Annotated in this window: 51 protein-coding genes and 1 other RNA gene (1 of these 52 running past the window's edge); 11 read left to right on the top strand and 41 right to left on the bottom strand. The window is 61.0% G+C overall.

The genetic code is table 11. The features are described 5' to 3' along the window. The 18 genes from lpxC to WNZ15_RS05190 form a co-directional block, all read right to left on the bottom strand. A protein-coding gene (lpxC, locus tag WNZ15_RS05275; protein ID WP_342891911.1) for a UDP-3-O-acyl-N-acetylglucosamine deacetylase crosses the window boundary here: on the bottom strand, nt 1-757 show its 5' portion. Its footprint begins 188 nt before the window's first position; 757 of the gene's 945 nt are visible here — the first part of the coding sequence; the start codon lies at nt 755-757; the stop codon falls past the left edge of the window. A 254-nt stretch (nt 758-1,011) separates the two neighbouring features. Then, the gene (gene ftsZ / locus WNZ15_RS05270; protein WP_342891910.1) at nt 1,012-2,793 is read right to left on the bottom strand and encodes a cell division protein FtsZ; all 1,782 of its coding nucleotides are present in this window, start codon (nt 2,791-2,793) and stop codon (nt 1,012-1,014) included. Nucleotides 2,794-2,908: 115 nt separating this feature from the next. Continuing rightward, a complete protein-coding gene (gene ftsA, locus WNZ15_RS05265; RefSeq protein ID WP_342891909.1) occupies nt 2,909-4,231 on the bottom strand; it encodes a cell division protein FtsA in 1,323 nt (440 codons plus the stop codon). Next, nucleotides 4,228-5,142: a cell division protein FtsQ/DivIB gene (locus tag WNZ15_RS05260; RefSeq protein ID WP_342891908.1), complete on the bottom strand. Its 915-nt coding sequence runs from the start codon at nt 5,140-5,142 to the stop codon at nt 4,228-4,230. The genes ftsA and WNZ15_RS05260 overlap by 4 nt, the downstream gene beginning before the upstream one ends. Then, nucleotides 5,130-6,056, bottom strand: a complete 927-nt coding sequence (locus WNZ15_RS05255) for a D-alanine--D-alanine ligase (protein ID WP_342891907.1) — start codon at nt 6,054-6,056, stop codon at nt 5,130-5,132. Before WNZ15_RS05255 ends, WNZ15_RS05260 begins: the two co-directional genes overlap by 13 nt. After that, nucleotides 6,056-7,027 (bottom strand): UDP-N-acetylmuramate dehydrogenase, encoded by a 972-nt coding sequence (murB, locus tag WNZ15_RS05250; RefSeq protein ID WP_342891906.1) that lies wholly within the window; start codon nt 7,025-7,027, stop codon nt 6,056-6,058. Before murB ends, WNZ15_RS05255 begins: the two co-directional genes overlap by 1 nt. Before the next feature lie 13 nt (nt 7,028-7,040). Beyond that, complete coding sequence (murC, locus tag WNZ15_RS05245) at nt 7,041-8,441, bottom strand: UDP-N-acetylmuramate--L-alanine ligase (RefSeq protein ID WP_342891905.1); 1,401 nt, start codon at nt 8,439-8,441, stop codon at nt 7,041-7,043. Then, entirely contained in the window at nt 8,438-9,544 is a 1,107-nt protein-coding gene (gene murG / locus WNZ15_RS05240) for an undecaprenyldiphospho-muramoylpentapeptide beta-N-acetylglucosaminyltransferase (RefSeq protein WP_342891904.1), read from the bottom strand. Before murG ends, murC begins: the two co-directional genes overlap by 4 nt. Nucleotides 9,545-9,562: 18 nt before the next feature. Next, entirely contained in the window at nt 9,563-10,720 is a 1,158-nt protein-coding gene (gene ftsW / locus WNZ15_RS05235; RefSeq protein WP_342891903.1) for a putative lipid II flippase FtsW, read from the bottom strand. A gap of 1 nt (nt 10,721) precedes the next feature. Continuing rightward, complete coding sequence (gene murD, locus WNZ15_RS05230) at nt 10,722-12,122, bottom strand: UDP-N-acetylmuramoyl-L-alanine--D-glutamate ligase (RefSeq protein WP_342891902.1); 1,401 nt, start codon at nt 12,120-12,122, stop codon at nt 10,722-10,724. Nucleotides 12,123-12,126: 4 nt separating this feature from the next. Further along, entirely contained in the window at nt 12,127-13,212 is a 1,086-nt protein-coding gene (gene mraY / locus WNZ15_RS05225; RefSeq protein WP_342891901.1) for a phospho-N-acetylmuramoyl-pentapeptide-transferase, read from the bottom strand. Between the two features lie 10 nt (nt 13,213-13,222). Further along, nucleotides 13,223-14,653, bottom strand: a complete 1,431-nt coding sequence (locus tag WNZ15_RS05220; protein ID WP_342891900.1) for a UDP-N-acetylmuramoylalanyl-D-glutamyl-2,6-diaminopimelate--D-alanyl-D-alanine ligase — start codon at nt 14,651-14,653, stop codon at nt 13,223-13,225. Further along, the gene (locus WNZ15_RS05215; RefSeq protein WP_342891899.1) at nt 14,650-16,119 is read right to left on the bottom strand and encodes a UDP-N-acetylmuramoyl-L-alanyl-D-glutamate--2,6-diaminopimelate ligase; all 1,470 of its coding nucleotides are present in this window, start codon (nt 16,117-16,119) and stop codon (nt 14,650-14,652) included. Before WNZ15_RS05215 ends, WNZ15_RS05220 begins: the two co-directional genes overlap by 4 nt. Before the next feature lie 101 nt (nt 16,120-16,220). Further along, a complete protein-coding gene (locus WNZ15_RS05210) occupies nt 16,221-17,933 on the bottom strand; it encodes a penicillin-binding protein 2 (RefSeq protein ID WP_342891898.1) in 1,713 nt (570 codons plus the stop codon). Nucleotides 17,934-17,943: 10 nt separating this feature from the next. After that, entirely contained in the window at nt 17,944-18,297 is a 354-nt protein-coding gene (locus tag WNZ15_RS05205; protein WP_342891897.1) for a hypothetical protein, read from the bottom strand. A 1-nt stretch (nt 18,298) separates the two neighbouring features. Beyond that, nucleotides 18,299-19,339: a 16S rRNA (cytosine(1402)-N(4))-methyltransferase RsmH gene (gene rsmH / locus WNZ15_RS05200; protein WP_342891896.1), complete on the bottom strand. Its 1,041-nt coding sequence runs from the start codon at nt 19,337-19,339 to the stop codon at nt 18,299-18,301. Continuing rightward, complete coding sequence (locus WNZ15_RS05195) at nt 19,336-19,803, bottom strand: division/cell wall cluster transcriptional repressor MraZ (protein ID WP_342891895.1); 468 nt, start codon at nt 19,801-19,803, stop codon at nt 19,336-19,338. The genes rsmH and WNZ15_RS05195 overlap by 4 nt, the downstream gene beginning before the upstream one ends. A gap of 637 nt (nt 19,804-20,440) precedes the next feature. Beyond that, nucleotides 20,441-21,439, bottom strand: a complete 999-nt coding sequence (locus tag WNZ15_RS05190) for an AraC family transcriptional regulator (RefSeq protein ID WP_342891894.1) — start codon at nt 21,437-21,439, stop codon at nt 20,441-20,443. Nucleotides 21,440-21,611: 172 nt separating this feature from the next. On the opposite strand from WNZ15_RS05190, the gene WNZ15_RS05185 reads away from it, so the two are divergent. Further along, a complete protein-coding gene (locus WNZ15_RS05185) occupies nt 21,612-22,058 on the top strand; it encodes a cupin domain-containing protein (RefSeq protein WP_342891893.1) in 447 nt (148 codons plus the stop codon). A 33-nt stretch (nt 22,059-22,091) separates the two neighbouring features. Further along, on the top strand, nt 22,092-23,579 hold the full coding sequence (locus tag WNZ15_RS05180; protein ID WP_342891892.1) for an NAD(P)/FAD-dependent oxidoreductase: 1,488 nt from the start codon (nt 22,092-22,094) through the stop codon (nt 23,577-23,579). A 13-nt stretch (nt 23,580-23,592) separates the two neighbouring features. Here the strand turns inward: WNZ15_RS05180 and rnpB are convergent. Next, nucleotides 23,593-24,017, bottom strand: an RNA gene (gene rnpB, locus WNZ15_RS05175) — RNase P RNA component class A. A 358-nt stretch (nt 24,018-24,375) separates the two neighbouring features. Between rnpB and WNZ15_RS05170 the strand changes: the two genes are divergently transcribed. After that, nucleotides 24,376-24,978: a hypothetical protein gene (locus WNZ15_RS05170; protein WP_342891891.1), complete on the top strand. Its 603-nt coding sequence runs from the start codon at nt 24,376-24,378 to the stop codon at nt 24,976-24,978. Nucleotides 24,979-24,991: 13 nt separating this feature from the next. Continuing rightward, a complete protein-coding gene (locus tag WNZ15_RS05165) occupies nt 24,992-26,677 on the top strand; it encodes a methyl-accepting chemotaxis protein (RefSeq protein WP_342891890.1) in 1,686 nt (561 codons plus the stop codon). Nucleotides 26,678-26,830: 153 nt separating this feature from the next. On the opposite strand, the gene WNZ15_RS05160 is transcribed toward WNZ15_RS05165, so the two are convergent. Beyond that, nucleotides 26,831-28,291, bottom strand: coding sequence for a PLP-dependent aminotransferase family protein (locus WNZ15_RS05160; protein ID WP_342891889.1), 1,461 nt, complete (start codon nt 28,289-28,291; stop codon nt 26,831-26,833). Between the two features lie 84 nt (nt 28,292-28,375). Here WNZ15_RS05160 and WNZ15_RS05155 point away from each other — a divergent pair, with 84 nt between their 5' ends. Further along, nucleotides 28,376-29,065: a pyridoxamine 5'-phosphate oxidase family protein gene (locus WNZ15_RS05155; protein WP_342891888.1), complete on the top strand. Its 690-nt coding sequence runs from the start codon at nt 28,376-28,378 to the stop codon at nt 29,063-29,065. Nucleotides 29,066-29,152: 87 nt separating this feature from the next. Here the strand turns inward: WNZ15_RS05155 and WNZ15_RS05150 are convergent, their stop codons facing one another. The 3 genes from WNZ15_RS05150 to WNZ15_RS05140 all read right to left on the bottom strand — a co-directional run bounded on the left by WNZ15_RS05150 (nt 29,153) and on the right by WNZ15_RS05140 (nt 31,499). Beyond that, the gene (locus WNZ15_RS05150; RefSeq protein WP_342891887.1) at nt 29,153-29,749 is read right to left on the bottom strand and encodes a transglycosylase SLT domain-containing protein; all 597 of its coding nucleotides are present in this window, start codon (nt 29,747-29,749) and stop codon (nt 29,153-29,155) included. 278 nt (nt 29,750-30,027) lie between these two features. Then, on the bottom strand, nt 30,028-30,810 hold the full coding sequence (locus WNZ15_RS05145; RefSeq protein ID WP_342891886.1) for an N-acetylmuramoyl-L-alanine amidase: 783 nt from the start codon (nt 30,808-30,810) through the stop codon (nt 30,028-30,030). Beyond that, nucleotides 30,807-31,499 carry a molecular chaperone DjiA gene (locus WNZ15_RS05140; RefSeq protein WP_342891885.1) on the bottom strand — a complete coding sequence of 231 codons (693 nt, stop codon included), beginning with the start codon at nt 31,497-31,499 and terminating at the stop codon, nt 30,807-30,809. The genes WNZ15_RS05145 and WNZ15_RS05140 overlap by 4 nt, the downstream gene beginning before the upstream one ends. Before the next feature lie 539 nt (nt 31,500-32,038). Between WNZ15_RS05140 and WNZ15_RS05135 the strand changes: the two genes are divergently transcribed. Further along, on the top strand, nt 32,039-34,084 hold the full coding sequence (locus tag WNZ15_RS05135) for an EAL domain-containing protein (protein ID WP_342892603.1): 2,046 nt from the start codon (nt 32,039-32,041) through the stop codon (nt 34,082-34,084). Here the strand turns inward: WNZ15_RS05135 and arsH are convergent. From arsH to WNZ15_RS05100, 7 genes are all read right to left on the bottom strand, one after another. Next, nucleotides 34,068-34,826, bottom strand: a complete 759-nt coding sequence (gene arsH / locus WNZ15_RS05130) for an arsenical resistance protein ArsH (protein WP_342891884.1) — start codon at nt 34,824-34,826, stop codon at nt 34,068-34,070. The genes WNZ15_RS05135 and arsH overlap by 17 nt on opposite strands. Further along, complete coding sequence (gene arsC, locus WNZ15_RS05125) at nt 34,819-35,232, bottom strand: arsenate reductase (glutaredoxin) (RefSeq protein WP_342891883.1); 414 nt, start codon at nt 35,230-35,232, stop codon at nt 34,819-34,821. Before arsC ends, arsH begins: the two co-directional genes overlap by 8 nt. A 14-nt stretch (nt 35,233-35,246) precedes the next feature. Then, nucleotides 35,247-35,585: a metalloregulator ArsR/SmtB family transcription factor gene (locus WNZ15_RS05120; RefSeq protein ID WP_342891882.1), complete on the bottom strand. Its 339-nt coding sequence runs from the start codon at nt 35,583-35,585 to the stop codon at nt 35,247-35,249. Between the two features lie 76 nt (nt 35,586-35,661). Then, complete coding sequence (locus tag WNZ15_RS05115) at nt 35,662-36,210, bottom strand: winged helix DNA-binding protein (protein WP_342891881.1); 549 nt, start codon at nt 36,208-36,210, stop codon at nt 35,662-35,664. A 28-nt stretch (nt 36,211-36,238) separates the two neighbouring features. Further along, the gene (locus WNZ15_RS05110; RefSeq protein ID WP_342891880.1) at nt 36,239-37,543 is read right to left on the bottom strand and encodes a TRAP transporter large permease subunit; all 1,305 of its coding nucleotides are present in this window, start codon (nt 37,541-37,543) and stop codon (nt 36,239-36,241) included. Beyond that, on the bottom strand, nt 37,543-38,100 hold the full coding sequence (locus tag WNZ15_RS05105) for a TRAP transporter small permease (RefSeq protein WP_342891879.1): 558 nt from the start codon (nt 38,098-38,100) through the stop codon (nt 37,543-37,545). Before WNZ15_RS05105 ends, WNZ15_RS05110 begins: the two co-directional genes overlap by 1 nt. Nucleotides 38,101-38,171: 71 nt before the next feature. Further along, entirely contained in the window at nt 38,172-39,167 is a 996-nt protein-coding gene (locus WNZ15_RS05100) for a TRAP transporter substrate-binding protein (RefSeq protein ID WP_342891878.1), read from the bottom strand. A 216-nt stretch (nt 39,168-39,383) separates the two neighbouring features. Between WNZ15_RS05100 and WNZ15_RS05095 the strand changes: the two genes are divergently transcribed. The 3 genes from WNZ15_RS05095 (at nt 39,384) to WNZ15_RS05085 (ending at nt 46,633) form a co-directional block, all read left to right on the top strand. Continuing rightward, a complete protein-coding gene (locus WNZ15_RS05095) occupies nt 39,384-40,838 on the top strand; it encodes a glycosyltransferase family 39 protein (protein WP_342891877.1) in 1,455 nt (484 codons plus the stop codon). Nucleotides 40,839-41,043: 205 nt separating this feature from the next. After that, nucleotides 41,044-44,628 (top strand): hydantoinase B/oxoprolinase family protein, encoded by a 3,585-nt coding sequence (locus WNZ15_RS05090; protein ID WP_342891876.1) that lies wholly within the window; start codon nt 41,044-41,046, stop codon nt 44,626-44,628. Between the two features lie 106 nt (nt 44,629-44,734). Continuing rightward, the gene (locus WNZ15_RS05085; RefSeq protein WP_342891875.1) at nt 44,735-46,633 is read left to right on the top strand and encodes a methyl-accepting chemotaxis protein; all 1,899 of its coding nucleotides are present in this window, start codon (nt 44,735-44,737) and stop codon (nt 46,631-46,633) included. Between the two features lie 36 nt (nt 46,634-46,669). Here WNZ15_RS05085 and WNZ15_RS05080 read toward each other — a convergent pair whose 3' ends face one another. Next, a complete protein-coding gene (locus tag WNZ15_RS05080; RefSeq protein WP_342891874.1) occupies nt 46,670-47,428 on the bottom strand; it encodes a HugZ family protein in 759 nt (252 codons plus the stop codon). A gap of 209 nt (nt 47,429-47,637) precedes the next feature. Between WNZ15_RS05080 and WNZ15_RS05075 the strand changes: the two genes are divergently transcribed. Next, a complete protein-coding gene (locus WNZ15_RS05075; protein WP_342891873.1) occupies nt 47,638-48,093 on the top strand; it encodes a BA14K family protein in 456 nt (151 codons plus the stop codon). Between the two features lie 123 nt (nt 48,094-48,216). On the opposite strand, the gene WNZ15_RS05070 is transcribed toward WNZ15_RS05075, so the two are convergent. Further along, nucleotides 48,217-49,437, bottom strand: coding sequence for an alanine racemase (locus WNZ15_RS05070; protein WP_342891872.1), 1,221 nt, complete (start codon nt 49,435-49,437; stop codon nt 48,217-48,219). A 72-nt stretch (nt 49,438-49,509) separates the two neighbouring features. Next, the gene (locus tag WNZ15_RS05065; protein WP_342891871.1) at nt 49,510-50,307 is read right to left on the bottom strand and encodes an extensin family protein; all 798 of its coding nucleotides are present in this window, start codon (nt 50,305-50,307) and stop codon (nt 49,510-49,512) included. Nucleotides 50,308-50,417: 110 nt separating this feature from the next. Here WNZ15_RS05065 and WNZ15_RS05060 point away from each other — a divergent pair, with 110 nt between their 5' ends. Beyond that, a complete protein-coding gene (locus tag WNZ15_RS05060; RefSeq protein ID WP_342891870.1) occupies nt 50,418-51,044 on the top strand; it encodes a LysE family translocator in 627 nt (208 codons plus the stop codon). Nucleotides 51,045-51,062: 18 nt separating this feature from the next. On the opposite strand, the gene WNZ15_RS05055 is transcribed toward WNZ15_RS05060, so the two are convergent. From WNZ15_RS05055 to WNZ15_RS05020, 8 genes are all read right to left on the bottom strand, one after another. Further along, nucleotides 51,063-52,202 carry a DUF2336 domain-containing protein gene (locus tag WNZ15_RS05055; protein ID WP_342891869.1) on the bottom strand — a complete coding sequence of 380 codons (1,140 nt, stop codon included), beginning with the start codon at nt 52,200-52,202 and terminating at the stop codon, nt 51,063-51,065. Nucleotides 52,203-52,527: 325 nt separating this feature from the next. Continuing rightward, nucleotides 52,528-52,827: a hypothetical protein gene (locus WNZ15_RS05050; RefSeq protein WP_342891868.1), complete on the bottom strand. Its 300-nt coding sequence runs from the start codon at nt 52,825-52,827 to the stop codon at nt 52,528-52,530. Nucleotides 52,828-53,015: 188 nt separating this feature from the next. Further along, on the bottom strand, nt 53,016-53,615 hold the full coding sequence (locus WNZ15_RS05045; protein ID WP_342891867.1) for an NAD(P)H-dependent oxidoreductase: 600 nt from the start codon (nt 53,613-53,615) through the stop codon (nt 53,016-53,018). Nucleotides 53,616-53,788: 173 nt separating this feature from the next. Next, complete coding sequence (locus WNZ15_RS05040; protein WP_342891866.1) at nt 53,789-54,043, bottom strand: hypothetical protein; 255 nt, start codon at nt 54,041-54,043, stop codon at nt 53,789-53,791. A gap of 230 nt (nt 54,044-54,273) precedes the next feature. Next, a complete protein-coding gene (locus tag WNZ15_RS05035; RefSeq protein ID WP_342891865.1) occupies nt 54,274-54,621 on the bottom strand; it encodes a hypothetical protein in 348 nt (115 codons plus the stop codon). Further along, nucleotides 54,618-55,082: a lysozyme gene (locus tag WNZ15_RS05030; RefSeq protein ID WP_342891864.1), complete on the bottom strand. Its 465-nt coding sequence runs from the start codon at nt 55,080-55,082 to the stop codon at nt 54,618-54,620. The genes WNZ15_RS05035 and WNZ15_RS05030 overlap by 4 nt, the downstream gene beginning before the upstream one ends. Further along, nucleotides 55,072-55,287, bottom strand: coding sequence for a hypothetical protein (locus WNZ15_RS05025; RefSeq protein WP_342891863.1), 216 nt, complete (start codon nt 55,285-55,287; stop codon nt 55,072-55,074). The genes WNZ15_RS05030 and WNZ15_RS05025 overlap by 11 nt, the downstream gene beginning before the upstream one ends. Before the next feature lie 538 nt (nt 55,288-55,825). Beyond that, nucleotides 55,826-56,560 carry a TylF/MycF/NovP-related O-methyltransferase gene (locus tag WNZ15_RS05020; protein WP_342891862.1) on the bottom strand — a complete coding sequence of 245 codons (735 nt, stop codon included), beginning with the start codon at nt 56,558-56,560 and terminating at the stop codon, nt 55,826-55,828. Nucleotides 56,561-57,011 lie beyond the last annotated feature (451 nt).

Raw genomic sequence — 57,011 nt, 5'->3', positions numbered from 1 at the left:
CGGCGAGAGCAAGATCGCCGATGGCGTCGAGCGCCTTGTGGCGCGCGAATTCGTCCGGCCAGCGGGTGCCTTCCGGGTTGAGCACCTTGTCTTCGGCAATGGCAACGGAGTTTTCCAGGGACGACCCGAGCGCGAAGCCCATCTTCCAGAGCTGCTCGACGTCCTTCACGTAACCGAAGGTCCGGGCACGCGACAGGTCCTCGCGGAACACGTCCGGCGTGATGTCCGCGGCGTACTGCTGACGGCCGATCAGCGGCGTGTCGAAATCGATAGTGATGTCGAACCGCGTCCCGTTGTAGGGATGCAGCTCGCACCATGCAGTGCCGTTATCGACCCGGACGGGCTTCCGGACCTTGAGGTAGCGGCGGCCACGATCCAGCTTTTTCAGGCCGATCTGTTCGATCGCGTCGACAAACGCGGAACTGCTGCCGTCCATGACCGGCATCTCCGGCCCGTCGATCTCGACGACCAGATTGTCGACACCCATGCCAAACAGCGCCGCCATCAGATGCTCGACGGTTGCGACCCCTTCGTTCGAGGGATCTCCGAGGACAGTGCAAAGGGCGGTCGCGGAAACCTTGCTCCAGAGAGCCGGAACTTCAATCGTGGAATCCTGATCCGTGCGGGTGAACACAATCCCCACACCAGCTTCGGCGGGTACTAGGCTGATCGACGCGGGCTTGCCCGAATGAACACCGATCCCGCTCAGGGTCACCTGATCGGCAAGCGTGGTCTGTCGGTCAACATATGTGGTCATAAACCCTGCCCTTCCGGTTTGCGGTCAAAAAGGTCCGAATTCGCCCAAGCGAAGTTACGGTTCCTTAACGATCCCGCGATGAAGGGGAAGATAGTCCCGTTCTAGGGCAGAACGAAATAAAGCTTTATTACGGTTTGTAACGATCCACACAAACGCAAGGTATTGATTACAAACAGAAAAATCATTCCTGTAACAAAACAGCCCGGAGCGTGAACTCCGGGCTGGGCAATCAGGGAAACAGATCGCGTTTTGATTCAGTTGGCCTGACGGCGCAGGAACGCCGGGATTTCCAACTGCTCGTCTTCACTGGCACTGGCAGGCTTGGGCGCTGCACGGCCCGTGCCGTCGAGCTGTCCGGCTGCTCCCTGCGAAGCGGCACGCTGCTGCGGTGCCCGTGTTGCCGGTTGCATCTGAGGTGCCGGACGGGGAGTAACAGGCGCTGTGGACGCCTCCATTTCCTCGTCTTCCTCACGGCGGCCGAGACCGCTGGCAAGGCGCCGCAAAAGCCCCATCGGCCGGCGTTCGTCGTCCTCGTGATCACCGAGTTCCGCATGATCCTCATAGACCGGAGCCGGTTGAGGCTGCGCGGCAGCCCGTGCAGGCGCGGCCGCCTGCGAATCGGCCGGCGCCGTCTGCTGGGCCAGGATTTCCCGCTGGGCAATCGGCGGAAAGTCCTCGACCCGAGGCATGCGCGGTGCCGGATTGTGTTCCGCGGCGACCGGCGGGATATACGGCTGGCTGACCGGCGCGTCGTCAACGACGGTAGCCGGCCTTTCCTCCTCGATATCCATCATGGAGGCCTTGCCTGTCATCGAGGCGCTGGCAGGCTGCACCCTCTTGATCTCGACATCGGGATCGCTGGCCACGGAAACCGTCTGCTGATCCGGCAGGGCCAGTTCCTTTTCCAGGGATGCGACGGCTTTGGCGGCGGCATCCTCGGTGCGGGGCTTTGTCGCAGCCGGAGCCGGCCGTGCGGTTGCGATTTCCGGAGTGCGGCCTGCAGCCGGAGCGTCGGTTTTCACGAACTGTGTTGCGGCGGCGGACTGAAACGGAACGGCCAGTGCGCCCTCCTCCCGGTCGATGCCGGTTGCCACGACGGAGACACGGATGATGCCGTCCAGCGTTTCGTCGAAGGTCGCGCCCAGAATGATGTTGGCGTCGGCATCGACTTCTTCGCGAATGCGGGTCGCCGCCTCGTCCACCTCGAACAGCGTCAGGTCATTGCCGCCGGTGATGGAGATGAGCAGGCCCCGAGCGCCCTTCATCGAGGACTCGTCGAGAAGCGGGTTCGCGATGGCGGCTTCGGCGGCCTGCTGCGCGCGTTTCTCGCCGCTGGCCTCACCCGTTCCCATCATCGCCTTGCCCATGGACCGCATCACGGAACGCACATCGGCGAAGTCGAGGTTGATAAGGCCTTCCTTCACCATCAGGTCGGTGATGCAGGCAACGCCCGAATAAAGCACCTGGTCGGCCATCGCGAAGGCGTCGGCGAAGGTGGTCTGCGCGTTGGCGATCCGGAACAGGTTCTGGTTCGGAATGACGATCAGCGTGTCGACATTGCGCTGCAATTCATCGATGCCGCTGTCGGCGATCCGCATGCGGCGGGCGCCTTCGAACTGGAACGGCTTGGTCACCACGCCGACGGTCAGGATGCCCTGTTCGCGCGCCGCGCGGGCAATCACCGGAGCGGCCCCGGTACCGGTGCCACCGCCCATGCCGGCGGTGATGAACACCATGTGCGACCCGGACAGGTGATCGTTGATCTCGTCGATCACTTCCTCGGCAGCGGCGGAGCCGACTTCCGGCTGCGATCCGGCTCCAAGACCCTCCGTGACGGCCACACCCATCTGGACGAGGCGTTCGGACTGGTTCATGGCCAGCGCCTGGGCATCCGTGTTGGCGCAAACGAAGTCGCACCCCTGGAGACCCGCAGTGATCATGTTGTTGACGGCATTTCCGCCCGCACCGCCGACGCCGAAGACCGTAATCCGCGGCTTCAGCTCCTGAATGTCGGGCATCTTCAGGTTGATGGTCATATTATCCTCGCGACCCACTGGCGCCCCCGATACGGGAGAGGCCTCTTCTTCCCTAATTTCTACTGCCGCTGCCGGCAGATCCGATTCCTGGCTGTCGTCTTCTTGGCTCATCTCGTCAGAAGCTTTCCCTGATCCACTGCCCTACACGGGACAGATAACCAGATTGACCGCTCCACCCGGATCGACGGTTCTTGTGTTCGAACTGTTCGATCTGGGCGACCTGCGGATAAATCAGGAGGCCGACCGCGGCGGCGAATGCCGGTCCTTTGGCAGCCTCGGGAAGACCGGCGACGCCTAGAGGCCGGCCAAGACGGACGTTGCGCCCCAGGATGTGACGCGCAACTTCTCCAAGACCCGTGAGCTGGCTTGCGCCTCCGGTCAGGACGATCTGCTTGCCGACACGTCCGGCAAATCCGGACGCCGTCAGCCGATCTCTCACGAGTTCTAGGATTTCTTCCACACGCGGCCGGATGACCCGGGTCAGCGCCGAGCGCGGGATCTGGTTCGGCAGGTCGCTGTCGCTTTCCAGCGGCGGCACCGTGAGCAGGTCACGGTCATCCGAGCTGGAGCTCAGCGGCGAACCATAAAGTGTTTTCAGGCGTTCCGCGTCCTGGAGACGGGTCGCGAAGGCGCGGGCGATATCGGTCGTGACGTGATTGCCGCCGACGGCGATCGCATCAAGATGAACCATGTGCCCGTCGACGAAGACCGACAGCGTCGTGGTGCCGCCGCCCATGTCGATACAGGCCACGCCGAGCTCGGCCTCATCGTCGACAATGGTCGACAGGCCACTGGCGAAGGGGGCCGCCACCATGGTTTCCACATGCAGGTGGCCACGGTTGATGCACAGTTCGAGATTGCGCACCGGCGGAATTTCCGCGGTCACCACCTGCATCTCGACGCCGAGCTTGTTGCCCATCATGCCGCGCGGATCGCGAATGCCCCGGCTGCCGTCGAGAGAATAGGAAATCGGCAGGGCGTGGGTCACCGCCCGCCCGTCCGTGATCGAATGGCTCGAGCCGGCCGACAGGACCCGCTGGATATCGGCTTCCGAGACGCTGTCGCCGGCCAGGGGCACGCTGGCACTGTAGATCTCGCTCTGAAGCCGGCCGCAGCTCACGTTGGCGATGAGCGATTCAACCGTCACACCCGCCATGCGCTCGGCGCTGTCGACCGCCTGCCGAATGGCCTGTTCGGCCGCATCCATGTCGACGACGACACCCGACTTGATGCCGCGCGAGCGCTGATAGCCGTAGCCGAGAACCTCGACCTTGTGCGAGCGGCTGGACAGGATCGACATGTCGTCCCGAGGCACCAGTTTGGCGATCAGGCAGCAGACCTTGGTCGATCCCACATCCAGCACGGACATGATGACCGAACGCCGGCTCGGCAGCGGCCGCATTCTGGGCAGGTACAGGTGGCTTCCGGAACGGCTCATGTGTCCCGCTCCTTCCTGCCGGACCGGCCCTCGCCGCCGGTCATGATCTTGCGTTCTTCGGCGGCTTCGTCAGACAGGCGGACCGTGACACGGTCCGCAAGACGCATGTCGATCGCAACGATATCGCGTGACAGAAGCCCGCTCTCCTCATCCATTTCCACCAGATCGGCCAATGCCGCATCGATATTGCCCTCGGGCAGCCGGATTGAAATGCCGTTCTCCAGTTGCAGGTCCCAGCGCCGGTCGGACACCAGGAACGCGGCACGAACCCGCGGCCGCAGGGCCGGCACGTTTTCCAGCGCGGTGTTGATTTCCGTCGCGCGCCGCTGCGCCCCGTGATTGACCACCAGCAGAAGGTTGGCATAGCGGCCGTCGACTTCGTCGGTGATCACGTCGCCTGATTCGTTCACGATCGAGACCAGGTCTCCGCGCTGCCACAGAGCATAGGGAACCCGTTCCTCGATATTGATCTGCAGCGTGCTGGGATAGAGCTTCATCACGGAGGCGTTCTTCACCCAGGCCATCTGGTCGAGGCGTGCGCGCGCGCCGGCGGCATCGAACAGGGCGAGCGACGTGCCTTCATGGATCTCGAGGGCTTCCAGGATCTGGAATTCGTTGATTTCACGTTGGCCGGACAGCTTGACCGCCTCGATCCCGAAACCTGCCGCGGACAGCAGCGCATCGGAGACCAGGCGGCCGTGACCGCCTATGACTATTCCATAACCAATTGTTAAGGTTAAGAAACCAAGAGCAGCAGCCGATCCCGTCCACCGTGGCAGATGGGCCAGCCGACCGGCCGACCGCCAGACCGGCTGACGGTGCAAACGCGCGACACCGCGCCCGCGCGGAGCCAGTTCGGCCTCCAGCGGGGTCAGTAAGTCCCGGGTCCTTTTGCGTGCTAGCGACAGCAACTCGCGTCCTCAACCATCCAGCTTACCAGGTCCTTGAAACTCATTCCCTTGTGGGCCGCCATTTCGGGCACAAGGGAAGTCGGCGTCATGCCTGGCTGCGTGTTCACTTCAAGACAGATCAGGTCTCCGGTCCCGTCCTCGCGTTCATCGAACCGGAAATCGGCTCTGGAAACGCCACGGCATCCGAGAGACTGATGCGCCTTGACTGCTAGTGTCTCAATGGTTTGGTAAACAATCGGTGAAATTTTCGCAGGAAGAATGTGTTTTGAACCGCCCTGTGCATACTTTGCGTCATAATCGTAGAAGGCCTGCCCCTGGGTAATGATATCGATGACGCCCAGGGGCCTTTCATCCATCACCGCACAGGTCAGCTCCCGCCCCCTGATGAATTTCTCGCACATCAGAACCTCGGGAAACGGCCAGTCCCCGCGGCTCAGCTCCTGTGGTGGAAACTCTTGATCTTGCTTGACAATCAGGACACCGAAGCTCGATCCTTCATTGATTGGCTTGAGCACGTAGGGGGGAGCCATGGGGTGGTCGCGCAGGATCTCGCTGCGGCTCACAACCACGTGATCCGTTATCGGAACACCGGCCGCCGCCATCACCGCCTTGGCCTTCACCTTGTTCATGGCCAGGCTCGAGGCCATCACGCCGGAATGGGTGTAGGGAATGTTAAGAAACTCTAAAATTCCCTGAACGCAGCCGTCCTCGCCGAATGGACCGTGCAACGCATTGAAGACCACGTCGGGCTTCAAGTCCTTCAACACAGCCGAGACATCCCGGTCCACGTCGATGCGGGTGACCCTGTAGCCGGCCTCCTCCAGCGCCTTGGCGCATTCGGCACCGGTGGACAGACTGACCGGGCGCTCGGCGACCCAGCCACCCATCAGGACGGCAACATGTTTCGCGGCCATTACGCTGGCTCCCCCTGTTCACCCAAAAACGGTTCGATCTCACCCTCGGGCCCGAACGCGCCCAGACGCTTGATTTCCCATTCCAGCCGGATACCGCTGCGCTTCAGCACCCGCGCCCGCACGGTCTCTCCCAGCAGCTCCAGGTCATGGCCGCTCGCATTGCCGGTGTTGATCATGAAATTGCAGTGCATCTGAGACATCTGCGCCCCGCCGATCGTGAGCCCCCGGCATCCGGCGGCGTCCACCTCTTTCCAGGCGGACGTGCCGGGTGGATTCTTGAACGTGGAGCCACCGGTTTTCTCCCGGATCGGCTGGGCCTTTTCCCTGTGGGCAACCACATCCGCCATCTCCTGGCGGATTGCGGCCTCGTCCCGCGGCACGCCTTCAAACACGGCGGCGGTAAAAACGAGGTCCGCAGGCGCAGCCGAATGGCGATAGGCATAGCCCATGTCGGCGTTTTCAAGGACGACACGAGCGCCGTCCCGATCGATGGCCGTGAGTTGCACCATGCGCTCCCGGGTTTCGGTGCCATGGGCGCCCGCATTCATCCTGAGCGCGCCGCCCAGCCCCCCCGGAATTCCTGTGTAAAACGCAAAACCCCCGAGCCCTGCGGCAGCGGCGGCTTCCGCCAGCCGTTTGTCGGGAACCGCCGCACCGGCACGAAGCCGGTTGCCGCCGATATCCGTGACCGCGCCGAATCCCTTCGCGCTCAGCCGGACGACAACGCCCTCGAGACCGCCGTCGCGCACCAGGAGGTTCGACCCCAGCCCGACCGGCAGAACCGGAATCTCGCGGGGCAGCTTCTTCAGGAACGCGGCCAGATCGTCCTCGTCCGCCGGCTGAAACATCAACTGCGCGGGCCCGCCCGTGCGGAGCCAGGTCACGGCGGCAAGCGGCTGGTTCGCCGTCAGCCTGCCACGAATGCCTTCGGACAATTGGGGGAGCCGCTCAAGCAGGTCCGGGAAACTCATCAACGGGCCTCCCTTAAAGATCTTCGAGCTGTTTCGGCAACGCATAGGCCCATTGCGTGATGTTGCCCGCCCCGAGACAGACCACATAGTCGCCCGGCTCCGCGATGTCATTGACGGCTCCCGCCAGCTCTTCCGGCCCCTCGATGGCCCGGACCTGCCGGTGTCCGCGTGTTTTCATGCCCGAAACCAGATCGGCATGACCGGCCCCCTCGATCGGCTGCTCTCCGGCGGCATACACAGGCGCGATGATCACCGCATCCGCATCGTTGAAGCAGTTGGAGAAGTCGTCGAACAAGCTGTGCAGGCGGGAATAGCGATGCGGCTGCATGACCGCGATGACCTTGCCCTTGGCGGACTCGCGGGCGGCATGCAGCACGGCCCTGATTTCCACCGGATGATGCGCATAGTCGTCGAAGATCTCGACACCCTTCACCGTGCCGGTATGGGTGAAGCGGCGTTTCACGCCACCAAAGGCGGAAATGCCCTTTCTGAGATTGTCCGCCCCGACGCCGAGTTGGGACGCCACCGCAATCGCTGCGGTGGCGTTGGCGACGTTGTGCAGGCCCGGCATCGGCAGGACAAGGTCTCTCAGCTCGGTGACTTCCTGACTGCGCCGGTCCCGGATGGTGACGGAAAAGATCGACTTGCCTCCATCCATGGAGACATCCGTGAACCGCACGTCCGATTGCGGGTTTGTGCCATAGGTGACGACCCTGCGGTCCTCGATGGTCCCGATCATGGTCTGGACCTCCGGATGGTCCAGGCACATGATGGCGAAGCCGTAGAAGGGCACGTTCTCGACAAATTGGCGGAATGCCGCCCGCACGCCGGCAAAATCGCCGTAGTGGTCCAGGTGCTCCGGATCGATGTTGGTGACGATGGCGATATCGGCCGGGAGCTTGACGAAGGTACCGTCGCTTTCATCGGCCTCGACCACCATCCAGTCGCCCTTGCCCATACGGGCGTTGGTGCCGTAGGCGTTGATGATGCCGCCGTTGATGACGGTCGGATCAAGCCCGCCGGCGTCCAGCAGCGCGGCGACCATGGATGTGGTCGTGGTCTTGCCGTGGGTGCCGCCGACCGCGATCGCCTGCTTGAAGCGCATCAGTTCGGCCAGCATCTCCGCGCGCCGCACCACCGGGATCAGCTTTTCCCGGGCGGCAACCAGTTCCGGATTGTCCTTGCGGATCGCGGAGGACACCACCAGCACTTCCGCATCGCCGAGGTTGTCCGCCGAATGACCGACTGTTACGGAGATGCCGTTCTGGCGCAGGCGCTGGACATTGGCGTTTTCCGCCATGTCCGACCCCTGTACCTCATAGCCCAGCGTCTTCAGCACCTCGGCAATGCCGCTCATGCCGATTCCGCCGATGCCGACGAAATGGACCGGTCCGATATCCTGCGGCATCTTCATGGCCGGTCTCCTTGTGAATTCGAAACTTTCTCGACCAGATCGGCCAGCCGCTTCACCGCGTCCGGCCGGGCAACGCTGCGCGCCTGTCTGGCGGCCTCGATGAGCAGGTCCGGAGCGTTCATGAAACGCTCGAGTTCGCTGGCCATGCGGGCCGGGAAAAGGTCGGCCTGCGGGATCGGCCATCCGCCGCCCACTTTCTCCAGCACTTTCGCATTCGCCGCCTGGTCCTGATCAAGCGCACCGGGCAGCGGCACCAGGATCGCTGGCCGGCCGAGAACGCTGAGTTCGCTGACGGAAGAAGCGCCGGAACGGCAGATCACCAGTTGGGCCTGAGCGATGCGCTGGGGCATGTCCTGGAAGAACGGCGCGCATTCGGCCTGAACACCGAGCCCGTCATAGGCTGCCTGCACCCGGTCCATGTCTTCCGGCCGGCACTGCTGCACCACCCGCAGCCGTGCCCGGACCTCCGGCGCAAGCTTTTCCAGCGCCGGCGGCAGCAGGTCCGAAAAGAACCGCGCCCCCTGGGACCCGCCGAACACAAGCAGCCTGAACGGCCCGTGGGTGTCCGGGGGCGTATAGAATATTTCCGAAGCGTTCAGCACCGCGTCCCGCACCGGGTTGCCGGTCTCCACGAGCTTGTCCGTGAAGTCTTCCGGCAGGTTGTCCATGGGCAGGCTGGTCGCAATCGCGGTCACGCCTTTCGCCAGCAGCTTGTTGGCCCGCCCCATGACACCGTTGGCCTCGTGCAGGATCGACGGGGTGCCGGTCAACCGCGCGGCGAACATCGGCGGAAAGGTCGGATAGCCGCCGAACCCCGCAACCACATCCGGTTTCAGCGAACGGATCACCTTGCGGGCCTGCACCGTTCCCAGCAGCAGGCGCACCGCGGTCCTGGCCAGTGCCACGGGATTGCGCTCCCGCAGGGTTTCGGAAGCAATGATGTGAACCTTGCGCGCGGGAAAGGCGCTGCCGTATTTGTCCGCCCGTTCGTCGGTCGCAAGTTCCACGATCCAGCCGCGCCGGATCAGCTCGTCGGCGAGCGCCTGTGCGGGAAAGAGGTGGCCGCCTGATCCGCCGGCCGTCAATAAAACTGTCTTGCTCATGGAAACCGATCAGAAAACTTACATCAGGGACGAGGGTGAAAGCCGGCTCACGGTGACGACGTCACCCCGCGACGGCTGCGGTCGTCTGCGGGTGAGCGCCAGGATGGCGCCGGCGGTCATTGCGGACGACAGCATCGACGACCCCCCATAGGAAATGAACGGCAATGTCATGCCCTTCGACGGCATCAGATGGAGGTTCACCGCCAGATTGATGGTCGCCTGCAAGCCGAAGAGAACCACCAGTCCCGCCGTCGCCAGACGGCTGAACGCATCCTGGTCGCGGCTTGCATGTTTCAGGCCGCGCAGCACGATGAAGGCAAAGATCGCAACCAGCAGCAGGCAGACGATCACGCCGAATTCCTCACCGACGACGGCGAAGATGAAGTCGGTGTGGCTGTCCGGCAGAATGCGCTTCACGGTGCCCTCTCCCGGGCCGCGACCGAACCAGCCTCCGGCAAGAAAGGAATCCCTGGCCGTGTCCACCTGATAGGTGTCGCCCGAAGCCGGATCGAGGAACCGGTCGACACGGTTGGTCACATGCGGCAGGAAGGCATAGGCGGCGAACAGCCCGGCCACGCCAATGGCCCCAAGCGCCATGATGATCATCCAGGAGATGCCGTTCAGGAAGAACAGCCCGGCCCAGACCATGCCAAGCAGCATGGTCTGGCCGAAATCCGGTTGGGCGATCAGAAGCGCGGCGCAAATGGCGAAAAGCACGAAAGCGAACAGGACCCCTGGAACCTCGCGCCGGCGACCGCTTTCCGACAGCAGAAAGGCAATCAGGATCACGAAGGCGGGTTTCAGAAATTCCGACGGCTGCAGGGAAAACCCGGCCAGATAGATCCAGCGGCGTGCGCCCTTGGCCTCGAACCCGACGAACAGGGTCGCGATCAGCAGGACCAGCGACCCGACAAACACGATCAGCGCGGCCCGGCGGATCACGCGCGGTGCCATCAGCGACCCGGCCAGCATGATCATGATGCCCGGGATCAGGTACATGGCCTGACGCTTGACGAAGAAAAACGTGTCGACGCCCAGCCGTTCGGCCACAGGCGGGCTCGCTGCGAAGGACAGCACCACTCCGCCGACCATCAGCAGACCGAAGGCGGCCAGCATGTAATGATCCACGGTCCAGAGCCATTCGGCGAAGCGGCTGCGGTCAGCGCGCGAAACCATGTCAAGCGACCTCCTGAGTGTTGCCGGCGTCAGGCAAGGCACGCACCGCATCTACAAAAGCAGCGCCCCGCAATTCGAAATTCGGGAACTGGTCGAAGCTCGCACAGGCGGGCGACAGCAGAATTGCAATCTCCTCGGCGCCGTCTTCGGCGGCTTCGGCGGCAGCATCACGGACCGCCTGAGCCAGGGTGCCGCTGACCGCGCAAGGCACGCGGCCCTCAAGCGTCTTGGCGAAGTCTCCGGCGGCCTCGCCGATCAGAAAGGCCTTGGCGATCTTCGAAAAATATTCCTCGAGTGAGGAAATGCCGCCTGCCTTGGCCCGGCCGCCGGCGATCCAGTAGATCCGTTCGAAGCTTGCCAGGGCCCGGGCCGCCGCATCCGCGTTCGTCGCCTTGCTGTCGTTGATGAACAGCACCCGTCCCTGTTTGGCGACGACCTCCATCCGGTGATGGAGCCCCGGAAAGGTTTTCATCGCGGCCGCAATATCGGCGGCCGGACGTTCCAGGGCGCGTAGCGCTGCAAAGGCGGCGGCCGCATTCTGGCCGTTGTGATCCCCGCGCAGGCTGTCGATCCCGCCGAAGTGCGCGACTTCCGTCTGCGACGCGCCATGCGCCTCGATCAGACGGCCGTGCCGGGCGTAGATCCCGTCGGCGAGTTCGCGTTCCCCGGCAATGCGGCAGACCGGTTTGCGCGCCAGTTCCAGCCGGTCGGCTATCGCCGATGACAGCCCGTCATCGACGCCGACCACGGCAACCTTCGATCCGGCGACCAGACGCTCCTTGATCACGGCATAATGCTCCATGGAGCCATGCCGGTCGAGATGGTCCGGCGACAGGTTCAGGTGAATGCCGACGGACGGGTCCAGGGACGGCGTCAGGTCGATCTGGTAGGACGAGCATTCGATCACGTAATGCCGGCCGGGCTGCGGCGGCTCCAGCTCCAGGATCGGCGTGCCGATATTGCCGCCCATCTGCCCGTCAAGCCCCAGTTCCTTCAGAAGATGAGCCACAAGCGCGGTGGTGGTCGACTTGCCGTTCGTCCCCGTGATCGCGATCAGCGGCGCCGCCGGACAGAATTTGCGCCGTTCCCGGCAGAACAGCTCCACGTCGCCGATGATCTCCACCCCGGCATCGCGGGCAAGTTCCACGGACCAGTGCGGCGCCGGATGGGTCAGCGGCACGCCGGGGGCAAGCACCAGCGCGGCAACCCCGGACCAGTCGAGAGCGCGCAGGTCAAGGGTCTCGATCCCTTCGGACGCCGCCTGCTCGACGCGGGCCTGATTGTCGTCGAAGCACACCACATCGGCACCGCCCGCCCTCAGCGCACGCGCCGTGGCCAGTCCGGATCCGCCCAGTCCGAACAGGGCGACCTTCTGGTTTTGAAATGTGGTGACCGGGATCATGGCCCTACCTCAGCTTCAGCGTGGCGAGGCCGATCAGGGCCAGAACGACGGAGATGATCCAGAAGCGGATCACGACCTGGCTCTCGGTCCACCCCAGTATCTCGAAATGGTGGTGGATCGGCGCCATCCGGAACACCCGCTTGCCGGTCAGCCGGAATGAAATCACCTGCACGATCACGGAGACCGCTTCCAGAACGAACAGACCGCCGATGATTGCCAGAACGATCTCGTGTTTGGTGGCCACGGCAATGGCCCCGATCATGCCCCCGAGCGCGAGCGATCCGGTATCGCCCATGAAGATCGCCGCCGGTGGCGCATTGAACCACAGGAAGCCCAGTCCGGCGCCGATCACGGCACCACAGATCACCGCAAGCTCACCCGTGCCGGACACATGATGGATCTGCAGATAACTGGCGAAGACCGCATTGCCCGAGAGATACGCGATCAGGCCGAAGGAGGCACAGGCGATCATGACGGGCACGATGGCCAGACCGTCGAGCCCGTCGGTCAGATTGACCGCATTGCCGGCTCCGACCATCACGAAGGCCGCAAACGGAATGAAGATCAGCCCGAGGTTGAGGGTGAATTCCTTCAGGAAGGGAAAGGTGATGGCCTCCGAGTATTCCGACGTGTCCAGCAGCGTGACCGCATAGGCGGCAATGGCCGCGATCAGAAACTCCAGCCCCAGCCGCGCCTTTCCACCGAACCCCTTGTGGGAGGACTTGGTCACCTTGAGGTAATCGTCATAAAAACCGATGCCGCCGAACCCGAGCGTGACACCGATCACCACCCAGACGTAGGGATTGGACAGATCCGCCCACAACAGCGCGGCCATCAGCGCCCCGGACAGGATCATCAGCCCGCCCATCGTCGGCGTTCCCTTCTTGGTCAGAAGGTGGCTCTCCGGCCCGTCGGAGCGGATCGGCTGGCCGTGACCCTGCCGAATCCTGAGACTGGCAATAATGCGCGGTCCGAACAGAAACACGAAGAAAAGGGCGGTCATGATCGCGCCGCCGGTCCGGAAGGTGATGTAGCGGAACACATTCAGTGCCGAAACCTGATCCGCGAATTGCCCCAAGAAATAAAACATAAGTTGCCCCTTATTCCGCTGCGATATCGTCCGCAGGCGGGTATTCTTTTTTCAAGGCCTCGACAAGCGGACCCATGCGGGTTCCGAGCGATCCCTTGATCATCACCACATCGCCGGCCCTGACGTCGTTCAGCAGCACCTCTTGCAGATCCTTCGCGTCCTCGCAGTAATGCGCGCGCAGATCGTGCGGCAGGTCCTGCCAGAGCGCGTGCATGTGCGGCCCGGCGCAATAGACAGTGTCGATTCCGGCTTCGGCGATCGGCAGCAGCAGTTCGGCGTGCAGCCGATCGGCATCGGATCCCAGTTCGCGCATGTCGCCGAGAACCGCAATCTGCCGACCGGGCCGTGTCACCGGCGCTTCGCCGAGGACGGCGAGCGCCGCGCGCATCGAGGCCGGGTTGGCGTTGTAGCTTTCGTCGATCAGGACGACGTCTCCGTCGGGCAGCGGCAACCGGGTGACCTCGCCCCGCCCTTTGGGGGCGCGCATGGTATCGAGGGCCAGACCGGCTCTTGCCAGATCGGCTCCCAGTTCCACCACCGCGGTCAGCACCGCCAGACTGTTCTTGACCAGATGCCTGCCCGGCGCGCCGATCTTGAAAGTGATCTCGTTGCCCAGAATGGACGCATCGACGCTGGAGCCGGCCGGATAGCTGGCCAGCTTCTGCACGTGGCTGTCCGCAGCCTGATCCTCACCGAAAGTACGGATTGTCGATACTCCGGCGGTGGCCGCCAGGAACTTCAGCAGATCGTACTGGCGATTGTCCCTGTTGAGGATGGCAACGCCGCCGGGCTCGAGCCCTTCGAAGATCTCCGCCTTGGCCTGAGCGATCTTTTCCACGCTGTCGAAGAATTCCAGATGAACCGGCTGCACGGTCGTGATGACCGCCGCATGAGGACGCACCATCCTGACCAGCGGCGTGATTTCACCCGCATGGTTCATGCCGACTTCGAAGACCCCGTATTCGGTGTCCGCGGGCATGCGCGCCAGTGTCAACGGAACACCCCAGTGATTGTTGAAGGAGGCGACCGAAGCGTGAACCTTGCCGGAAGGTGCCAACGCCAGCCTGAGAGCTTCCTTGGTACCGGTCTTGCCGACGGATCCGGTGACCGCGACAATACGGGCGCCGGTTCTGGCACGCGCGGCGACAGCCAGGCCGCGCAGGGCCTCCATCGGATCGGCGACCACGACATACCGACCGTCTTCGGGCAGCTCCGCCAGGCGATCCTCGGCGACCAGGGCAACCGAAGCGCCCGCCTCCAGAGCCGCTGCGACGTAATCATGGCCATCCAGCCGGTCACCCCGGATCGCAACGAAGGCTTCGCCCGGTTCAAGCGTCCGGCTGTCGATGGATATTCCGGTAATGTCCGCACCGGCATCGCCCCTGGTGCTGCCACCGGCAGCTTCGACAAAGGCATCCAGGGTCCAAAGCGGGTCGCTCATGTGTTTCCTTCAAGACTGATGGCGCGCCTGACGGCTTCGTGATCGGAAAAGGGACTCACTGTGTCGCCAACAATCTGGCCCGTTTCGTGACCTTTTCCCGCAACACACAGGATATCGCCGGACCGGAGGCGCCGGACGCCTTCCGCGATCGCTTCGAAACGGTCGCCGATATCGAGCGCTCCGGGCGCGCCCTCCAGAACCGCCTTGCGAATGTCTTCCGGATTTTCCGAACGCGGATTGTCGTCCGTGACGATCACAAGATCCGCATGCCGCGAAGCCGCAGCACCCATCAACGCCCGTTTGCCGGAATCGCGGTCGCCGCCGGCCCCGACGACCACGGAAAGCTTGCCCCTGGCGAAGGGTTTCAACGCCGCAAGCGCGTTGTCCAGCGCGTCCGGCTTGTGCGCGTAGTCGACGAAGACAAGTCCGCCCTGCCCGGTTTCTCCGGCAAGTTCAAGCCGTCCCGGCGCGCCTTTCAGGTTTTCCAGCGCGCGCAGAACCGCCCCCGTATCGAGCCCGGCGGAGATGGCAAGCCCCGCCGCGACCAGCGCATTGGCAACCTGGAACCGCCCGATCAACGGCAAGGTTACCTTGTATTCGCCACGGGCCGAAAGCAGCGTCAGTTCCTGGCCCGCCCCGACAGGCTTCAATCCGGCCAGCTTGAGATCCTTGCCGGATTCCCCCACGGAGAAGACCGGAAGGCCGCGCTTCGCGGCCTCGGCCAGCACCCGGTCGGCGTATTTTTCACCTGGATCGACCACAACGCTCGCACCCGAAGGCAACAACTCTGAAAAAAGCCGCAGCTTGGCGCGCAGGTAGTCCTCCATGGTCGGATGATAGTCCATGTGGTCGCGGCCAAGATTGGTGAACGCCGCAGCAGTCAGGCGCACCCCGTCAAGCCGGTGCTGGTCCAGCCCGTGCGAGGAGGCTTCCAGAGCCACGTGATTGACGCCTTCGCTCTTCAGCTCCGCAAGGAGCCGGTGCAAGGAGACGGGGTCGGGCGTGGTCAGCCCGCCATAGGTTTCGCCACCTGGCTTGACGACACCGAGCGTACCGAGGCTCGCGGCCGGGTGGCCAGCGGACTGGAATATCTGGCGAACGAAATGCGCAACCGACGTCTTGCCCGCGGTGCCGGTCACGGCAACGATCGTATCCGGCTGGTTTCCGTAAAACCGCGCCGCCATCCAGGCAAACGCCTGACGCGGTTCATCGGCTTCGATGACGGCGGCCTTTGCGCCACAGGAAGCCCTTACCGTGTCAACGTCGTCGCCGGAGCATAAAACAGCAACAGCCCCGGCCGCGACTGCGTCCGGGACAAACCGCGCTCCATCGACCGACGCCCCCTTGAAGGCGGCGAACAGAAAGCCGGGTCGCACCTTGCGGCTGTCCGCCGTCAATCCGGAGATTTTCAGACCGTTCGCCGCTTCAGGCACGAAGAGGCCGGCGGCCAGATATTCAAGATCCATGTGTACCGATCATCTGCTGTGCGTCGTCCTGGCATTGAGCTTTTGAAAAAGACCGGAAATCGGCTGCGACCCCGCCGGCATTCAAAGCCCGTCATGTCTCCTTAATAGGAAATCTCGATTGGTTCATCCCCCTTGCCGAAACGTGGCATCACACCGAGCATCGGCGCGGACCTGCGAATGATCGCCCCGGTGACCGGCGCCGCGTTGAGACCGGCGGTGGCGCCGATGCCTTCGCGCTCGGATTTCGGCTCGTCGATCACGACAAGAACCACGTAGCGCGGATCGTCCATCGGAAAGGCGGACAGAAACGAGTTGCGGCGCTTGTTGTTGACATAGCGGCCATTCTCGATCTTTTCAGCGGTGCCTGTTTTCCCCCCGACCGTATAGCCCGGAACGTCGGCCCTGCGGCCGGATCCGGACAGGACGTTCAGGCGGAAAAGGTAGCGCATTATCCGGCTGACTTCCGGAGAAAGGACTTGTTTGCCAAGCTTTTGAACGTCGTCCTGCCCACGCGGCAGGAAGGTCGGCGGCAGCAGGATCCCGCCATTGACCACCGCAGCCGCCGCAACGGCGGTCTGCATCGGTGTGACGGACAGGCCATGGCCGAAGGAAATCGTCATCGCGGCCAGTTCGTTCCATTTCGGCGGCAGCAGCGGGGCAGCGTTTTCCGGCAGCTCTGTGTCGAGGCGCTTGGTCAGATGAAGACGCCCGAGGAATTCCTTCTGCCGCGCAACCCCGGTCGCCAGCATCATTTTCGCGGTACCGATGTTCGAGGAATAGATAAAGATCTCGGGCACCGAGAGGATCCGGTTTTTCCCGTGGAAATCGGTAATGGTCTTTCCTGCGGCCCGGATCGGGCGCGTCGCGTCGAAACTGTCATTGATGGAAACCGCGCCCGAATCCAGCGCCATTGCGGTGGTAAACGACTTGAACACAGAGCCCATTTCAAAGACGCCTCCGGTCGCCCGGTTCAGACGGTCTTTCTCAAGCGCCTGCGACCTGTCGTTCGGATCGTAATCGGGCAACGAGGACATCGCCACCACCTCGCCGGTCTTGGCATCCAGCACGATGCCTGCAGCGGCGATTGCCTGGTAGCGCTCCATTGCCTTGACCAGTTCGTCGCGCACCACATGCTGCACACGCAGGTCGACCGACAACCGCACGGATTCCATGCCCCGGTCCGACGTGAAGCCGAGGGACTGGAGATCGGCCAGCCACGCATCGTCGATATACTTCTCGATACCCGCCAGTCCCTGATTGTCGACATTCACCGAGCCGACGATGTGACCGGCCGTCGGACCGCCCGGATAAAACCGCTGGTTTTCAGAAAGGAAGCCGATGCCCGGCACGCCAAGATTATGCACGTCCTTGGCCTGCTGCTGCGTCAATTCCCGCTTCAGCCAGACAAATCCGGCCCCGCTTTCCAGCCGGCGGCGCACGAGCGGTTCATCGAGTTCGGGCAGAACCCGAATCAGCCCCTCGACCGCCTCGTCAACATCCAGGATGCGCCGCGGCTCCGCAAAAAGCGACGCTGTCTTGATGTCGGTCGCAAGGATCTCGCCATTGCGGTCAATCAGGTCCGGACGCGATGCCGAAACGGAATCCTGCGCGGAGATCCAGGCACGCGAAGGAGCCTCCTCCATCTGCGCGAGCATCACCAGCCGCCCCCCGATCGCCAAATAGACACAGGCGAAAGCCAGCATGGCGACATAGACGCGCGATTTCACCGCACTGGAGGAGACCGAACCGCGCACTGCTTTCGGCTGCACGCGCCGCACCTGAAGAAAACTTGCCGGTTCACTTACCATCGTCATTGTCAGCTCCTCACCGGATCACCGTGGACGAGCCGGCGTAGCCACCCATCTGATTGCCGCCGATCGGCTCAAGCATGACCGGACGGGCCGGCAAGTCTTCCGGCGTCACGATCTGCTTCACATCGAGCGCATCGAGCTGCAGATAATCGTTGTAACGTTCGACCAGAGACTGCAGGCGGTCGGGCTTGTTCAGCAGGCTCCATTCCGCTTTCAAATGCCGGATCGCATCGCGCTCCTCGTCGATCCTGCGCTGGAGGTCGGCCACTTTCTCGGCAGACTTCGTCGCCGCAAGCTTCATGTCGTAGACGGTTGCCGCTCCGATCACGACCGCCAGTATGAACAGGATGTTCAGCGTCCGAACCATTTCAGCCCCCTAGTCCGTGAAAATCCGCAAGACGCGGCACACCCGCGGCATGAATGTCCAGCACCCGCGCAGGCGCCCCGGTCCGCCGCCCGGCCCGAAGTTTCGCCGAGCGCGCCCGTGGGTTGCTTTCGGTCTCGTCCGAAGCCGCCTCGACCGCCTTGCGTGTCAACAATTCGAAAGTCGCCGGCGGCACCTCCGCCTCCGGCATGTGACGCGACCCGCCGCCACGGGTCTTCGTCCGGTCCTGAAAGAACCGCTTGACGATCCGGTCCTCCAGGGAATGGAAGCTCACCAGCACCAGGCGCCCGCCGGGCTTCAGAATGCGTTCCGCGGCGCCCAGCGCCTCGGCTGCCTGATGCAGCTCGCCGTTGACGTAGATGCGGAGCGCCTGAAAAGTCCGGGTGGCGGGATGAATCTGGGCTTTCTTCGGCGACCGGCCGAGCACCTTCTCGATCAGGTTTGCCAGTTCCAGCGTGCGCGAGAACGGCTTTTCCTGGCGCGCCCTGTCGATGGCATGGGCCACGGTCGTGGCCCGCTTTTCCTCGCCCAGAAGGCCGATCACCCGGATCAGGTCCTTCACGGGCAGTTCGTTCACGACATCGGCGGCGGACGGACCGGCCTGCTCCATGCGCATGTCGAGCGGTCCGTCACGCATGAAAGAAAAACCGCGATCGGCCTCGTCCAACTGCATGGAAGAGACACCGAGATCGAGAACAACGCCGTCCGCGCCATCGAACCCGCTTGCCTTGACATGCGCGTCCAGGGCAGCGAACTGACCAGGCACCAGAATCAGGTCGCCGTTCGCCTTGTCGACCAGGCCCTGCCCACCTGCGATGGCATCTGGGTCCCGGTCGATACCGACAACCCTGGCGCCGCGCGCCAGGATCGCCCTTGCATATCCGCCCGCGCCGAACGTGCCGTCGACAACGACCTCTCCCGGTTGCGGATCGAGCCAGTCCAGAACCTCCGACAGGAGAACCGGCACATGACGCCCAGGTCCGCCTGCGGCAGGATCTGCGTCTCTGTCGCCTGGCGCCATCATGCCGGCTCTCCTCCGGAGGAAGCGGGGCCAGACCCCGACAACATCGCAAGCGCGCGCTTTTGGGCCTCTGCGCGATACTCGCGAAACTTCTGCGGCTCCCAGATCTGGAATTTGTAGTTCATGCCGACAAATGTGACCTGGTCGGTGATGCCGGCATGGTCCCGGATCATGTCGGAAATGGTGATGCGGCCATCCCCGTCGATGCGAGGATTTTCACTGGCGCCGAACAACGCCACGGCCAGCGCATCGTGATCCGGAGACAGTTTCGCGAAGGCTTCGGACCGTTTGTTGATCTCGTCAAGCAGATCATTGCCGCCCGCGTCGACCGCGTCGCAATGGGAAGAAGCAATGCAATAGAGGCCCTCGAACCCGTCTCTCGCCAGCACCGCACGGAAGGATGCAGGGATCGAAACACGACCCTTGGCATCCAGCCGGTTGGTAAAGTGAGAAACAAAGCCGGCCATAAATTCCCTCGAAGCGGGTTCCGCCCGTTCAGATCCCCTGAAGCTTGCCGCGTTCCATCGAACGCGCCCAGAACGCTCCAACCCGTTTGAATCGACCGGCGTCCCGACCTCCGCCGATCACGACAGGCCGTCCGCTGGTCTCGTTACCCTGGAATGAAAGAAAGGCCGGCTATCCGCCAGGACATGCAATTTGCGAAGACGACCGTTGCCGAGCCGTTAAACCGCTGCCCTGTGCCCTACTGAATTGGGCCCGCACTCCCCATTCTGGGTTCTTATGGGATACCATGGGATTTAATGGGCGGTCAATGGAATCTCATGGATTCCAGCTCGATTTGATCGCACACGACCCCGTCGGACGACCTTAAGGCGAACATGCTTAATGAAGCCTTGACACAAAAGAAGAATCGAATTCGCAGGATTACGGAGGTTTGGGATTTTCTCCCCCGGCACGACGGCAAAATGTGCCTAGCGGGAAAGACTTGTGGAGAAGAGGGTTTCAACCGATGCCCGTCCCGGCACCTCGCTGGCTGCGTGCAGTTACTCGGCAACGGCAGCACCGCTTCGGGTCCGGCATTTATCGACAGCTGCAACGAACAGGCCGCCGGCACAACAGCGTTGCAGAAGCACGCGCCGCTGCTTAGCCGAAGACCCGCGCGCGCTGTGTTTCTCGCGGAGATTCCCCGAAACGCTGTTTGTAGCCGACTGAAAACCTGCCGAAATGATTGTGGCCGGACGCTTCCGCGACGTCGGCGACCGAATGATTGTCGCCATTGGCCAGCAGCAGATGTCGCGCGTAGGCCAGCCGCATGTCGTGCAAATAGTGAACGGGGCCGGTACCGAATTCCCGCTTGAACAGAATTTGCAGATTGCGCGGTGTGGTTCGCGCATGAGCACAGATGTCCAGAAGATTGATGTCTTCCAGGAAACGTTCACTGATCAGCTTGAGCGCGCGTTTGAGAATGGCAGGCGCCGAAGCAGTTTCCACCCGTTCCAGCAACGCTGAAACCGTATTGGGCTGACACTCAAGGAGGGAAGCGACCAATGCCTCTTCCAAGGCCCGCTGACGGCCGTCCTGCACACCACGGAAGGCAAGGCCGTCCTCCGTGGCTCCGAACAGACCAAGCAGCCGGCGGATCCAGGCAGCACTTTCCGGCTTGCGCGTGTCAAGCCCGACTGCAAAGCGAACCCGTCCCAGCGGCATTCCCGCCATTTTTTCCGCCACGTCCTGCAGGAAACCCTGTTCGATCTGGAGAAGGATCTGCTCGCAGCCGGCATGCCAGCGCATTTTCGTGTGCCGGTCCGGATTGAGAATGCTCGCCGTCATCGGGTTTGACACCACCGTGCGGCAGCCATTGGCAATTTCGGCGGCGCCCCTGATCGGCACCTGGATCAGGTAGAATTTCGTCAGCTCGCCCGGTTCGATTGTCACATCGGCGCCATAGCGGATGTAATTGAGCGACGTCCGAAACCCCGGCGCCCTGTTCTGGCAGGCGTCGAACCGGTCCAGCGAGGAACTCCGATCGAGACGGTGGCTGCAGAAATGCCGGCCCACGATCTGGCGGGCCTCGTCGACATCCGTCGTTTCGAAGCAGCGGAACCGGTCGAGCGGCGGTCTGCGGTCTGCCTGAATTACCATGGGTAAAGCATGCCGCCGACCGCGCCGCGATGCAAGCCGCCAGCCGCGGCACACTGCGGAACACTGCGGCATCTGACAGCAGCGGAGCAGGAAATTTCGCTTTCCGGATAAAACAATCCTCACTCACGCGCTTAGCCTTCCGATGTCATCCGACAAGCATGAGGGGAACAAAATGCAACACGGAGCAGGCATCACCGCAGCAAACGCGGGTCTCGACAACATCAGCTGGAATGTGGTCGGTCACACCTACACACCGAAGGTCCTCAGCGGCAACGCATTCATCTGGCATGCCGTGATTCCAGCCGAAACCTTTGTACCACCGCATATTCACCCCACGCAGGACGAATGGATCGTCGTGCTGGATGGCGAGCTGGAGGTGGAAATAGGCGGCGCGGTCCACAAGGCCGGGGCCGGCGACACGGTGCGCATGCCAATGGGCGAGGCACACGGCATCTTCAATCGCTCCGGCAAGACGGCAACCTGCGTCTTCGGCGTGGCTCCGGCGCGCAAGCTGTTCGACCTGTTCGGGGCTCTCGACGGCGTCACCGATCCGGCGGAACTGGTCCGGCTGTCCGCGCTCCACGAGGTCGACTTCCTGCCGCCGCCCGACCAGGCCTGATCCAGCGACGCCAGAGACAAGAGGACTTCAGCAATGACAAAACGCAAAACTGTCGCCGTTATCGGCGGTGGCGTGAGCGGGCTTGCGGCTGCAAAAGCCTTCGACGAGCGGGGCCACCGCGTGCTCGGACTGGAGCGAAGCCATGATTTTGGCGGCGTCTGGGAGCCATCGCGGTCCTATCCGGACGTGCAGACCCAGTCGCCAAAGGATCTGTACCGCTTTACCGATCTGCCCATGCCGCGGGACTATCCGGAATGGCCCAGGGGTCCACAGGTCCATGCCTATCTCCATGCTTATGCGAACAAGCACAAACTGGAGAGGCTGTACCGGCTGAACACCAACGTGGTCTCGATGGATCGGCGCCAGGACGGCAGGCCCGGCTGGACCCTTACCCTGGACGCCGCCGGCAGGACCTGGACCGAAGACGTCGATTTCGTCGCCATCTGTACTGGCCAGTTTTCCGACAAGAACATCATCACACACCCGGGCCAGCAGGATTTTCAGGAGGCCGGTGGTCAGGTGATGCACAGTTCCGAATACACCGACCCGGCCATGGCGCGCGGCAAGCATGTGGTTGTACTGGGGGGATCGAAATCGGCAACGGACCTCGCCGTCAACGCCGCAAGGAACGGCGCCGGGTCCGTAACGATGGTCTATCGGGAGCCGGTCTGGCGGATCCCTTACTTTGTCGGCGGCATCAACTTCAAGCGGCTCCTGTACATGCGCGCCCAGGAGCAGCAGTTCAACGGCTGGGGCGGAAGCGCGCTCGGCAAGGCTGTCCGAACCGCCTGCAAGCCACTGATCTGGGCCAATTTCCGTGGCCTTGAAACACTCCTGAAATTTCAGCTCAAGCTGAAAAAGTGGGACATGGTGCCGGACGTGCCCATCGAGAAGGATGCGTCCTGCTCGCTGCCCATCGTTACACCCGGCCTGTTCGAAGGGTTCGAGAACGGCTCCATCCGTCCAGTGCGCGGCACGTTCATGGCCTATGAACCTGGACATGTTGTCCTGTCGACGGGAGAGAAGATCCCCTGCGACCTGTCTGTTCTGGCCGTTGGCTGGAAACTTGGCATTCCTTACCTGGCCAGGGAATTCCGGGACAAGCTGATCGAACCGGACGGGCAATACCGGGTCTACCGGCTGTCGGTAAACCCGGACCTTCCGGACATGGGCTTTGTCGGCTTCAATTCCAGCTTCTGTACGATTCTGTCGGCGGAAATGATCGCCAACTGGCTGGTACGCTTTGCCGACGGCCAGCTCGACAATCAGCCAAGCGACGGGGAGATGCGAACCAACATCGACGAGATGTTGCACTGGCGGCGCCAGGAACGCCCGGCGGCGCAGGTCTATGGCGGGCTCTGCTCGGCCCCGTTCCATTTCCGTCATTTCGACGAATTGCTGAAGGATATGGGGGCGACGAAACGCAAGCGGGCCAATCCGCTGGCGGAGCAGTTCTCCTATCCGAATGCGGACGCCTACGGCAGTTTCCTGGACAGCGCGCCACACTATGCGGCGAGTTGATGCAGGACTTAAGTGTGCCAGCCGGCCTGTAAGCCGGGTTCTGTATGGCCCCCTCCGAATGCAAGATCCGGAGCGGACGTGACAGCCATTCATCTGGGACGCCTGTTGCCAGACGCCTCACGCAACCAACCCGGACAGCTGGCCTGGAAACCGGCCTGGCCAGGATTGCTCCTGCCCGCGCTGTCCCTATTCGGTCTTGCTCCCGGTGGGGTTTACCATGCCGCCTCTGTTGCCAGCTGCGCGGTGGGCTCTTACCCCACCCTTTCACCCTTACTCCGGCACTGGCCTTGCGGTTTGTGCGGAGCGGTTTGCTTTCTGTGGCACTTTCCCTAAGGTCACCCTCGCCGGGCGTTACCCGGCACCGTGTTCCCATGGAGCCCGGACTTTCCTCCCCCGCGGCCTTTCGGCACTTGCGGCAGCGGCTGTCCGGCCGACTGGCGCCTGCGGACTTAAGTGGCTTTGCGCTCAAGGTCAAGCAATGTGCGGACCGGGTCGGTTTCCACAGCCCTCGTCGCGTGACCATTGCCGGTCCACGTCCTCTTCGCCATCTCCCATGAGACACCTTGAGGACTGGTACTTCCAGTCGGCTACAGGCAATACGATAGAGCGTGACCTGCGGAGAGTTGCGAATTTCCACCATGAAGTAACGAACAAAAAAACAACCTTGAGTAAATACTTCACACTTTTACATATCGATATTTATTACAATAATAAATCCTTGAAAAAATGTAAGTTGTTTAGGTCAGATTAAATTTTTTACCTCAATCTACAGTCAAACTTATCTAGGAGACCTGCCATGCGCGGATGGAAAATCTGTTTGCCGTTTGCTTTGCTGCTTTCTTCGCAAGCCGCAGCTGAAACGGCTCTTGATCCCAATGAACTGATCACTCCCGCCGTGATCGAAAGTGTCGGTGACTGGTTGGCCAACCCGATCGTCTCACTGTCGATCAATGCCCAGAACAACCTTCGGGGCGCGCTTTCCCAGGCCGATATCGACGCGCTCGACAAACAGTGGCGCGCGGAAAGGGAGGCAAGCGACAAGCCCCTGATCTCCGCGACCCTGTCCGCGCCGCTGTCCATCTACCTGCTCAGGGTTCAGGCGGGGTCGCTCGGGCTCTACCCGGAAATCTTCGTCATGGATGCCAATGGCCTGAATGTTGGCCAGAGCGCGATTACCGGCGACTACTGGCAAGGCGACGAGGACAAGTTCCAGAAAACCTACCCCCACGGACCGGACGCGATTTTCATCGACGCGGCGGAGTGGGATGAAGACCGCAAGATCTGGCGCGCCCAGTTGAACCTGCCGGTCACCGACCCTGACACAAAAAAGGTGATCGGAGCCGCAACGGTTGAATTCAACCTGACCGAACTTCAGCGCCGCCAGTCCCCGAATTCGTGAACGGATAGACCCCATGCTCAAGAACTTATCTGTCAGCAAGAAAATCGCAGCAGGCTTTCTGACGCTGGCGCTCATCGGCGCCGTCGCGGGCGGTACAAGCGCAATCGAGGCAATGTCGGCGCGCGAAGAAGTCAATTCGGCGAACGCATTGTCCACCCTGAATACCCAGACCGCTCAACTGAGCGAAAAAATTGTCGGGCAGGCACTTGCGGTCAAATCCTTCCTTCTCACGGGCAACCGCGACTGGCTGACCAGATCGCAGGAGCTGGACGGTGAGATCTCCGGCCAGTTCACGGAAGTCGGGCAGCTGATTGCGGACACGTCGCCCGAATTCAAGGGAAACCTCGACGAGTTCGAAGCGAACTGGAAGGCCTGGTACTCTCAAATCGCGGCCCGGCAGGTTGACCTCATGCGGTCCCCCGACACCGTCGACCTTGCCCGCGCGATCGAGCTGACACCCGAAAGCACAGCTCTTCTTGCGGCTGTCCAGCAGGTCAGCAGAAATTTCACGGACGCGGTCGGTGAGAAACGCCACGCCTCCGGCGTACGGCAGGACGCCCAACTGCAGACAGTGGTGTTCGTCGCGATCGCCAGCGCCGTTGTGCTCACGGTACTGGCCATGGTTCTTGGCTTCGTGAATCACATTCTGGTTTCCGTCCCTCTTGCGCGTCTGTCCGGCATCACCCAGAAGCTGGCGACGGGAGACACCTCCCAGACTGTCGATGTCGCCGAAAGGGGCGATGAAATCGGTCTGCTTGGCCGTGCTCTTGGCGTCTTCAGGGAAAATGTGATCCGCACGCGTGAACTGGAAGTCGCCGCAGCCGCGGACAGGGAAAACGCGGAACTGCAAAAGCGGCAGGAAATGGAAAATGTCGCCAGCGGGTTCGAGACCACGGTTTTGAGCATCTACAACGGCATGATAACCAAGCTTGAGGAACTGACGTCCTCGGCCGGGTCCCTGTCGAACATCGCCAACAACACCACCCACGAGGCTCTGGCAGTGTCCGCAGCGGCCGAACAGGCCACCACCAACGTCAACACGGTGGCAAGCGCGACGGAAGAACTGTCCGCCTCGATCCGCGCCATCACCGAACAGGTTCGTTCCTCGTCGGACATCGCCCAGAACGCGGAAACGGAAGTCGAACGGTCCAACCAGGCTGTCTCGAGCCTGCAGCAGGTGGTTGCGCGTATCGGTGACGTGACCAAGCTCATCACCGACATTGCCGAACAGACCAACCTTCTCGCCTTGAACGCCACGATCGAGGCGGCCCGGGCCGGAGAGGCCGGCAAGGGATTTGCCGTGGTTGCCTCCGAAGTCAAGGCACTGGCCTCGCAGACTTCCAAGGCAACGGAAGAGATCGACCGTCAGATCACCGAAATGCGCCAGGCAGCGGACGCTTCCACGGAAGCCACCGGTTCGGTCGCCGACATGGTTCGCAAGATCACGGAAAACACGACCGCCATGTCCGGAGCCGCGGAAGAGCAGAACCTGGCAACAACGGAAATCGCCAGCAGCGTTGCCGAGGCCGCGCAGGGTACCGAAGGCGTGTCCCGCTCGATCGCGGAAGTCAGCGATGCCGCCGGCGAAACCGCCAAGCTCGGCACCGACATGAACGCGACGGTCGGCGAACTCCATGACCAGTCCAACAGCCTGCGTCAGGCAATGGAAGACTTCCTGACCAAAGTGCGCGCGGCCTGAGGAAGGACGGACCGCCGCCACGGCAGGTATCCTTCAGGCAATGCAACATTGTCTCCCGCGGCGGTTCTCTGCCGCGGGAGCAGCCACGCCGAAGAGACGCTTTCGGCCCGGCGACGGTTCCGGAAGACGCCCATGGGACGGTTCATCCGCATCTCACGCTTCCAGAAGACCGGCAAGGGCTTCGGCGCCCCGCTCGATCTGCTCCGCAGTGGCGCCCGCAAAGCCGATGATGAGACCGTTTCTGTGGTCCCGGTCAAGATAGCAGCTGCTGAGCGGAGACACCGAGAAGCCCTTTTTCTGCATGGCCCGCGCGACCCCGGCATCATCGACCGGGTCGCGGAATTTGACGGCGACCTGCACGTTTCCTGTGGGCGGCGCTACCTCCAGCCGGTTGCCGAGGCGCCTGTTCAGCGTCTCAAACAGATGGGTTCCCCGTTCCTCATAGACATGACGGATCAGCTTGAGATGTTTCTGGTAGGCACCGCCATCCATGAAGCGGGCCAATGCAGCCTGCGCCTGAACGTTCGCGGCGCAGCCCATGTTGCGCATGAGCTGTGACATCGGTTCGACCAGCGGCGACGGGACGACGCAAAAGGCAACATGCAGTCCGGGCATGAGGCTTTTCGAAAAGGTGCCGAGATAGATCACCTGCCCTTCCGCGGCCAGACCGTAGAGAGCTGCGACCGGCCGCCCGGAAAACAGAAATTCGCTGTCATAGTCATCTTCCAGGATGACCGCTCCGGCGGAGCGCGCCGCTTCCAGAAGCGCGAGACGCCGGGCCAGCGGCATGCGTGCTCCGAGCGGATAGTGATGCGACGGCGTGACGTAGATGAGTTTGGGAGCCCCGCCCACGGCACTCATTTGCGCCGCGTCCGCACCTTGCGCATCGACAGGCAACGGCCGTATCCGGAGCCCGGCTGCATGAAACGCCGTTCGTGCTCCCAGATACCCCGGATTTTCCAGCCAGACCTCGTCGCCGGTGTCCGCAAGCGCCTGGCTCAGCAGCGCCAGGCTTGCCTGCATGGATCCGGTGACCAGGATCTGGTCCGGCGCGGCCCTGACACCGCGTTCGGCGGCTAAATGACGTGCAAGCTGCCGCTTGAGCGCGGGCACGCCGGTGTAGTTTCGATACTGCAAATCGGCGCTGCGCTCGTGCCGGGCCGCGCGTCGCAGGCAGCGCGCCCATTCCTCATATGGAAAGCAGTCGAGTGCCGGCGCGCCCGGCCGCAGTGCGCCGTCATCGGACAGCCAGCCCTCCCCGCGAAGGTTGACCGCCAGCCTTTCGCCACGCCCGGACAGGACAGGGTCGGCCACCCGGCCGGGGCTGCCGGGTGGCGCCCCTTCCGGCAGCAGGTTTTCAGCGATCCTCGGGGCAGCCCCCGGCCGGACCGAAATGATCCCTTCAGCCTGGAGCAACTCGTATGCGGTGTTCACCGTGTTTCGGGCAACATCGAGGGACAAGGCGAGGCGCCGGGTCGACGGCAACCTCGTTCCCGACGTCAGCAGACCGGTGCGCACGGCCTGCCGGACTTCCCGGTAGATCTGCTCCGGCAAGGGGATGTCACCTGCCCGATCCAGGGTCACGATGCCTTCGGAAAAAACTGGTTCTGCCATTTTTAAAAAACCGGCCCTTTATTAGGTCCAATTTATCGAAGAAACCTCAGGAAACAAGACAAGATTTTGAATTGGACCAACGCCATGACGCACCCGGACACCCGCCTTGCAAAACCCCGGACAGCCAATGATCTTCCGCGCCATGCAAAGATCCGGCAGATGAACCGGGGTGGCTACGACCGTGACCTCGCCTATGGAATCCTGGATGCCGGCCTGGTCGCCCATGTCGGCTTCATCCAGGACAACAGGCCGATGGTCATTCCCATGGCCTATGCCCGGATTGGCGACAGGATCTATATCCATGGCGCCAGCACCACACGCATCATCAAGGCCAACAGCGCCGGCGTTCCCGCCAGTCTCACCGTGACCCTGGTCGACGGCATCGTTGTCGCGCGCTCCGCGTTTCATCATTCGATGAATTACCGCTGCGTGGTTCTTCACGGTACGGCACATCTGGTCGATGACCCCGCCGAACAGACCGACGCGCTCGCAGCCATTACCGATCACCTGCTGCCCGGACGCTGGTCGGAATGCCGTGACATGACGCCAAAAGAGCTGAAGGCCACCGGTGTTCTCGTGATGGACATCGACCACGCCAGCACCAAGGTGCGCACGGGCGGACCGGTCGATGACAAGGACGATCTCGGGTCGGACATCTGGGCCGGTGTCGTGCCGGTGGTTACCGCGCTGGGGCAGCCCTTTTCAGCCTCGGACGTGCCGGACCGCTCACCGGTTCCGCCATCGGTTCCGGCCGCGCGCAAAAAGTTCATCTGACGGGGAAGCGGTCCCGGAACGAAAAAACCCCGCCGGACATCCGGCGGGGTCTCTTTTGCACCCATTGGCGCCAGTCTTGAAGACCGGTCAGCTTGAAGCCAGGATCCGCTTGACCTTGGTGCAATACCGCCGGCTTACCGGGTTCATGCTTCTTGCATAATGGCCTGCATTGTAGCGCAGAATGGTACCGCACAGGTCCCCGTTGGCGCGCTTGTGAGCGCCCGCGAGATACTTCATGCCCCATTCGAGATTGGTTTCAGGCTTGTAAAGGGCCTTGGTCGAGCCGCGATAGCCTAGCCCGCGCGCCGTCGCCGGCTTGATCTGCATCAGGCCGACTTCACCGGCTCTGCCCCGTGCGCGCGCGTTGAAGTTGCTCTCCACCTCGACAACGGCCTTGGCAATCTTGACCGGCACACCATGCTTGGCCGCAGCCTTGCGGATCAGTTTGGTGTATTTCTGCTGGGCGGAGACAGACCGCCGCGCCGCGGCCTTCCTGTTCACACTGGCGACCTTTTTCGATTTGGCCGCGGATGATGTTGCATCCTTCGATTTCTTGTCAGCATCGATGATGTGAAGGATGGGCTCGTCTCCCGCACCGGCAGACACGGCGGTCGGCATGAGGGTCGCGGTTGCACAGGCGAAAAGGCATAGCGCCCCAGTCAGTTTCTTGATTGACCGTAACATGAAGTCCAGCTCTTTTTGGTTTTCGTTGCGTTGATTTCTGGCCGAAGAAATGCCAGCGCTATGGGACCAAAATGGGCTCTGCCCGATCACGAATTATTTCGTTTTATTGCAGAAAAACCTGCTGTTTCCGTGCGAAATCATGGCAAAATCGGCAGTTTGTGGCAAAATAAGGCAAGCATTTCGGCGGGAGCGCGGCCCCGACAAGAATGACTGTGATCCATCCGGATATTTTTATTCGAATTTGCCGCGCGGATGGAACCGGTTCGGTGCGCAGGCGTTCACGCCCCCGCGCCGGCTGTGCCCGACATCGACGGTAATTTGCGCAGCAGCGCATTCAGGGTCTCGATAGTGGACTGGTCGACGACACCGTCGACCTTCTCCTGACGGAAGTGCCGCTGGAAAGCGGTCACCGCTTGCCGGGTTTTCAGATCGAACTCCCCGGTTATGTCCATTTCATAGCCGTAAAGCGCCAGCATGGACTGAAGGGCCTCGACGGGCTGGCCGCTGTCCCCCTGTTGCATGAACAACCCGGAACCGAGCGGAAAGGGAGGCACGTAAAGACCGATACCGGATGCCGCAAGCCGGTCCCAGGGAAACAGCTCTCCCGGGTCTTCCTTCCGGTCGGAGGCGATGTCGGAATGCCCCAGGACCATCCAGGGGTCGATACGATGGCGCTCGCAGATGTCGCGCACCAGGGCAATCACCGCCTCGATCTGGGCTGCGGGAAAGGGCCGGTATCCGTGTTCATGGCCGGGATTGACGATCTCGACGCCGATCGACCGTGAATTGATATCGGTCTCCCCCTTCCAGAAACTGCGCCCCGCGTGCCATGCGCGCCGCGATTCGGGAACACACTGGAGAACCGATCCGTTTTCGTCGACGAAATAGTGGGCGGAGACCTCGGCGCGCGGATCGCACAGTCTTTGCAGGGCCGCCTCGGCGCTCGGCATACCGGTGTAATGCAGCACCACCATATCGATCGGCGCCCCCGGAGCCCGCTGGCCATGGTTGGGCGAGGGATGAATTCTTGCCTTTATGCCGGTGTCCGTGGCGACGCTCATAGGCCTCTTTCCGCACAGATCTGTGCCCAGGCATCGTTGAGCGCGGCAAGGCGGTCGTTGGCGATCCGCACGAATTCTTCCGGAACGCCCCTCGCGATCAGGCGATCGGGATGGGTTTCCTGAACTTCCCGCCGGTAGTGCGCTTTCAAGTCCAGATCACTTGCCTCCGAGCCAAGACCGAGCACCTCGTAGGGGTTGCCCTCGTTGCGCACATGCCTGGCGAGGATCTTCGAGAACTCGCGATCGTCGATTCCGAATACCTCGGCCACCCTGGAAAGATAGCCTATTTCGCTTTCGTGGACGACACCGTCGGCTTTCGCAATGTAAAAAAGCCCGTCAAGAATATCGAGCAGCGTCTTCCTGTCGTAGGGAAACAGGTCGGCGAGCTTTTTGGCATAGACCTCGAAGCCGGCAATGTCCTCCTGAGCCAGATTGAACAGCCGTGCAACGTTGCGCTCTTCATTCGGCGGAACGTCGAACAGGTCACGGAAGGCCAGGATTTCGTCCGTGGTCACAACGCCGTCCGCCTTGGCCATCTTGGCCGACAGAGCGATCATCGCAACAGTGAAGCCAACGCTGCTGGTGCCTTCCGGCCGTGCCAGCACAAGCTGAACCAGGCGATCAACGATTTGTGCGCCACCGGTTCCAATCGCCGCGACAATTGCCCCGAGGCTGCTCCAGACACTCACAAATCAGCTCCTGCGGGACATTGAGGAATTCAGGCGCCTCGGCCTGGCTCGAACCACCATTTGAAACGGTCAACTTCACTCTTATCGACCCAGCCGGGATTTGGCCAGATCAATGGATCACCAATCGGAGCAGACCGGCCGCCGGTATTTTGCGGACACGATCATCCAATTGATGCGGCCCTCCGGCAGGTGGCTATCTCCCGGAAAGTTTTCCGGTCCGCACGAAACGGTCACCGAAATCTCTCTGGTTGCAAGGGGCCAAAAAACACTTTCCTCACCCCGAAGGCCCGAATTCCGGGGCGATTCATGATGGTTAAAGGAATTATACCTAGTCTCTGCTGTCGATTGATCGCAAACCGGTACCGCCCCCGATGGCAAATTTCATCGTTAGAAGCAACACTGTTATTTTCTTCATTTCGATGTCGCTGGTCCTGACACTGGCGCTGGGAGTTTATGCGAGCAACCGCCTGCTTACCCACTGGCTTCTCGTTCGAGGCCTTGAACAGGTATTTCTTCCACAGGAACCAGCCTTGAACAACATGCTCCGGGCCGTCGCCGACGCGTCGTCAGCGCCATCCGTGGTACCCGGATTGCGCCTGTCCGCAAAGCAGCCAGGGCGGACGGACTTCCCCGAGGACAAGTTGGAAACCCTGCAGAAACTGTTTCAGGTGGCAAGCGGACGGTCCCTGGTGCTGGACGCCGCGACCCTCCTGCCCGCCGCAACGCCTGACGGCGGTTTCCAGGCCGCAAGCCTGGCGGCGGTTCCCTGGGACACGGAAAACCTGCTGCGTTCCTCCAAGCTGCTGGACGTGGCGAAAGGGGCGCTGGACGAGAGCAGCCCCCTTGCCGTCATCCCCGACATGACCTGGCTGGGAAAATTCGGCCCCAACGCCTTGATTGCCTATCGGCCGGCCGAGGCTGATCCCGGTCTGCCGGGCCTGTTGCTGCTCGTGACCCAGCAGGACCTCCTGACCAGCCTGACACCTCTGATCTGGTCCATAAGTGCGGCCATCGGCGGATTGTGCCTGGCCTCCTTCGTCTTTGCCGGCATACTGCTCTGGATGCGGTTTTACGATCAGGTCCGCACCAATCGCGACATCCAGTTTCTGGCACATCACGACACGCTCACGGGGCTGCCGAACCGGGCCGTCTTCAACGCACGGCTGACGGAAGCCCTTCGCCTGGCACAGGCCAAGGCCTCAAACATCGGCGTCATGCTGATCGACGTGGACAAGTTCAAGGACATCAACGACACCTATGGTCATGGCACCGGAGACGTTTTCCTCCAGATCGTCGCCGAACGCCTGAAGGCGGTTTTCGGCAATCACCTGGTCGCCCGCCTGTCCGGCGACGAATTCGCTGTAATGCTCAGCTCGCTTTCCGATCCTGCGCGAATGACCCGGCTCGCCGCCGACATGATGTCCGCCACCAATGCCCCCTGTACCATCGACGGCAAGGACATCGGGATCTCGCTCTCCATCGGACTTGCACGCGCAACCGACGGATCCTGGCGCTCGTCGCGTCTGCTGCATTGCGCCGACCTTGCCCTCTACCGAGCCAAACACAGCGGACGCTCGACCTTCTGCTGGTACACGGCCGAACTCGACGCCGACGCCCAGAAACGCAAGGAAATCGAGGAAGGCCTTGCGAAGGCCCTGAAGTTCAACCAGTTCAAGCTTCTCTATCAACCGCAATACGCCCTCAGAGATGGAACCTTAAAAGGCTACGAGGCCCTGCTCCGCTGGGAACAGCCGGGCAAGGGGATGATCAGGCCGGACGTTTTCATTCCGATTGCCGAAGACACGGGACTTATCGAGGAAATCGGCACCTGGGTCCTGAACAACGCCTGCATCGAGGCGGCTCTTTGGGAGGACAAGAGCCGCAAGGTCGCGGTGAACGTCTCAGCGGCCCAGTTCATCGCCGGAGAAACCCAGAAGCGGGTCGCCCAGGCCTTGCAGATGTCACAGCTGGATCCGCGGCGCCTGGAAATCGAGATTACCGAGAGCCTGCTGATTTCGAACACGCAGGCCGTGCTCGACACGCTCAGGCAGATCCGCGATATGGGCGTCTCGATCGCCATGGACGATTTCGGTACCGGCTATTCTTCGCTGAGTTATCTGAGCCTGTTCCCCTTCGACAAGATCAAGATCGACAAGGCCTTCATTCAGAATCTAGGCAAGGATGCCAGCACGGACGCGATCGTCACATCGATCGTCGGCCTTGGCCGGTCTCTGGACGTGACAATCACGGCCGAAGGTGTCGAGACCGAGACCCAGGCGGTCCTGCTCAGCGCCACCGGCTGCGACCTGGTGCAGGGCTTCATGTTCGGGAAACCCGACGCCGTCGAAAAACACGAAGCCGCCTTTCCGGTTTTCCCGCTGAACACCAGTGGCGGCAGATGGTTTCCGCAACAAGGAACACCGGCCGCCGCATCGCCCAGGATCAGGCATTCGCCAAAGCTTGCACGAAGTGCGAGGGCCGTCGGCGAGCAGCCGGATCCCTCCCCTGTAGACGGAGGCCGGGACAGGAACAAGGACGCCGACCCGCTCGGCGGGCCGGACGCTCCGCTCAAATCGACGGTGTGACCGCGCCCGATGCCTCAGCCAGGACGGCCGGAGTGTCCGCGCCCTTCAAGCGGGCCGCTTTTCGTTCCGAATACCGGTCAACCAGGTAGTCCGACTGGCCACGCAACAAAAGCGTGAATTTCATCAGTTCCTCGATGACATCGACCACCCGGTCATAGAGCGGCGACGGCTTCATGCGCCCGTCCTCTTCGAATTCCTGATAAGCCCGGGGCACCGACGACTGATTTGGAATGGTCATCATGCGCATCCAGCGTCCCAGAACACGCATCTGGTTGAGCGCGTTGAAGGACTGGGAGCCACCGGAAACCTGCATGAGTGCCAAGGTCTTGCCCTGGGTCGGCCGGATGGCGCCCAGGCTCAAGGGGATCCAGTCGATCTGGGACTTCATGATACCGGTCATGGCGCCGTGGCGCTCCGGCGAGCACCAGACCTGGCCTTCCGACCAGGCGCACAGCGCGCGCAGTTCCGCCACCTTCGGGTGATCCGTCCCAGCGTCATCCGGCAAGGGCAGTCCGGAAGGGTCGAAGATCCGTGTTTCCGCGCCATAGAAATGCAACAGGCGCTGCGCTTCCAGGGCCAGAAAGCGGCTGTAGGACCGTTCCCGCAGGGACCCGTAAAGCAGCAGGATACGAGGGGGATGGCTGGGACGGTCCGGCGCGAACAGCCGCGTTTCGCTGATCGGTGCCAGATCCTCCCCGGAAACATTCACGAGGCCGTTTGAACCGCTTCCCGACTCAGCCATGCGTTTTTCCCGAGGTCACCACTTCGCCGTCTTCCTTGGTGAAGGAGCCGATATCTTGCGGCAACAGCGCCATGACCTTTTCAGACGGACGGCACAGGGCCACACCCTTCTCCGTAACAACGATCGGTCTGTTGATCAGGATCGGATGCGCCATCATGAAATCGATCAACTGGTCGTCCGTCCATTTGTCGTCGCCCAGGCCCAGCTCGTCATAAGGCGTGCCTTTCTGGCGCAGCAGATCGCGCACCGGAATGCCCATGCGAGCGATGAGATCGACAAGCTCTTCCCGGCTGGGCGGCGTCTTCAGATATTCGATGATGCGCGGTTCGGCGCCGGATTCGCGGATCATTTCCAGCGAATTGCGCGACGTCCCGCATTGCGGGTTGTGATAGATCGTAATGGTCATGGGGATTGGTCCTGTCACACACTTTCAGGCTTTGTTTGGTCATCGGCAGGAAAGCCGCATATGGCCGGGTTGTTGCCGCAGCAGTCTTCCATGAGGAAAGTTAGGAGGTGCCGCATCCGGTCGTGGTCCACGGCATAGTGGATATGCCGGCCTTCCCGCCGCGTGGTCAGCAGACCGGCGCGGTCCAGCGTCGTCAGGTGGAACGACATCCGGGTCGGCTGAATGTCCAGCCGCTCGGCAATCGTCCCCGACGGCAACCCGTTCGATCCCGCGGCCATCAGCAGCCGGAAGGCCGCCAGACGGTCTTCCTGCGCCAATGCGCCAAGCGCGGATATGGCCTCCTGCTGCTCCATATTTCGATACTACAAGAAATTTTGGATTATTCAACAAAAAGAGGCCGTGCGATCACCCCCCGAAGCAACAATGGGGTTACATCGCGGCGGCAGCCCTGGCCGCCTGGTCGTAATTTCCCGAAACCAGCCGAAGCGTTGCGGCAAGCCGCGAGAGTTCGCCTTCGTCGAGGCCCAGCGCCTTCATGGGTTCGACCAGCAGGGCTTCGCGCAGACGCCGGTACTCCATGCAGGCGGTTTCGCCTGCCGCCGTGATCCCGGCGGTCTTTTCCTTGCCCCTGCGCCCGGACGCGATCAGGCCCGCCTTCTCCAGCTTCTTGAGGGCATAGGTCACCGTATGGGTGTCTTCGATATTGAGCACCAGACAAATGTCGGACAACGTCTTGGCCCGGCCGCGGTGATTGACCGAATGCAGCACCAGCACGTCCAGCGGCCCCAGACCTTCCGAGCCACTGGCCGCCATGCAGCGGACCATCCAGCGGTGATAGGCATTGACCATCATTGTGACCGCGAACTCGACTTCGGACAGAGCCGGCATCGCACCGGAAGCCAGGTGCGCGGCGGAAACCACCGGCCCGACCGGCGTAACGCCCTTCTGACCGGATCTGGGGTCGGTTTCATCCGTCATCGTCGAGATCTCCAGCGCGGTTTCACATTCAGTTGCTCAGCATCGTCTGCGGCAGCCACAGTGCCAAGTCCGGAAACACCACGATCAGGACGACTGCAAGGATCATCAACAGGAAGAAAGGCAGCGCCATGACGGCGACCTTGAAGATATTGTGCCCGGTCATGCCCTGAAGAACGAACAGGTTGAAGCCCACCGGCGGTGTGATCTGGCTCATTTCCACGACAAGCACCAGGTAGATGCCGAACCAGATAAGGTCGATGCCTGCCTGTTCCACCATGGGAAGGATGACCGACGTGGTCAGCACGACGACCGAAATGCCGTCCAGAAAACATCCCAGCACCACGAAGAACAGTGTCAGCGCGATCAGGAGAGCATATGGCGACAGGTTCATGGCCCCGATCCAGGCCGCCAGTTCACGCGGGATGCCGGTAAACCCCATCGCAACGGTGAGGAAGGCAGCGCCTGCAAGAATGAAGGCGATCATGCACGACGTGCGCGTCGCCCCCATCAGGGCCTCGGAAAAGCTGGTCCGGTTCAGTGTCCCGCTTGCCCAGGACAAAAGCAGCGACAGCAGCACACCGATGGCGGCCGCTTCCGTCGGCGAAGCAAGACCGGCATAGATGGAGCCGATCACGCCGACGATCAGTCCGATCACGGGGAACAGGCGTCGTGTGGCCATGAGCCGTTCCAGGAACGGCACCGGCGCTTCCTTCGGCGGCATCTTGTGTCGGTTCAAAAGCGCCCAGATCACGACATAGCCCATGAACAGAAGGCACAGCATCGCGCCCGGCAGGACCCCGGCCATGAAGAGCCGTGCAATCGACTGTTCGGTCGCCGCGCCATAGACAATCAGGATGATTGAGGGAGGGATCAGCAGGCCAAGCGTTCCCGAACCGGCAAGCGTACCGATCGCCATGCGCTCATCGTAGCCGCGCTGGTCAAGTTCCGGCAGGGACATGCGCCCGATGGTGGCAGTCGTTGCTGCGGAGGACCCCGACACGGCGGCGAACACCCCGCATCCGAGAATATTCACATGCAGCAGCCGGCCCGGCAGATTGCGCATCCAGGGCGACAGGCCGGCGAACATGTCTTCAGACAGCTTCGACCGGAACAGGATCTCGCCCATCCAGATGAACATCGGCAGCGCGGTCAGATCCCAGGAGTTGGCGGCCCCCCATACGGTTGTCGCCATGACCGGGCCGGCCGGAACGGAGACGAGGAACATCATCGTGGCAAGTGCCACCGAAAACAAGGCAACGCCGACCCAGAGGCCGGTGAGAAGCGCCGCCAGCATGCCGAGGCCGAGCAGGAAGGCAATGAGCGAAAGGTCCATTATTCCATCCCCTCGATCGGATCGGATTTTTCGACCGTTTCAAAACTGGGCGCATGGCCGGTCAGCAGCAGGATCAGGTCATCCAGAAGGGCGACCGTGAACACGGCCAGCCCGAGGGTCATCACTGTCTGCGGATAGACCAGCGGGACTGGAATGATGCCGAAGGAAACCTCGTTGTAGACGTAGCTGTCGAAGGCAAGCCAACCGGCGTTCCAGCTGAAAAACGAAGCAAGTCCCAACGCGGCGGCAACGGCCCAGATGTTCAGCAAGCGCGCCAGCACGGGCGGAGCGGACTGCAGCAGCATCGACACGCGGATATGGTCGCCGTTCCGGAACGTGCCCGCCAGGGCAAGAAAGGATGCCCCTACCAGCAGGAAGCCGGCAATCTCCGCGAGTGAGGGGACAAGGAGCCCCAGGGGATCAAGCCCGAGAAATGTCCTCGCACCGTCGAGCAGGCGCCCGAGCACCTGAAGAACCACGAGAGACGCGATGACTGCGAGACAGCACGCAGCCAGTACCGTAGACGCTTGATAGAGCGCGTTCAGAGCCTTCCGCATCGACTTCCCCCGGATGAGCAACTGAGAATATGAAACGCCGGATCAGGAGATCCGGCGTTTTCAACTTCGCTTTAGTTCTTGTAGGCTTCCAGAACAGCCGCGCCGGTCTCACCGGCCTGTTCCTGCCATTCGGCGGACATGGTCTCTCCGATCACGGCAAGATCTTCGATCAGCTGCTTGCTCGGCTGGACAACGGTGATGCCATTGTCGACCAGCATCTTGGTCTTGGTCGTGGTTTCAACCTTGGAAGCTTCCCAGCCGCGCTTTTCGGCGATTTCCGCGGACTCGAGCACAGCGGCCTGTTCAGCCTCGCTCAGGCTGTCGAAGGCGCCCTTGTTTACAATGACCATGTTCTTTGGCAGCCAGGCCTGGGTATCATGATAGTGGGTCAGGAAATCCCAGGCCTTGGAGTTGGCGCCGGTGGACGGCGACGTGATCATGGCCTCGACGCGGCCGGTCGAGAAAGCGGTCGGAATGTCCGGCACCTCAACCTGGGTCGGAACGGCTCCGGCAAGTTGCGCGAGACGCTCCGTTGCCGCGTTGTAGGCGCGGAACTTCAGTCCCTTCAGGTCGCTACCCTGGGTGACCTCTTTCTTTGCATAAACACCCTGAGGTGGCCACGGAACCGTGTAAAGCAGTTGCAGTCCCTGTGCGGCAAGCTTTTCTTCCAGGGCCGGTTTGGAGGCCTGGTAGAGCTTCCAGGACTTGTCATAGGACGGCGCCAGGAACGGCACGGAATCGACTCCGAACACGGCATCTTCGTTGGACAGGCGCGAAACCAGCACTTCACCGATCGGCGCAAGCCCCTTGCGCACGGCATTCTTGATTTCCGGATGCTTGAAAAGCGAGCCGGCGGAATGGATCTGAATGGTCAGGGAGCCGTCGGTCTTGTCCGTCACATCCTTGGCGAAGGCGGCAATGTTCTGGGTGTGAAAGTTGCTGTCGCCGTAAGGCGTCGGCATGTCCCACTTGGTTTCGGCGGCAGCGGCAGCCACACCTGCCAGTCCAAGGGCAGTGGCGGCGGCCAGACGGAGTCCGGCCCGGTTCAGGAAACGTGATTGCAGCATGATATTCTCCTCTAGGAAACGGGCGTTGCCCATCGGGATGCTGGTCCGTGTGTCTTCTGTGAACACCAGGCGGAGCACATCCACCTGAAGAATAGACTCGTATCCTGAAAACATCAACAATTTATCGATAAATTGCGAACAAGCCTGTCACCAGAACCTGCTTTCCTCTCCCTGTCGAATTGGCTAGCGTTCGCGCACCAAATCGGAGGAACAATCTTGGGGCTGAAAATCGCCGCACGTCTTCTTACCCACAGGTACCTGAACCTTCTGCTTCTGGCGACCATTGTCGGCGTGGCGGCGCTTGCCCGGCTTCCCGGGCTCAACCGAACCAGCCTCTGGTACGACGAAGCCGTCAGTTGGAGCCAATCGCGCGGATCCCTGACAGAGCTTCTGTCATCGGTCGCATCCGACAACTACCCGCCCCTTCACAACATCGTCCTCTGGCTCACCATGCCGGTGCTTGGCGACAGCGAGACGGCTCTCCGGCTGCCGTCGGCTCTGTTCGGGCTTCTCGCGGTCGTTCTGATGTACCTGCTCGGCAGATTTGTCTGTGACAGGTGGACGGGTTTGCTGGCAGCGGCGCTGCTCGCCGTTTCCCCCTTTCACATATGGTATTCGACCGAAGCACGCATGTATGCGCTTCTGGCGGCGACCGGCCTTGCGTTTCTGCTGGCGACCCTGACAGTGCTGCGCAAGCCCGGTGTGGCCGCGCTGCTGGCGCTCGCCGTCTCGGGAACCGCCTTCCTTTACACCCATATCTACGCCCTGCCGGGCTTCGCATCGGTCGGTCTCGTCTGCACCGCCTTCGCGTTCCGCGACCTGATCCGGCGGGAACCGATCAAAACCTCCGGCGCGATCCTCGCCTGTGCCGCGATGACCGCAAGCACCCTTGCCTTTCTTCCATGGCTGCTCATCCTGACAAGCCGGGCGCGGTCCGTCGCGCAGGAAGGCTTCTGGATTGCCTATCCCGACCTGCCGTTCCTGAAGACCATGGTGTTCAACATCTCCGGATCGCTTTCCTTCTTCAGCCTGCTCGCCGGTCTGGCATTGACCGGGCTTGTTGCCGGACTGGTCGTGACCCGCAAGCCTGCTCGCACCGGGAGCCACCGGCAAGATCTTGTCTGCACCGCCTACACGGCGGGGCCGCCGGTGCTGGCCTATCTTTATTCCGTGCTGGTTCAGCCGATCCTGTTCGACCGGTATCTGATTGCGGCCTGGCCCGGCCTGCTTCTGCTGGCCGCCATGGCGGCCCGGCGCCTGCTGCCGCATATCGCGCCATTGGCGCTTCTCGCGGCGGCCCTGATCCTGACATTTCCGGAACTCAGGTTCACGCTCCGGGAAAAGGTCAGGCCCGAGTGGCGCCTGATCGTCCAGGACTATCTGGAGCGCCGCCATCCCGAAGACCGCCTGGTCCTCTACAGGGGGTTTGCCGCACCGGCCCTTGCCTATTACCTGCGCGAACCCGAAGCATTCGCTCCAGCATCCGACCGGAACACGCTCGCACATCAGGGCACGGCCGGAGCCCGCTGGCTGTTGATCGTTCACAGCAACGAACACGAGACGGCGGAGGCCAGGGCGGCGTTTGGCATCGGTCCACCCGCCCCCGTTGCACGGCGTTTTGGCTGGGGAGCCAGCGGCCTGTCGCTCTTTGAAAAAAGCGTGTCCGACTAAGTGTGATTTCCCCACTCTTTCATGAACGGAATTTCTCTCGCCACACGGCTTTTTCAACCGGAAGAAAGTCAGGGAAAGACGTTTGCGATTTTTTTCATCGACAATTTATCGATAAAATGTAAATGTGCGATCACAAACCGGAAATGCGAACTACCGGCGATGAGCCCTGCACACAGGGCGAGCCGGCGGAAACAGGGGGAAGATTATGACTGGCAGATGGGATTTCTGGATCGATCGCGGCGGCACCTTCACGGATATCGTGGGACGCGCACCAGATGGGACCCTTCATCCTCACAAGGTCCTTTCCGAAAATCCCGAAGCTTATCGGGATGCCGCCATTCAGGGCATTCGCGATCTTCTGGGCATCGACAAAAACGCGCCGATTCCCTCCGGCAAGGTCGCAGCCGTGAAGATGGGCACGACCGTCGCCACCAACGCGCTGCTGGAACGCAAGGGCGAACGGACGGCATTGTTCATCACCAGAGGTTTCCGTGACGCCCTTGAAATCGGCTACCAGGCACGGCCGCACATTTTCGCCAAGGAAATCATCAAACCGGAACTGCTCTACGAAAGCGTGCACGAAATTACCGAACGTGTCAGAGCGGACGGGACGATGGAAACAGCGCTGGATGAAGATCAGGCCCGGCGCGAGATGCAGGCGGCCTGGCAGGATGGCATCCGGTCGATCGCTATCGTGCTGATGCACGCCTATGCCTATCCGGCCCATGAGCAGGCCCTCAGGAAAATCGCCGAAGACATCGGCTTCCCCCAGGTGTCGGTCTCCCACGAGGTTTCACCGCTGATGAAGCTGGTGGGACGCGGCGACACCACGGTAGTGGATGCCTATCTCTCCCCGATCCTGCGCCGTTACGTGGACCAGGTCCGCGAGGAACTCGGCAGCGGGCCTCGGCTCATGTTCATGCAGTCCTCCGGTGGCCTGACCGCTGCCGACCTGTTCCAGGGCAAGGACGCGATCCTGTCAGGCCCTGCCGGCGGCGTCGTGGGCGCGGTCGAGACCTCCCGAATGGCCGGGTACGACAAGATCATAGGCTTCGACATGGGCGGCACGTCCACCGATGTCTGCCACTATGACGGCGACTATGAGCGCGCCTTTGAAACAGAAGTCGCTGGTGTGCGCATGCGCGCGCCGATGATGATGATCCATACCGTGGCCGCGGGCGGCGGTTCGATCCTGCACTACGCGGATGGCCGCTTTCAGGTCGGCCCTGATTCTGCCGGCGCCAATCCGGGCCCGGCCTGTTACCGGCGCGGCGGGCCGTTGACGGTCACCGACGCCAACCTGATGACAGGCAAACTGTCGCCCGCCTTTTTCCCCAAGATCTTCGGACCCAACCGGGACCAGCCGCTCGACGAAGAGGTTGTCGGCAGCAAATTTGCGGAACTGGCGGACAGGATCGGCGACGGCCGCTCGCCGGCCGAGGTCGCCGACGGTTTCCTCAAGATCGCCGTCGAGAACATGGCCAACGCGATCAAGAAGATTTCCGTCCAGCGCGGTTATGATGTCACCGAATACGCGCTGACCTGTTTCGGCGGCGCGGGTGGCCAGACCGGTTGCCGTGTCGCGGACAGTCTCGGAATGAAGACCGTGATCCTGCATCCGTTCTCCGGCATTCTGTCGGCCTACGGAATGGGCCTTGCCGATATCAGGGCCAACCGTCAGCAGGCCGTGGTCAGGACACTGAACGAAGACCTGCTGCCGGAACTCGACGCCCTGCGGACCCAGCTTGCCGGCCAGACAGAAGCCGAACTCGATCAGCAGGCCATTCCGGCCGATGCCCGAAAGACAACGGCAACGGCACATCTGCGCTATGACGGCACCGACACACCGCTTCCCGTGCCGCTCGGCGGCGTTGCGCAAATGCGCGCCGCCTTCGAGCGCGCGCACCATAATCAGTTCGGCTTCGCCTACGAGAACAAGCCCGTTGTTGTCGAAGCGCTTGAGGTTGAAACGGCAGGCGGCGGTGCCGGCCTTGTCGAGCCCGACTTCAGCCTTTCCTCCGATGTCGCAGCGCAAGCCTCAACGATGCCTGTTTATTCCGAGGGCGCCTGGCACGAAGCCGGCATATTCAAACGCGATGTGCTCAGGCCGGGCATGAAGGTGGCCGGACCGGCCGTGATCGTCGAACCCCATGCGACCATCGCGGTGGAAAACGGCTGGCACGCGGAAATCAATGCCAAGGACCACGTCATCCTGAAGCGGGTCGTCCCGCTGAAACGGTCCGAGGCAATCGGCACAAAGGCCGATCCGGTCATGCTGGAAGTGTTCAACAACCTGTTCATGTCCATCGCCGAACAGATGGGTGTAACGCTCCAGAACACGGCCTACTCGGTCAACATCAAGGAGAGGCTGGACTTCTCCTGCGCCGTATTCGACGCCGACGGTGCCCTGGTGGCCAACGCCCCGCATATGCCCGTGCATCTTGGTTCCATGGACCGGTCGGTCGAAACCGTCATCAAGCTCAACAAGGGAAAGATCAGACCGGGCGACGTGTTTGCCCTGAACGCTCCCTATAACGGTGGAACCCATCTGCCAGACATCACGGTTGTGTCGCCGGTGTTCGATGACGAGGGCGGGAAAATCCTGTTCTGGGCGGCGTCACGCGGCCATCATGCCGATGTCGGCGGCTCTGCGCCCGGTTCCATGACCCCGAGAGCTACAAATGTCGACGAGGAAGGTGTTCTCTTCGATAATTTCAAGATTGTCGACCAGGGCCATTTCCGTGAAGCCGATCTTGTTGAGCTTCTCACCGATCACGCCTTTCCTGCCAGAAATCCGCACCAGAATGTCGCAGACCTGTCGGCCCAGATCGCGGCCAATGAAAAGGGCATTCAGGAACTCCGGAAGATGGTGACCCATTTCGGCCTGGAAGTTGTCCAGGCCTATATGGGCCACGTCCAGGACAACGCGGAAGAAAGCGTGCGCCGGGTCATCGAGGCGCTGAAAGATTCCGAATACGAATATCCGACGGACCAGGGCGCCGTGATCAAGGTCAGGATCACCGTCGACAAGGAAAAGCGGGAAGCTACCGTCGATTTCACCGGCACCTCGGATGTGAAGCCCAACAACTTCAATGCTCCCGAGCCGGTGACCCGCGCCGCGATCCTCTATTGTTTCCGGGTGATGGTGGACGGCGACATTCCTATGAATGCCGGCTGCCTGAAGCCGATTCACATCATCATTCCCGACGGCTGCATGCTGCGGCCGACCTATCCGGCCGCCGTGGTGGCCGGAAACGTCGAAACATCGCAGCACGTCACCAACGCCGTCTTTGCCGCACTCGGCGCCATGGCAAACGCACAGGGAACGATGAACAATCTGACCTTCGGCAACGACACCTATCAGTACTACGAGACCATCTGTTCGGGATCTCCGGCAGGGCCGGGTTTCAACGGCACCGACGGGGTTCACACCCATATGACGAATTCCCGCCTGACCGACCCGGAAGTGCTGGAATTCCGCTTCCCGGTGCTTCTGGAGGATTTTCATATCCGCAAAGGGTCCGGTGGCAAAGGAAAATGGTCGGCGGGTGACGGCACAAGGCGGACATTGCGGTTCCTGGAAAAAATGGACTGCGCCATCCTTGCCTCGCACCGCACCGTGCCGCCCAAGGGTCTTGAAGGGGGCGAAGACGGCGAGCTTGGCCGTACGGAAGTCCGGCGACGGGACGGGACCGTCGAACAACTCGAAGGTTGCGACCAGACCATACTGGAAACCGGCGAAGCCGTAACGGTCATCACTCCGACACCCGGCGGATGGGGAAAGGCCTGACTGCCGTCAGGCAGCAATTGAAGAATCAAACGACAAACCGCGCCTCCGGGCGCGGTTTGATATACAGTATTTCGTTCCAAACGTCGCCACAACGGCATCTGTTCCCTTGCGTAAATCCGCAATCCTGCCGCTGAAAATTCTACCTAAAAGGATTTTTTTCTTCTTATTGGAAAGCATATTTACCAATTTTTCAACCAAGCACAACTTAAGATTGGCATTCCCGGATCCGATTTCAATCGAGGTTGCCCGAATGCATTTAACAAACCCGATTGCCAGCTCTGTATCTGGCAAAATTCTCGTACTCGTTGCGACGCTTTGCAGCGGTCTCGTGATTGTTGCTGCGGTCGCAATCTATCAGATGAACGCAATCGGGAAAGAACTCGCGAATATTGCTGAAAAGGACATCCCGCTCACTGAAGCCATCAGCCACGTAACCACTCATCAGCTGGAACAGGCAGTGCTTCTGGAGCGTATTGTGCGGATTGCCGGGGTTCACGCGAAAGATGAGACCACAGCGCTGCATTCCCTGAAAGCAACCGTGCAGAAACTGGAGATCCAGGTAGGCGAAGAAATCTTGAAAGCCGAGAAATTGGCCCAGTTCGCTCTCGACCATTCAACCACAGAAGCGGAGCGCAAGGAGTTTCTGCATGCCGTCGAGCAACTCAAACGTATCGAAGTCGAGTACGCCCAATACAAGGCCCATGTCGATGAGATATTGCATCTCATAGAAAAAAACGAACTCGTTGAAGCAGGAAACCTGCTCGCGCTGATGGAAGAGGAACAGGAGCGGCTTGATCAAGAACTCCTCGCGCTTCTGGAGGAGATCGAACGCTTTACACATGAAGCCGCTGTGGCTGCCGAAAACCACGAGAAACAGGCACTCCTGCAAATCATCTTCATCGCTTTAGCGACCTTCATTGTCTGTGGCGTCGGGTCCGTGCTTTTTGCCCGCTACATGATTTCCAGGCCTCTCGGACAGGTCTCCAACGGCCTGCTCGAACTCGCCCAGGGCAACACGCAGGTGGAGGTCGTCGTTCGGTCGAGGGATGAAATCGGCAAGGTTGCAGAAGCATTTGAGACGTTCCGCGTGAATACGATAGAAATGAAGCGGCTTCAGGAACAGGCGCGTGAGGAAGAGTTGCAGGCCGAGACAGATCGCAGAGAAACGCGCCTACGGCTGGCTGACGAATTGGAAAATTTGCTGATGTCGAGTTGCGACACCGTGACCGACGCCTTGAAGGAGTTGTCGGAAAGTACGGACCAGCTTGCAAGAAACAGCCAGGATACCGAAGAACGCGCCAACACGGTCGCCGCGGCCGCGCAGGAGGCAACCACGAGCGTTCAGTCCGTTGCTGCCGCTTCAGAGGAACTGGCAAGCTCCATTCAGGAAATAAGTCGCCAGATCATCCTGGCCAATACCTCGACAACCCAGACGTCGGAACAGGCGGAAACATCCTGCAACACCGTCGAAAGCCTGTCCGCCTCGGCCGACGAAATCAACGATGTCCTGAATCTCATCAGTGACATCGCCGCACAGACCAATCTTCTGGCCCTGAATGCCACGATCGAGGCAGCCAGGGCCGGCGAAGCGGGCAAGGGCTTTGCCGTCGTGGCCTCGGAGGTCAAGGCTCTCGCCAATCAGACCGGCCAGGCGACCGGCCAGATCGGATCGCAGCTGAGCGGCGTGCAATCCGGGGCCGCATCCTGTTCTCAGTCCATCATGACCGTCGTCAGATCCATGACCGATATCAGGGACCAGATTTCGGGCATCGCCTCGGCAATCGAGGAACAGAATGCTGTCACCTCGGAAATCGCGATGAATGTGAACCATGTGGCCAGTGGCAGTGAAGACATTTCCCTGAACATTTCCGAAGTCAACCGTGCAGCCCGGACCTCCGGCCAACAGGTAAGAGAGGTCGTAGGCAGAATACAGGAGGTCTCCAGCCATATCGGCACCATTCGGACAGGCCTGAACGACTTTCTCGGGCACCTGCGCGCTGCGTGACAGGCAGGCATGGAGGACTATTGCGGCAGAACCGGCTCATTCGTTTCGAGCTTGCAGAGCCAGAGCAACAAGCGTTGGCCGCAAGTCCTTGGGATCGTCCAGCGGCTCTGTGAACCAGAGCCGTTCAATCCGGTCTCCGGCAACAAGGTCCAGCCCTTCGGGATCGAGACACGCAAGGCGCCAGTTGGCATCCTCCGCCCCGCACAGCACTTCGGCATAGAGCTTTATCGCGTCCCGGTGGTCCTCGTTCATATGCGCCACGGCGCCCGTCTCGAACGCCGCCCAATGCTCCGGATCGTTCACGGGTGCCAGCAGGTCTTCCCGGGTCAGCTCGAATGCCTTGCCGAAACCGCCGTTCAGGCTGGCACGGAGAAGCTCCAGCCGGAAGAATGAAAAGTCACCGAAATCGACATAGAGCTCTGCCTTCGGGTGACGCGCCAGATATCGCGCGCGCAGCCGGTCATGGACCGGGCTTCCTCGTTCCACCTGCTCGGCGTTACAGAAAAGCGAGGTCCGGGGATGAGCCAGAGGGTCGCCCTTCCCGGGTTCGCCGACAAGCAGGGAACAGGCCGGGGTCTTGAGAATGGCGGCGGTGTGACCGGAAAGTGTACTCGTGAGAATGACCGGTGTTCCGTCAAGATCCGTTGCGACGGAGACCCGGCTGGCCAGCGGATGCCCGCTCCCGGCTTCGAGCGCGGCAAGAGCACCGAACCTTGCGGAGCGGATCAGCCCCTTGGCCAGAAGGCGGGCCTCGTCATCAGTCGAACGAATAACGGATTTGTTTTCTGTATTCACGTTGTTCCCTGTTCCTGGTCGAGATCACCGGCAGTCCGGCAACCGGTTTCCGGCAGCATAATACGCGCCCGAACCCGCACCGCAAATCTGAACATCAGATGAACGGACATCTCAGAACCGGTTCAGACCGTGCGTGTCAATCTCCCCCCATCAGCAACGGCGCCACTCACGAATGGCGCGCCTTCGAAGAGAGATTGACGATGAACAGCATGAGCAAACGCATTCTTGCCGCCGCATTGACAGGCGCGCTCCTCCTGCCGACAGTCGCCACTGCAGAAGCCGGACCGAGAAACGGCTGGCAGGATAATCGCGGCGGCCACAACAAGAATTATGGCTCCCATCGCAAACACAAGCATCACAAGGCCCAGCGGCCCAACAGGAATCATAAAGGCAATGGCAATGTTGGCGCTGCAGTTGCTGCCGGCGTCATCGGCCTTGCCGCGGGTGCCATCCTTCTTGGCGCGACCAGCCGGCCGAGCCACGCTGCCCCGCCGCCGGCAAACTATTATCCGCAGGCCCCCTACCCTGGCCGTGTCAGCGGCACCGTCGGTTACCAGCCGTGGAGCCCGGCCTGGTATCAGTATTGTTCGTCCAAGTTCCGTTCGTTCAATTCGTCCACCGGCACTTACACGACCTATGGCGGCGAACAGCGCTTCTGCCAGTAGACCGGGCACCAATCCGGCTGCGGGCCCCAATGGCCCCCATGAACTTGCGGCCGCAAGCAGCCTGCCAGCCCGACTGGTTACCTGCTTGCGGCCGCACATTCATTCGCGGCCTTCACGGCACGCTCAATCCGCCATCGTCTCGATCGACGCGAACCCCTCCGGGGCTTCTCCGGCCTCAAACGGTGTGCTGACCTCGATCACCTTCTCCGGGTAGAAACCGTTGAACCGCGTGCGCAGCGACAGGCTGTAGGCACCGATATGTCCTATTTCGATCCAGTCACCGGTGTCGACGGTCTCCGGCAACCAGAACGGACGGGACAGGATGTCAACGCTGTCGCAGGTCGCTCCGCAGACCTTGAAGGGGACAATCTTGTCGGCCTGCCCGGAACGGGTCCTTCTGGCGGGGTCCGGAATGAACCGCGCCGGCAAGGTGATCTTGCCGGTCCAGCTGTCCGACAAGGAGGCCCAGATACCGTCGTTGATGTAGAGCCGGCGGCCCTTTTTCAGCAGGACACGCACGATCAGCGAAATCGATCGCGCCACAATCACCCGGCCGGGCTCCGCCACCAGCGGCATGTCATCAAACTGCCAGTCGGCGATATCCGTCTTGACCTGGCCCATGAGATCCTCGAGCGATGGCATTTCCCGAACCTTGCGCCGCGGATCATGGCCATAAACCGCGGGAAATCCGCCGCCCACGTCCAGTTCGACGATTGGCACACCTGCCCGCGATCTTATCCAGTCCGCGGATGCCAGGGCGCGTTCGTAGGTTTCCGGATCCTCGATCTGGCTGCCGACATGGAAACACAATCCGCATTTGAAGCCGATCCGGTGGATGCGCTTGAGCAGTTCGACCGCATGTCCCGGCGCCGCCCCGAATTTTTTGGAGAGTTCATAGGCCGCGTGCCCCTTCGTGGCAATGCGCACGAACAGGCTGATCCTGCCTGGATCGATATCCAGGGCGCGAACGATCCTCAGAATTTTGGCGACTTCGTCCTCATGGTCCAGCGAAAGCGTCCGGATGCCGTATTCCTCGAGCGCAAGCCGAATATCGGACTGCGCCTTGATCGGATGCATGTAAAGCATTTCCGCCTTGGGCGCGGCCTTGCGCACAGCGGCGAATTCGGCCGGCGACGCGACGTCGAAACAGTCGATCCCCGCCTTGGCAAGGGCTTTCAGGACAAAGGGCTCGCCGTTCGTTTTTACCGCGTAAGCGGTTTTGCCGGGAAAGAGGCTTTGAAACTGCTGTGCATCCTGCTGCAACACCTTGGGCCGGAAGCAGTAGACAGGCTGATCGGGTCGCAATTCGAGGGCGGCTTCAACAGCGGTTTCATAGCGTTCCATGGGCGGTTCCGGCGTGGGTTGTCAGCACCTCAAGGGAACAATGTTCTGGCTGTATTGCAACACGGGAATGACCTATTGACAGATAATGTAGGTGCAATCGCGGCCATGACAGCCGATATCCAGATGGAAATGGGACTTGTGGTTCGGATCGGCTTCGGGGCCGAGCACAGTAGTGAACCGCTCGCAGGCGGCCGTGTGAATACGCTTGAGAAATCGTCCTTTCGCACCTTGACGACCCCAGTCCTCATCAATTGAAATCCTGGATCCGTCCTGGAATTCGAAGCCGGAAATGTCGATGGCCTTGCCAAGCGCGTGCTCCGACAACTTGCCGTCTGGCTGATTGTTGCGCCTGCGACACTGGTAACCCGGTCCGCTTCCAACGCGAACGGGTTGCGTCCCCAGAAGGCTGTCGGCGGCGGGCAGGACATCAAGAAGAAGCCAATCCGCGACCACTTTCGAAAAGTCGCAGGAAAGCAGCACCGGACCGGGAAAGACAACTTCAACGCTCCCTTGCCGCACACCAATCATCCCGACGGGTTCGGCGATCCCGCATCCCTTGTCCTCGTCCTGGGCCGGGCTGTTAGCACGGTCACCGGAAAACGGTTCCCTGTCTTCGAAAAGAGCGCCTGGAATGACGCATGAGCCGCGAGCCTGTGAATTTTTGGGCTGAGGACCGGCGCGGTCTTGGTGTTCCGGCTCCGGCTCCGACCTCGGCTTGGTACGCGGGATATCGATCCCTTCGACAAAGGGCGTCTGACCGACGCTGCCGAGCGGCTTCATTTCCGGCACCGGCGCTGCGCTACCCGCCTGCGGTATCAACCAGATGAGACCGGCAAGGGCACCCACAATTCTCCATGATGTCTTCCGCATCGGCTTCCGTTCATCCTCTTGAACTGCCCGGCTCTTGAACTGCCTGGTCATGATTGAAGATTCGAAAGCGCAGGTCTATGGTCGACGATCACTTTTGAAGGACGGTCCCCGTGACATTTGAACTCTATGCGGCTTATGTCGTCGCAACTCTTGTCGTGCTCGCCATCCCCGGACCGACGATCATGCTTGTCGTCAGCTATGCCCTCACCCAGGGCCGCAGATCCGCTTTCGCCACTGTCATGGGCGTTGGACTTGGCGATGCGACGGCCGCAATCGCCTCCCTCATGGGGCTGGGTGCCATTCTGGCCACATCTGCGGCCGCATTCAGCCTGCTGAAATGGGTCGGAGCGGCCTATCTGGTCTGGCTCGGCAACAAGATGTGGCGCAGTCGCCCCGAGGCACTCGGCGCTCATCAGGTCGCTCGGGTCCCGGCCAGAAAGATCTTCTGGCACGCCTACATCGTCACCGCGTTGAACCCGAAGGGCATCATCTTCTTCATGGCCTTTCTGCCGCATTTCATCGCGCCGCAAGCCGCGGTCCTGCCCCAGTTGACATTGCTGGGGACGACCTTTGTGGTGCTCGGTGTTTTGAATGCCGCGGTGTACGCCTTGGCGGCCGCCTTCCTCGGCAGAAAGCTGACAAGCCCGTCGCTTCTGCGCCTGGTCAACAAGGTCGGCGGCGCCTTCCTGGTGTCCGCTGCCGCCATGACGGCAACCCTGCAGAAAAGCAGCGGCTAGGGCGGTTTCGAAGACAGGTCAGCGACTGGAGGCGAAGGGAATGTTCTTCTTTACCGGCGCCTCGCCGGCACCGTCCTTTTCAGAACTTGTGCCGAATGAACCGGTTGTCTGCTTGAGGGTTTCCAGAGAACGTTTGGCCCCCGCTTCGCTCAGCGCTGCATAACGTTGGATCGCAGCGTTGAGTTCGAGCCCGCCCATGCCCAGGCGGCGCGCCCGCATGGTCAGAATGTCCTTGTAGGCTTCCGCGGAAACGCCGTTGGCCTTGCACAGGATGATCAGGGGTTTGTCGCTGGCGGTAAAGAGCAACTGGGAGACAGCTGCCGGTGGCAGATCGCTCAGCTTGGCGAGTAGTATGCCCAGTTCCGCCGTCTGGTCGGCCCGTGCGAACTGGGAAACGACATCGTCGATTTTGATCTTCTTGGCGACCACATCCTTGATCAGGGCATTGGACTTTTCGCGGGCATCTTCAAGCTTGTGCGTCCTCGCGGCAACTTCGGTCGCAGCGCGCCCCGCCAGCAGGTGGACAAGGGAGTTGTCCGCGCCCAGCGCACTGATGCGTTCCTTCAGTTCTTCGGTCAGAAGTGGCAGCAGCGCCTGAGCGGCATCTTCGGGCAGGTCCGCGCGGTTGGCCAGCGCGGCCTGGATGGTTTCATCGGAGCGTGCCTTTTCAACCAGTTGCAAAAAGGAGGCATCGGCAAATCGAGCGCCCTTGTTCTCCGCGACTTTGCTCAGCAACGCGGCATCGCCCCGATCCACAAGGACCGTCGTCACCTCCGCGGAAACGGATTCGCGGCAGGCGATCGCGCCCAGATGCTCCATTGACGCGGACGTTGCGATCTTGACCAGGTCTTCGGATGTCAGAACCGGCGAGTTTTCAAGGACGGGCTGCGCGACGGAAATTTCATCCTGCGCAAGTTTCACCATCAGCTCACGGGGCGCTTCCTCGACGTGGCACACTCTCTTCGAAAGAATGACGCGGGTTTCCTCTTCCAGCTGGCCCAGAACCTTGAGAACAATGTCACCGAAAAGAAGGCTTATCTGTTCGTCCCGTTCTTTGCCGGAGCTGACAAAAAGATCGGTCAGCATGCCCACGAAGCTTTTGCGGCCTGTCGCGCTGCTGTCTCTGGCTAGGTCTGTCAGTTTCGCAAGATTAACCATTGTTACTCCAACGCATTGATCGCGCTACGTCGGAGCCTACCATCCCCCCCTTAACAGTAGCCTACCGGGCCAGCCGGGCTCCTGCTTCGAGGGCGTGTTTGACCATCTCGACGCGGTCCCGGTCATCGTTGTTTCGGGTTTTCATTAGCCGGGGCGAAGTTAGCCGGAGAAAAATTGTCGCATGCGTCACCCGGACGGTCTCGTTTATGATCAATATCTTAATTAACAAATCTCAAAGCGGCACAACCGGAAACTGCACTGCGACATTGCAATGCAGCATATTTTTCGCTTCTTTTCCCGCCGACGCTGCCCTAACATTCCTCGGTCAGACAGAGGTAATCGGGAGCGGACATATGACCCTTGTACGGAACCTGAATGTGATTGCCTTTCTTGCAGCTTTCGCTTTTTTGGCTGCAATCGTGGTTGGTTTCATCTGAGCCAACAGGCAGAACGGAATAAAATCGGCCCCTGCACGGGCAATGCAGGCAAAAATTTCAATAAAGAGAATACATAAAAAAATCGGGCCAGCCGCACCAGAAGGTGCTGGCCGGCAGCGATGCCTTGCAGAGAGCGCGTCGAAGACCCGCAGAAACTCATCCGGCTGAGTGGGAATACCGTCGCGCATCGCTCTTGTACTATGCCTTCGCCGCACCTTTGAAATACAACCCTTGGATGCGCTTCCTGATTCCGGGCTCTTTCGCGCGGCTCAGAGACTGACAAACACGGGCACGAGCAACGACCTGACCACCACGGCTACTCTGATGACCGGCATGTATTCCATCCCGGTCATTGAACTGGTCGGGAAATCCGGAATCAGGCCGCAATCTGCAGCGTTTCGGCCAGCGCCGCGTCCCGTTTGGACGGATCCAGCATCAACTGGTCAGCAGCCACGATCTTGACATCTGTAATGCCCATGAAACCGAGCACATGTCCGAGATAGGTCGTCGCGAAATCAATCTCGGAGCCGACCTTGGTCCCTCCGGACGCAACAATCACGTAGGCCTTCTTGCCCTGAAGCAACCCGACGGGACCATTTTCCGTATACTGAAAGGTTTCCCTCGCACGTGCGACCAGATCTATCCAGGCCTTCAACGCAGCGGGAACCGAAAAATTGTAGATCGGCATGCCGATGACGATCGTGTCGGCGGCCTTCAGTTCCCTTACCAGCGTGTCTGACAGCGCCAGTTTCAAGCGTTGGTCCGCGCTCCGTTCAGCCGGGGCCGTGAATGTCGCGCCGACCCAGTCTTCATCCAGGAACGGCAGGCCCTGCGAAACGTCCCTGCTGATGACCTTGGCTTCCGGCGTCTTGCTCAGCAGACCCGTCACCAGCGCGTCCGACAGGTCACGCGTCACCGAACCGGACTTGCGCGCCGAAGCATTGACCTGAAGGATCGTATTCTCTGGATTGCTCATGATTTGCTCCAATCACTGACCGCCGAATGTCGGCATGTTGTTCGTGATCCAGAGGTAATCAGCAGTCGGAGAGCCTTCTAGGCATGAAATACTGAACAGTGTGTCAAGCCACTCGAGAGCCGCCAACAGGCTTCGACACGGCCTTTGCCGGTGGCGGCGGCACGGGCCCCTGGTCAGCCGCCCCACTTGACACTTGAAAAGAGCTTGTAAAGACCGGCCAGCGCCAACGCCCCGACGACCGTGTTGATGATCTTTCCCTTGACGCTGGAAGTTCCCTTGCGCAGATCCCGCAGGAAATGCATGTCCTTTTGGGCTTCCAGAGGCTGCTCGAGATCGATGCCGAGCGCACGCAACACCTCCTGAGCGACTTCCCGGCCACCTTCCCTGCCGCTGTTTCGGGCCAGTTTGTGCAGTTCCTGTTCAGTCACTTCGCCTCCCTCCATATCCGTTTTTGACATCGTCGTACCACGCACCGCACCGATGCAGCTTCGCATTGGCGCGGCCCAGCGCCTGGTCGGTCCGCAACAGGGCCACGTCCAGCGGCTCCCCGATCCTGACACCTGACCTTTCTCTCTTCCGGCAGTCGCCCGGATACGCCGGCAGAAGTCTGGAAGCTTCCAGCCGGCCCGTTTGCAAGGCGGAACGGCTGAGCCGGTCGTCAGCGGTCGCGCAAGCGCTCAACAAGGCCAGGGTGGACAACGCAAGTGTCCTCGACAGCAGAAACATAATGCTCCAATTCCTCAATTGCGGCGTCGGCCTGCGCCGTGGCCTTGTCGATTTCGGTTTGCAGGTGCTCTCGCGCTCTGTCCGACACGGATTTCCGGCGCTTGGTTTCGACGAGCTGCGCCCGCGCGGCCATCAGTTCGTTTTTTGCGACATATTCCGCCACCGCCCTGCGCACCGCGCTTGTTCGATCAATCGTGTGCCAGAGGAAAAAGCTTCCCAGAACGGCGGTGACGGCAAGGAGCGCACATGCGGTGCGGCTCTGCAGGATCAGTCCGATCATCGCAGGCCCTCCAGACAGAGCCTGTGCTCCGCTGTGCGCCGGTTGACCAGGCCGCGCAGTGTCCGCCCGCCGGCCTTCCTGAACCAGGTTGCCGCGTCGCACGCGCCCTTGAGATCCCCGCGATTGAGCCGTTTGCGCGCGGTTGACCGGCAGAAGGCGCCAACCCCGATATTGTATGTCAGGCTGACAAAGGCCACGTAGCTCTTTGCCGGTATGCGATCGGGCCGCTTCAAACAGCCACGCAGGCCGGCTTCGTGGCGCTTGAGCGAAGCAAGCAGCATGCGATCGCATTCGGCCCTGGAGTGCGTGTCCCCAAGCTGCACACCCAGGGTTTCGCCGTAGCAGACGGTCGGCACGCCGACCACATCCCGGTACGCTGTCAGACGAAGCCCTTCCCAGCTCCCCACAAGCGCGATTGCGGCCGCCGCCACCGCCCCGGCAAGGCAGGTCCTACGTTTCATCATCGAAATCCTTTTGAGCGAGAAAACGGGCCACGAAGGCGCCTGAGGTGGCCAGGGCGGAAAACAGCGCCAGATGCCCGGGTTCCAGAAAACCTCCGAGCCACGGAGAAACGGCCTCCACACCGGACAGGAACGCCGCAAGCAGCATCAGCCGCACGCTCCAGGCCCTGCCCAGGACCTGGCGCCAGTCAGTAATGAATTTCATGAAAAATGCTCCCGAGACAAACCGCCCGGTGGGCGGTTCCAGACTGCTGACAAACCCTCAGCCCGTCATTCCGGACAAGTGCAGCAAGGCTGCACGCCGATCCGGAACCCAGCGCGCAAGCGCGAGCGTTAGCGAGCACGGAATCGAGGTAATCGATTGTGATTCTAGAAAATGAGAGCGCACCTTTGGCGCGCAATGCATCTGGTTTGCTGATCTGGCATGCAGCTGCGCTGCAGACTTTCCTGATTGACCCGGGCGGGTTGTCAGCAATCTGAAACCGCCTGGTGGGCGATTCCGCTTTGCAATCTGGTTTTCAATTCGCCATCCGGGACGCGGCGTAAAAAGACACCGGCCCCGGGGCAGTAACTGGCCTTCGGAAATACGCCCGCGATGGTATAAGCACACGGTTCCCTGAACCCGGATCGCTCTTGGCTTGGCCGGAAGAACGACAAGGAAACCACCGTCCCGTCTGGAATTGGGGATCACCGCGTGCGGTTCGCTTTGAACCGAATGATTGAAAATCGTCTGCCGAAAAAGCCTACGGCTTTATCAGCACTCCAGACCCGGTGGGCATGGTCAATATCGAGCAGCCCTTTTTAGACGCGAACTCATTCCACATCTCGTACTGCTCTTCATTTGATTGAAATGCATAATCATCGATAAGAACAATCGCGGATTTCGAAAGCTTGTCCCAAAGCTCTTCAATAACTTCTTTTTCGTACTTCGCGTGATTAAGGTCGACTGAAAGATACGCAATCTTGTCCAGGGGAGCGAGCGCAAGCGTCCCCGGGAGCGCTCCCTGAATCAGCTTCGCATTGGGGAATGGCGAGAAATTTCTTTTGGCTAATTCAAAACACTCAAAATAGATCTTGTTTTGCTTTCTGACTAATTCGCCACCGTCATCAGGAATGCCATCAAAGGTATCGAATAGAAAGAAACTTTTGGAAATTTGATCGAATTTAAGGGTATGACAAATAGTAAGAGAAAGTAGACCAAGGAATACTCCACACTCTACAAAGTCTCCTTCGAGGGTCAAACCATGTTTTGCCGCCCAAACTGCTGTATGAGCCCTCCAACGAACGTCTTTGTAACGTCCACCCCAAGCGGGCCGGTTCCCTTCAACAGCTTTTTCCCAAGCTTTGGCAAAATCTTCATCCGCCATAAATGAGAGATTTTTTTTACGGACACCAATATTATCGCCAATGTAGTCGAAATTCTCATCGACTGTAGCTTTAAACTGCCTTCTGATCGCCCGACCAATACCGAATGCCATAAAACCTCTCACTATTGGAAGTAGTGGGTTGCGAGATTTCACCCTAAAGCAAAACATGGAAATTTTTTACAAGTGTTTTTGTTCACTTCATTCACGAACAGAAATTCGCTAAAATAAAGGTATTCGTTGTCAGCGCAATTGAAATTCAAAATTGATCTCACAAAATATATGATAGTGTCTTAGTTTAAGATTTTTACTCAGACATACGCGGGCAATACAACGCTCCGAACCGATTGACGTACCCGTAGTGAATTGATCATCATCAATATCAAAGATTGCTTATCCCGTTCGCTCAGGGACATACAACATATAGCAATGGAGCATTGGCTTGGCTCTCCGGTGCCAATCGCAGGAGAACAGATTCTTCTCCGATCTGGACCTGTCGCTATTTTGTGCCGCCCCAAGTGCTCGTTTAGGCCACCTTTCGTTCGAAAGCGACCGGGCTTTTCCA

The organism is Roseibium sp. AS2, assembly GCF_038900065.1.
GTDB lineage: Bacteria > Pseudomonadota > Alphaproteobacteria > Rhizobiales > Stappiaceae > Roseibium.
Note: the sequence above shows the minus strand (reverse complement) of the source record. Positions and strands in the feature narration are given on the sequence as shown.

Bases quoted from the DNA above. Each gene is read 5' to 3' on its own strand.
- ftsZ (WP_342891910.1), bottom strand. From the start codon at position 2,793: ATGACCATCAACCTGAAGATGCCCGACATTCAGGAGCTGAAGCCGCGG.
- WNZ15_RS05020 (WP_342891862.1), bottom strand. From the start codon at position 56,560: ATGGCATTCGGTATTGGTCGGGCGATCAGAAGGCAGTTTAAAGCTACA.
- WNZ15_RS05070 (WP_342891872.1), bottom strand. From the start codon at position 49,437: ATGGAACGCTATGAAACCGCTGTTGAAGCCGCCCTCGAATTGCGACCC.
- murD (WP_342891902.1), bottom strand. From the start codon at position 12,122: ATGATCCCGGTCACCACATTTCAAAACCAGAAGGTCGCCCTGTTCGGA.
- WNZ15_RS05055 (WP_342891869.1), bottom strand. From the start codon at position 52,202: ATGGTTAATCTTGCGAAACTGACAGACCTAGCCAGAGACAGCAGCGCG.
- WNZ15_RS05090 (WP_342891876.1), top strand. From the start codon at position 41,044: ATGACTGGCAGATGGGATTTCTGGATCGATCGCGGCGGCACCTTCACG.
- ftsA (WP_342891909.1), bottom strand. From the start codon at position 4,231: ATGAGCCGTTCCGGAAGCCACCTGTACCTGCCCAGAATGCGGCCGCTG.
- ftsW (WP_342891903.1), bottom strand. From the start codon at position 10,720: ATGGTTTCGCGCGCTGACCGCAGCCGCTTCGCCGAATGGCTCTGGACC.
- arsH (WP_342891884.1), bottom strand. From the start codon at position 34,826: ATGGCTGAGTCGGGAAGCGGTTCAAACGGCCTCGTGAATGTTTCCGGG.
- WNZ15_RS05220 (WP_342891900.1), bottom strand. From the start codon at position 14,653: ATGAGCGACCCGCTTTGGACCCTGGATGCCTTTGTCGAAGCTGCCGGT.
- WNZ15_RS05165 (WP_342891890.1), top strand. From the start codon at position 24,992: ATGCTCAAGAACTTATCTGTCAGCAAGAAAATCGCAGCAGGCTTTCTG.
- WNZ15_RS05025 (WP_342891863.1), bottom strand. From the start codon at position 55,287: ATGAAATTCATTACTGACTGGCGCCAGGTCCTGGGCAGGGCCTGGAGC.
- WNZ15_RS05205 (WP_342891897.1), bottom strand. From the start codon at position 18,297: ATGGTTCGGACGCTGAACATCCTGTTCATACTGGCGGTCGTGATCGGA.
- WNZ15_RS05120 (WP_342891882.1), bottom strand. From the start codon at position 35,585: ATGGAGCAGCAGGAGGCCATATCCGCGCTTGGCGCATTGGCGCAGGAA.
- WNZ15_RS05170 (WP_342891891.1), top strand. From the start codon at position 24,376: ATGCGCGGATGGAAAATCTGTTTGCCGTTTGCTTTGCTGCTTTCTTCG.
- murG (WP_342891904.1), bottom strand. From the start codon at position 9,544: ATGAGCAAGACAGTTTTATTGACGGCCGGCGGATCAGGCGGCCACCTC.
- WNZ15_RS05105 (WP_342891879.1), bottom strand. From the start codon at position 38,100: ATGCGGAAGGCTCTGAACGCGCTCTATCAAGCGTCTACGGTACTGGCT.
- murB (WP_342891906.1), bottom strand. From the start codon at position 7,027: ATGAGTTTCCCGGACCTGCTTGAGCGGCTCCCCCAATTGTCCGAAGGC.
- WNZ15_RS05035 (WP_342891865.1), bottom strand. From the start codon at position 54,621: ATGATCGGACTGATCCTGCAGAGCCGCACCGCATGTGCGCTCCTTGCC.
- WNZ15_RS05100 (WP_342891878.1), bottom strand. From the start codon at position 39,167: ATGCTGCAATCACGTTTCCTGAACCGGGCCGGACTCCGTCTGGCCGCC.
- WNZ15_RS05145 (WP_342891886.1), bottom strand. From the start codon at position 30,810: ATGAGCGTCGCCACGGACACCGGCATAAAGGCAAGAATTCATCCCTCG.
- WNZ15_RS05215 (WP_342891899.1), bottom strand. From the start codon at position 16,119: ATGGATCTTGAATATCTGGCCGCCGGCCTCTTCGTGCCTGAAGCGGCG.
- WNZ15_RS05045 (WP_342891867.1), bottom strand. From the start codon at position 53,615: ATGAGCAATCCAGAGAATACGATCCTTCAGGTCAATGCTTCGGCGCGC.
- mraY (WP_342891901.1), bottom strand. From the start codon at position 13,212: ATGTTTTATTTCTTGGGGCAATTCGCGGATCAGGTTTCGGCACTGAAT.
- WNZ15_RS05195 (WP_342891895.1), bottom strand. From the start codon at position 19,803: ATGGCCGGCTTTGTTTCTCACTTTACCAACCGGCTGGATGCCAAGGGT.
- WNZ15_RS05065 (WP_342891871.1), bottom strand. From the start codon at position 50,307: ATGCGGAAGACATCATGGAGAATTGTGGGTGCCCTTGCCGGTCTCATC.
- WNZ15_RS05155 (WP_342891888.1), top strand. From the start codon at position 28,376: ATGACGCACCCGGACACCCGCCTTGCAAAACCCCGGACAGCCAATGAT.
- WNZ15_RS05110 (WP_342891880.1), bottom strand. From the start codon at position 37,543: ATGGACCTTTCGCTCATTGCCTTCCTGCTCGGCCTCGGCATGCTGGCG.
- WNZ15_RS05255 (WP_342891907.1), bottom strand. From the start codon at position 6,056: ATGGCCGCGAAACATGTTGCCGTCCTGATGGGTGGCTGGGTCGCCGAG.
- WNZ15_RS05210 (WP_342891898.1), bottom strand. From the start codon at position 17,933: ATGACGATGGTAAGTGAACCGGCAAGTTTTCTTCAGGTGCGGCGCGTG.
- rsmH (WP_342891896.1), bottom strand. From the start codon at position 19,339: ATGATGGCGCCAGGCGACAGAGACGCAGATCCTGCCGCAGGCGGACCT.
- WNZ15_RS05075 (WP_342891873.1), top strand. From the start codon at position 47,638: ATGAGCAAACGCATTCTTGCCGCCGCATTGACAGGCGCGCTCCTCCTG.
- murC (WP_342891905.1), bottom strand. From the start codon at position 8,441: ATGAAGATGCCGCAGGATATCGGACCGGTCCATTTCGTCGGCATCGGC.
- WNZ15_RS05115 (WP_342891881.1), bottom strand. From the start codon at position 36,210: ATGACGGATGAAACCGACCCCAGATCCGGTCAGAAGGGCGTTACGCCG.
- WNZ15_RS05185 (WP_342891893.1), top strand. From the start codon at position 21,612: ATGCAACACGGAGCAGGCATCACCGCAGCAAACGCGGGTCTCGACAAC.
- WNZ15_RS05180 (WP_342891892.1), top strand. From the start codon at position 22,092: ATGACAAAACGCAAAACTGTCGCCGTTATCGGCGGTGGCGTGAGCGGG.
- WNZ15_RS05030 (WP_342891864.1), bottom strand. From the start codon at position 55,082: ATGAAACGTAGGACCTGCCTTGCCGGGGCGGTGGCGGCGGCCGCAATC.
- arsC (WP_342891883.1), bottom strand. From the start codon at position 35,232: ATGACCATTACGATCTATCACAACCCGCAATGCGGGACGTCGCGCAAT.
- WNZ15_RS05190 (WP_342891894.1), bottom strand. From the start codon at position 21,439: ATGGTAATTCAGGCAGACCGCAGACCGCCGCTCGACCGGTTCCGCTGC.
- WNZ15_RS05150 (WP_342891887.1), bottom strand. From the start codon at position 29,749: ATGTTACGGTCAATCAAGAAACTGACTGGGGCGCTATGCCTTTTCGCC.
- WNZ15_RS05160 (WP_342891889.1), bottom strand. From the start codon at position 28,291: ATGGCAGAACCAGTTTTTTCCGAAGGCATCGTGACCCTGGATCGGGCA.
- WNZ15_RS05050 (WP_342891868.1), bottom strand. From the start codon at position 52,827: ATGCGCGACGGTATTCCCACTCAGCCGGATGAGTTTCTGCGGGTCTTC.
- WNZ15_RS05135 (WP_342892603.1), top strand. From the start codon at position 32,039: ATGCTCCGGGCCGTCGCCGACGCGTCGTCAGCGCCATCCGTGGTACCC.